General features: G+C 40.4%; 63 protein-coding genes, 1 pseudogene and 6 riboswitches (1 of these 70 running past the window's edge). Of the genes and pseudogenes, 45 read left to right on the forward strand and 19 right to left on the reverse strand.

Going from position 1 to position 56,766, the window contains the following annotated elements; genetic code table 11:
- The 4 genes from C6W21_RS01885 to C6W21_RS01900 all read left to right on the forward strand — a co-directional run.
- Nucleotides 1-452, forward strand: partial view of a glutamate-5-semialdehyde dehydrogenase gene (locus tag C6W21_RS01885; RefSeq protein ID WP_106049098.1) — the 3' portion only. The gene continues 796 nt to the left of window position 1, outside the view; the window shows 452 of its 1,248 coding nt (coding positions 797-1,248); its start codon lies off the left edge, out of view; its stop codon occupies nt 450-452.
- 124 nt (nt 453-576) lie between these two features.
- Nucleotides 577-1,713: a Rap family tetratricopeptide repeat protein gene (locus tag C6W21_RS01890; protein WP_106049099.1), complete on the forward strand. Its 1,137-nt coding sequence runs from the start codon at nt 577-579 to the stop codon at nt 1,711-1,713.
- The gene (locus C6W21_RS01895; protein ID WP_106049100.1) at nt 1,703-1,837 is read left to right on the forward strand and encodes a phosphatase; all 135 of its coding nucleotides are present in this window, start codon (nt 1,703-1,705) and stop codon (nt 1,835-1,837) included. The genes C6W21_RS01890 and C6W21_RS01895 overlap by 11 nt, the downstream gene beginning before the upstream one ends.
- Nucleotides 1,838-2,012: 175 nt before the next feature.
- Nucleotides 2,013-2,441, forward strand: coding sequence for an organic hydroperoxide resistance protein (locus C6W21_RS01900; RefSeq protein ID WP_106049101.1), 429 nt, complete (start codon nt 2,013-2,015; stop codon nt 2,439-2,441).
- A gap of 33 nt (nt 2,442-2,474) precedes the next feature.
- On the opposite strand, the gene C6W21_RS01905 is transcribed toward C6W21_RS01900, so the two are convergent.
- The gene (locus C6W21_RS01905; RefSeq protein ID WP_106049102.1) at nt 2,475-2,921 is read right to left on the reverse strand and encodes a MarR family winged helix-turn-helix transcriptional regulator; all 447 of its coding nucleotides are present in this window, start codon (nt 2,919-2,921) and stop codon (nt 2,475-2,477) included.
- Nucleotides 2,922-3,082: 161 nt separating this feature from the next.
- Between C6W21_RS01905 and ohrB the strand changes: the two genes are divergently transcribed.
- On the forward strand, nt 3,083-3,499 hold the full coding sequence (gene ohrB / locus C6W21_RS01910; protein WP_106049103.1) for an organic hydroperoxide resistance protein OhrB: 417 nt from the start codon (nt 3,083-3,085) through the stop codon (nt 3,497-3,499).
- 61 nt (nt 3,500-3,560) lie between these two features.
- On the opposite strand, the gene guaD is transcribed toward ohrB, so the two are convergent.
- From guaD to C6W21_RS01930, 4 genes are all read right to left on the reverse strand, one after another.
- A complete protein-coding gene (guaD, locus tag C6W21_RS01915) occupies nt 3,561-4,031 on the reverse strand; it encodes a guanine deaminase (protein WP_106049104.1) in 471 nt (156 codons plus the stop codon).
- A gap of 138 nt (nt 4,032-4,169) precedes the next feature.
- Complete coding sequence (gene metE, locus C6W21_RS01920) at nt 4,170-6,458, reverse strand: 5-methyltetrahydropteroyltriglutamate--homocysteine S-methyltransferase (protein WP_106049105.1); 2,289 nt, start codon at nt 6,456-6,458, stop codon at nt 4,170-4,172.
- Between the two features lie 154 nt (nt 6,459-6,612).
- Nucleotides 6,613-6,804: riboswitch (cobalamin riboswitch) on the reverse strand.
- A gap of 112 nt (nt 6,805-6,916) precedes the next feature.
- The gene (locus C6W21_RS01925; protein ID WP_106049106.1) at nt 6,917-7,876 is read right to left on the reverse strand and encodes a S8 family peptidase; all 960 of its coding nucleotides are present in this window, start codon (nt 7,874-7,876) and stop codon (nt 6,917-6,919) included.
- A gap of 376 nt (nt 7,877-8,252) precedes the next feature.
- Nucleotides 8,253-8,732 (reverse strand): GNAT family N-acetyltransferase, encoded by a 480-nt coding sequence (locus tag C6W21_RS01930; protein ID WP_106049107.1) that lies wholly within the window; start codon nt 8,730-8,732, stop codon nt 8,253-8,255.
- Nucleotides 8,733-8,954: 222 nt separating this feature from the next.
- On the opposite strand from C6W21_RS01930, the gene C6W21_RS01935 reads away from it, so the two are divergent.
- The 7 genes from C6W21_RS01935 (at nt 8,955) to C6W21_RS01965 (ending at nt 14,944) form a co-directional block, all read left to right on the forward strand.
- Nucleotides 8,955-9,641 (forward strand): response regulator transcription factor, encoded by a 687-nt coding sequence (locus C6W21_RS01935; protein WP_034662974.1) that lies wholly within the window; start codon nt 8,955-8,957, stop codon nt 9,639-9,641.
- 3 nt (nt 9,642-9,644) lie between these two features.
- On the forward strand, nt 9,645-10,994 hold the full coding sequence (locus tag C6W21_RS01940) for a sensor histidine kinase (RefSeq protein WP_106049108.1): 1,350 nt from the start codon (nt 9,645-9,647) through the stop codon (nt 10,992-10,994).
- 67 nt (nt 10,995-11,061) lie between these two features.
- Nucleotides 11,062-11,751, forward strand: a complete 690-nt coding sequence (locus C6W21_RS01945; RefSeq protein WP_106049109.1) for a PepSY domain-containing protein — start codon at nt 11,062-11,064, stop codon at nt 11,749-11,751.
- A gap of 93 nt (nt 11,752-11,844) precedes the next feature.
- A complete protein-coding gene (locus tag C6W21_RS01950; protein ID WP_106049110.1) occupies nt 11,845-12,363 on the forward strand; it encodes a PepSY domain-containing protein in 519 nt (172 codons plus the stop codon).
- 76 nt (nt 12,364-12,439) lie between these two features.
- Nucleotides 12,440-12,580: a hypothetical protein gene (locus tag C6W21_RS18935; protein ID WP_003212346.1), complete on the forward strand. Its 141-nt coding sequence runs from the start codon at nt 12,440-12,442 to the stop codon at nt 12,578-12,580.
- 132 nt (nt 12,581-12,712) lie between these two features.
- Nucleotides 12,713-12,876: riboswitch (M-box (ykoK) riboswitch) on the forward strand.
- A gap of 208 nt (nt 12,877-13,084) precedes the next feature.
- Complete coding sequence (gene mgtE, locus C6W21_RS01960; protein WP_106049112.1) at nt 13,085-14,443, forward strand: magnesium transporter; 1,359 nt, start codon at nt 13,085-13,087, stop codon at nt 14,441-14,443.
- A gap of 102 nt (nt 14,444-14,545) precedes the next feature.
- Complete coding sequence (locus tag C6W21_RS01965; protein WP_106049113.1) at nt 14,546-14,944, forward strand: metal ABC transporter substrate-binding protein; 399 nt, start codon at nt 14,546-14,548, stop codon at nt 14,942-14,944.
- Between the two features lie 110 nt (nt 14,945-15,054).
- On the opposite strand, the gene C6W21_RS01970 is transcribed toward C6W21_RS01965, so the two are convergent.
- Nucleotides 15,055-15,918, reverse strand: a complete 864-nt coding sequence (locus C6W21_RS01970) for a LysR family transcriptional regulator (protein ID WP_106049114.1) — start codon at nt 15,916-15,918, stop codon at nt 15,055-15,057.
- 205 nt (nt 15,919-16,123) lie between these two features.
- Here C6W21_RS01970 and C6W21_RS01975 point away from each other — a divergent pair, with 205 nt between their 5' ends.
- A complete protein-coding gene (locus C6W21_RS01975; RefSeq protein ID WP_106049115.1) occupies nt 16,124-16,495 on the forward strand; it encodes a cupin domain-containing protein in 372 nt (123 codons plus the stop codon).
- A gap of 65 nt (nt 16,496-16,560) precedes the next feature.
- Here C6W21_RS01975 and C6W21_RS01980 read toward each other — a convergent pair whose 3' ends face one another.
- Complete coding sequence (locus C6W21_RS01980; RefSeq protein ID WP_012009715.1) at nt 16,561-16,890, reverse strand: MerR family transcriptional regulator; 330 nt, start codon at nt 16,888-16,890, stop codon at nt 16,561-16,563.
- Nucleotides 16,891-17,081: 191 nt separating this feature from the next.
- On the opposite strand from C6W21_RS01980, the gene C6W21_RS18940 reads away from it, so the two are divergent.
- From C6W21_RS18940 to C6W21_RS01990, 3 genes are all read left to right on the forward strand, one after another.
- A complete protein-coding gene (locus tag C6W21_RS18940) occupies nt 17,082-17,237 on the forward strand; it encodes a hypothetical protein (RefSeq protein ID WP_189318131.1) in 156 nt (51 codons plus the stop codon).
- Between the two features lie 38 nt (nt 17,238-17,275).
- Entirely contained in the window at nt 17,276-17,440 is a 165-nt protein-coding gene (locus C6W21_RS01985) for a stress protein (RefSeq protein ID WP_106049116.1), read from the forward strand.
- 358 nt (nt 17,441-17,798) lie between these two features.
- Nucleotides 17,799-18,263 (forward strand): MarR family winged helix-turn-helix transcriptional regulator, encoded by a 465-nt coding sequence (locus C6W21_RS01990; protein WP_095408317.1) that lies wholly within the window; start codon nt 17,799-17,801, stop codon nt 18,261-18,263.
- Nucleotides 18,264-18,293: 30 nt separating this feature from the next.
- Here the strand turns inward: C6W21_RS01990 and C6W21_RS01995 are convergent, their stop codons facing one another.
- Complete coding sequence (locus tag C6W21_RS01995; RefSeq protein ID WP_106049117.1) at nt 18,294-20,717, reverse strand: bifunctional diguanylate cyclase/phosphodiesterase; 2,424 nt, start codon at nt 20,715-20,717, stop codon at nt 18,294-18,296.
- Between the two features lie 245 nt (nt 20,718-20,962).
- On the opposite strand from C6W21_RS01995, the gene C6W21_RS02000 reads away from it, so the two are divergent.
- From C6W21_RS02000 to C6W21_RS02015, 4 genes are all read left to right on the forward strand, one after another.
- A complete protein-coding gene (locus C6W21_RS02000) occupies nt 20,963-21,577 on the forward strand; it encodes a DedA family protein (RefSeq protein WP_106049118.1) in 615 nt (204 codons plus the stop codon).
- A 78-nt stretch (nt 21,578-21,655) separates the two neighbouring features.
- Nucleotides 21,656-21,828, forward strand: a riboswitch (yybP-ykoY riboswitch).
- A gap of 31 nt (nt 21,829-21,859) precedes the next feature.
- Nucleotides 21,860-22,651 (forward strand): TerC family protein, encoded by a 792-nt coding sequence (locus C6W21_RS02005; RefSeq protein WP_106049119.1) that lies wholly within the window; start codon nt 21,860-21,862, stop codon nt 22,649-22,651.
- Between the two features lie 215 nt (nt 22,652-22,866).
- On the forward strand, nt 22,867-23,622 hold the full coding sequence (sigI, locus tag C6W21_RS02010) for an RNA polymerase sigma factor SigI (RefSeq protein WP_034662939.1): 756 nt from the start codon (nt 22,867-22,869) through the stop codon (nt 23,620-23,622).
- On the forward strand, nt 23,619-24,800 hold the full coding sequence (locus C6W21_RS02015) for an anti-sigma factor domain-containing protein (RefSeq protein ID WP_106049120.1): 1,182 nt from the start codon (nt 23,619-23,621) through the stop codon (nt 24,798-24,800). Before sigI ends, C6W21_RS02015 begins: the two co-directional genes overlap by 4 nt.
- A gap of 39 nt (nt 24,801-24,839) precedes the next feature.
- On the opposite strand, the gene C6W21_RS02020 is transcribed toward C6W21_RS02015, so the two are convergent.
- Together C6W21_RS02020 and C6W21_RS02025 are read right to left on the reverse strand one after the other, a co-directional pair.
- A complete protein-coding gene (locus C6W21_RS02020; protein WP_003211343.1) occupies nt 24,840-25,034 on the reverse strand; it encodes an alpha/beta-type small acid-soluble spore protein in 195 nt (64 codons plus the stop codon).
- Between the two features lie 121 nt (nt 25,035-25,155).
- A complete protein-coding gene (locus C6W21_RS02025; RefSeq protein WP_106049121.1) occupies nt 25,156-25,869 on the reverse strand; it encodes a DUF1836 domain-containing protein in 714 nt (237 codons plus the stop codon).
- Nucleotides 25,870-26,148: 279 nt separating this feature from the next.
- Here C6W21_RS02025 and htpX point away from each other — a divergent pair, with 279 nt between their 5' ends.
- From htpX to C6W21_RS02045, 5 genes are all read left to right on the forward strand, one after another.
- The gene (gene htpX / locus C6W21_RS02030) at nt 26,149-27,048 is read left to right on the forward strand and encodes a protease HtpX (protein WP_106049122.1); all 900 of its coding nucleotides are present in this window, start codon (nt 26,149-26,151) and stop codon (nt 27,046-27,048) included.
- Nucleotides 27,049-27,191: 143 nt separating this feature from the next.
- Nucleotides 27,192-28,538: a TrkH family potassium uptake protein gene (locus C6W21_RS02035; RefSeq protein WP_106049123.1), complete on the forward strand. Its 1,347-nt coding sequence runs from the start codon at nt 27,192-27,194 to the stop codon at nt 28,536-28,538.
- 101 nt (nt 28,539-28,639) lie between these two features.
- Nucleotides 28,640-29,158, forward strand: coding sequence for a DUF421 domain-containing protein (locus C6W21_RS02040; protein ID WP_106049124.1), 519 nt, complete (start codon nt 28,640-28,642; stop codon nt 29,156-29,158).
- Nucleotides 29,159-29,164: 6 nt separating this feature from the next.
- Nucleotides 29,165-29,329, forward strand: coding sequence for a hypothetical protein (locus C6W21_RS18945; protein WP_087975542.1), 165 nt, complete (start codon nt 29,165-29,167; stop codon nt 29,327-29,329).
- Nucleotides 29,322-29,504 (forward strand): hypothetical protein, encoded by a 183-nt coding sequence (locus C6W21_RS02045; RefSeq protein WP_106049125.1) that lies wholly within the window; start codon nt 29,322-29,324, stop codon nt 29,502-29,504. Before C6W21_RS18945 ends, C6W21_RS02045 begins: the two co-directional genes overlap by 8 nt.
- 28 nt (nt 29,505-29,532) lie before the next feature.
- Here C6W21_RS02045 and C6W21_RS02050 read toward each other — a convergent pair whose 3' ends face one another.
- Nucleotides 29,533-30,552: an acyltransferase family protein gene (locus C6W21_RS02050; RefSeq protein ID WP_106049126.1), complete on the reverse strand. Its 1,020-nt coding sequence runs from the start codon at nt 30,550-30,552 to the stop codon at nt 29,533-29,535.
- 293 nt (nt 30,553-30,845) lie between these two features.
- Here C6W21_RS02050 and C6W21_RS02055 point away from each other — a divergent pair, with 293 nt between their 5' ends.
- The 3 genes from C6W21_RS02055 (at nt 30,846) to C6W21_RS19330 (ending at nt 33,760) form a co-directional block, all read left to right on the forward strand.
- Nucleotides 30,846-33,041 (forward strand): PAS domain-containing sensor histidine kinase, encoded by a 2,196-nt coding sequence (locus tag C6W21_RS02055; protein WP_106049127.1) that lies wholly within the window; start codon nt 30,846-30,848, stop codon nt 33,039-33,041.
- Between the two features lies 1 nt (nt 33,042).
- Complete coding sequence (locus tag C6W21_RS02060) at nt 33,043-33,534, forward strand: methylated-DNA--[protein]-cysteine S-methyltransferase (RefSeq protein WP_106049128.1); 492 nt, start codon at nt 33,043-33,045, stop codon at nt 33,532-33,534.
- A gap of 91 nt (nt 33,535-33,625) precedes the next feature.
- The gene (locus C6W21_RS19330; protein WP_262417168.1) at nt 33,626-33,760 is read left to right on the forward strand and encodes a hypothetical protein; all 135 of its coding nucleotides are present in this window, start codon (nt 33,626-33,628) and stop codon (nt 33,758-33,760) included.
- 25 nt (nt 33,761-33,785) lie between these two features.
- Here C6W21_RS19330 and mtnA read toward each other — a convergent pair whose 3' ends face one another.
- Together mtnA and mtnK are read right to left on the reverse strand one after the other, a co-directional pair.
- Nucleotides 33,786-34,847, reverse strand: a complete 1,062-nt coding sequence (mtnA, locus tag C6W21_RS02065) for an S-methyl-5-thioribose-1-phosphate isomerase (protein WP_106049129.1) — start codon at nt 34,845-34,847, stop codon at nt 33,786-33,788.
- Between the two features lie 6 nt (nt 34,848-34,853).
- Complete coding sequence (mtnK, locus tag C6W21_RS02070) at nt 34,854-36,047, reverse strand: S-methyl-5-thioribose kinase (protein ID WP_106050187.1); 1,194 nt, start codon at nt 36,045-36,047, stop codon at nt 34,854-34,856.
- 80 nt (nt 36,048-36,127) lie between these two features.
- Nucleotides 36,128-36,286: riboswitch (SAM riboswitch) on the reverse strand.
- Between the two features lie 166 nt (nt 36,287-36,452).
- Here mtnK and C6W21_RS02075 point away from each other — a divergent pair.
- The 6 genes from C6W21_RS02075 to C6W21_RS02100 all read left to right on the forward strand — a co-directional run bounded on the left by C6W21_RS02075 (nt 36,453) and on the right by C6W21_RS02100 (nt 41,500).
- Nucleotides 36,453-37,643: a pyridoxal phosphate-dependent aminotransferase gene (locus tag C6W21_RS02075; protein ID WP_106049130.1), complete on the forward strand. Its 1,191-nt coding sequence runs from the start codon at nt 36,453-36,455 to the stop codon at nt 37,641-37,643.
- A 44-nt stretch (nt 37,644-37,687) separates the two neighbouring features.
- Nucleotides 37,688-37,789, forward strand: a riboswitch (SAM riboswitch).
- 102 nt (nt 37,790-37,891) lie between these two features.
- Complete coding sequence (mtnW, locus tag C6W21_RS02080) at nt 37,892-39,112, forward strand: 2,3-diketo-5-methylthiopentyl-1-phosphate enolase (RefSeq protein ID WP_106049131.1); 1,221 nt, start codon at nt 37,892-37,894, stop codon at nt 39,110-39,112.
- Nucleotides 39,113-39,808 (forward strand): 2-hydroxy-3-keto-5-methylthiopentenyl-1-phosphate phosphatase, encoded by a 696-nt coding sequence (locus C6W21_RS02085; protein ID WP_106049132.1) that lies wholly within the window; start codon nt 39,113-39,115, stop codon nt 39,806-39,808.
- Nucleotides 39,772-40,410, forward strand: coding sequence for a methylthioribulose 1-phosphate dehydratase (locus C6W21_RS02090; protein WP_106049133.1), 639 nt, complete (start codon nt 39,772-39,774; stop codon nt 40,408-40,410). Before C6W21_RS02085 ends, C6W21_RS02090 begins: the two co-directional genes overlap by 37 nt.
- Before the next feature lie 16 nt (nt 40,411-40,426).
- Entirely contained in the window at nt 40,427-40,957 is a 531-nt protein-coding gene (locus tag C6W21_RS02095) for a 1,2-dihydroxy-3-keto-5-methylthiopentene dioxygenase (RefSeq protein ID WP_106049134.1), read from the forward strand.
- A gap of 300 nt (nt 40,958-41,257) precedes the next feature.
- A complete protein-coding gene (locus C6W21_RS02100) occupies nt 41,258-41,500 on the forward strand; it encodes an aspartyl-phosphate phosphatase Spo0E family protein (protein ID WP_106049135.1) in 243 nt (80 codons plus the stop codon).
- 46 nt (nt 41,501-41,546) lie between these two features.
- Here C6W21_RS02100 and kinD read toward each other — a convergent pair whose 3' ends face one another.
- On the reverse strand, nt 41,547-43,052 hold the full coding sequence (kinD, locus tag C6W21_RS02105) for a sporulation kinase KinD (protein ID WP_106049136.1): 1,506 nt from the start codon (nt 43,050-43,052) through the stop codon (nt 41,547-41,549).
- Between the two features lie 204 nt (nt 43,053-43,256).
- On the opposite strand from kinD, the gene mhqR reads away from it, so the two are divergent.
- Nucleotides 43,257-43,712, forward strand: a complete 456-nt coding sequence (gene mhqR / locus C6W21_RS02110) for a MarR family transcriptional regulator MhqR (RefSeq protein ID WP_106049137.1) — start codon at nt 43,257-43,259, stop codon at nt 43,710-43,712.
- A 31-nt stretch (nt 43,713-43,743) separates the two neighbouring features.
- Here the strand turns inward: mhqR and motB are convergent, their stop codons facing one another.
- From motB to C6W21_RS02125, 3 genes are all read right to left on the reverse strand, one after another.
- On the reverse strand, nt 43,744-44,508 hold the full coding sequence (gene motB / locus C6W21_RS02115; protein ID WP_106049138.1) for a flagellar motor protein MotB: 765 nt from the start codon (nt 44,506-44,508) through the stop codon (nt 43,744-43,746).
- Nucleotides 44,501-45,295, reverse strand: coding sequence for a flagellar motor stator protein MotA (motA, locus tag C6W21_RS02120; protein WP_106049139.1), 795 nt, complete (start codon nt 45,293-45,295; stop codon nt 44,501-44,503). Before motA ends, motB begins: the two co-directional genes overlap by 8 nt.
- A gap of 375 nt (nt 45,296-45,670) precedes the next feature.
- Nucleotides 45,671-47,773 (reverse strand): ATP-dependent Clp protease ATP-binding subunit, encoded by a 2,103-nt coding sequence (locus C6W21_RS02125; RefSeq protein WP_106049140.1) that lies wholly within the window; start codon nt 47,771-47,773, stop codon nt 45,671-45,673.
- A gap of 244 nt (nt 47,774-48,017) precedes the next feature.
- Between C6W21_RS02125 and C6W21_RS02130 the strand changes: the two genes are divergently transcribed.
- From C6W21_RS02130 to C6W21_RS02160, 6 genes are all read left to right on the forward strand, one after another.
- Nucleotides 48,018-49,061, forward strand: a complete 1,044-nt coding sequence (locus C6W21_RS02130; RefSeq protein WP_106049141.1) for a YkvI family membrane protein — start codon at nt 48,018-48,020, stop codon at nt 49,059-49,061.
- A 71-nt stretch (nt 49,062-49,132) separates the two neighbouring features.
- Nucleotides 49,133-49,177: riboswitch (PreQ1 riboswitch) on the forward strand.
- Between the two features lie 159 nt (nt 49,178-49,336).
- Nucleotides 49,337-49,993, forward strand: a complete 657-nt coding sequence (gene queC / locus C6W21_RS02135; RefSeq protein ID WP_024424683.1) for a 7-cyano-7-deazaguanine synthase QueC — start codon at nt 49,337-49,339, stop codon at nt 49,991-49,993.
- Nucleotides 49,994-50,434: a 6-carboxytetrahydropterin synthase QueD gene (gene queD / locus C6W21_RS02140; RefSeq protein ID WP_106049142.1), complete on the forward strand. Its 441-nt coding sequence runs from the start codon at nt 49,994-49,996 to the stop codon at nt 50,432-50,434. It abuts the gene before it with no gap.
- Nucleotides 50,427-51,158: a 7-carboxy-7-deazaguanine synthase QueE gene (queE, locus tag C6W21_RS02145; protein ID WP_106049143.1), complete on the forward strand. Its 732-nt coding sequence runs from the start codon at nt 50,427-50,429 to the stop codon at nt 51,156-51,158. Before queD ends, queE begins: the two co-directional genes overlap by 8 nt.
- Before the next feature lie 15 nt (nt 51,159-51,173).
- Nucleotides 51,174-51,671, forward strand: a complete 498-nt coding sequence (queF, locus tag C6W21_RS02150; RefSeq protein ID WP_106049144.1) for a preQ(1) synthase — start codon at nt 51,174-51,176, stop codon at nt 51,669-51,671.
- Between the two features lie 269 nt (nt 51,672-51,940).
- Nucleotides 51,941-52,159 (forward strand): hypothetical protein, encoded by a 219-nt coding sequence (locus tag C6W21_RS02160; RefSeq protein ID WP_106049145.1) that lies wholly within the window; start codon nt 51,941-51,943, stop codon nt 52,157-52,159.
- Nucleotides 52,160-52,252: 93 nt separating this feature from the next.
- Here the strand turns inward: C6W21_RS02160 and C6W21_RS02165 are convergent.
- Both C6W21_RS02165 and C6W21_RS02170 read right to left on the reverse strand, forming a co-directional pair.
- Nucleotides 52,253-52,776: pseudogene (locus C6W21_RS02165) on the reverse strand (GNAT family N-acetyltransferase).
- Nucleotides 52,777-52,930: 154 nt separating this feature from the next.
- Nucleotides 52,931-53,119: a YkvS family protein gene (locus C6W21_RS02170; protein WP_003211747.1), complete on the reverse strand. Its 189-nt coding sequence runs from the start codon at nt 53,117-53,119 to the stop codon at nt 52,931-52,933.
- 167 nt (nt 53,120-53,286) lie between these two features.
- Here C6W21_RS02170 and C6W21_RS02175 point away from each other — a divergent pair, with 167 nt between their 5' ends.
- From C6W21_RS02175 to stoA, 4 genes are all read left to right on the forward strand, one after another.
- The gene (locus tag C6W21_RS02175) at nt 53,287-53,481 is read left to right on the forward strand and encodes a hypothetical protein (protein WP_024424688.1); all 195 of its coding nucleotides are present in this window, start codon (nt 53,287-53,289) and stop codon (nt 53,479-53,481) included.
- Between the two features lie 307 nt (nt 53,482-53,788).
- Nucleotides 53,789-54,442, forward strand: coding sequence for a cell wall hydrolase (locus tag C6W21_RS02180; RefSeq protein WP_106049146.1), 654 nt, complete (start codon nt 53,789-53,791; stop codon nt 54,440-54,442).
- A 321-nt stretch (nt 54,443-54,763) separates the two neighbouring features.
- Nucleotides 54,764-56,080 carry a polysaccharide biosynthesis protein gene (locus C6W21_RS02185; protein WP_106049147.1) on the forward strand — a complete coding sequence of 439 codons (1,317 nt, stop codon included), beginning with the start codon at nt 54,764-54,766 and terminating at the stop codon, nt 56,078-56,080.
- A gap of 53 nt (nt 56,081-56,133) precedes the next feature.
- Nucleotides 56,134-56,622, forward strand: coding sequence for an endospore biogenesis thiol-disulfide oxidoreductase StoA (stoA, locus tag C6W21_RS02190; RefSeq protein ID WP_106049148.1), 489 nt, complete (start codon nt 56,134-56,136; stop codon nt 56,620-56,622).
- Nucleotides 56,623-56,766: the final 144 nt, after the last annotated feature.

Raw genomic sequence — 56,766 nt, forward strand, 5'->3', positions numbered from 1 at the left:
CATGGGCAAAAACATATGGTGCTTCGTTATTTGAAGCCCTCCACGTAAATGGGGTAGAGATACGGGGAGATGAAGCTGTATGCGCCCTTGCGCCTAGTGCTTCACTAGCGACCACAGAGGACTATGAAACGGAGTTTTTAGCGCCGATTGTCAGTATTAAAATCGTAGAGACCATAGAAGAAGCGATTCAGCATATTCAAACGTATAGCTCCAAGCACTCTGAAGCGATCATTACGGAAAATGATCAGCATGCTTCACTGTTCTTAACAGCTGTCGACGCTGCCGCTGTCTATCATAATGCCTCTACTCGGTTCACAGATGGCTTTGAATTTGGCTACGGAGCGGAAATAGGGATTAGCACACAAAAACTGCATGCAAGAGGACCCATGGGTCTGCCTGCTTTAACCTCTGAAAAGTTTGTCATTCGTGGTCAAGGACAAATAAGAGAATAACAAATTCAAAAGAGAGTCTTGTGACAATAGGCTCTCTTTTTCCTTTCATTTTTGTATTTCTTCGGTCAAGTATGATAAAATATGGTAATGTTTTATATTTTGAGAAGATTGGAGAAGGCAACGTATGGCGAAAATCATTCCCTCTTCGGATATTGGAGTGAAAATCAACAAGTGGTATGAATTGATCCGCAGATTTGATTCAGAACAAGCAGAACAATTAAAGCAGGAAATTCGCACCTCTCTTGATTCAATGGAAGAAGATCAGAATTTGCTTCTCTATTTTTCTTTAATGGAATTTAGGCATGAGGTCATGCTCGATTATTTAAAGCCATTAAAGGAAGGAAAGCTTCGCGCCAACTTTTCCGAGCTTTCGAAAGAAATAGATGAGCATCAAACACATGTCACAGGCATGCTTGAATACTACTATCATTTTTTCAGAGGCATGTATGAATTTGGCCGTAGGCAGTATATTGCTGCCATCTCGTCTTATCAAAAGGCAGAGCACAAGCTTTCTTTTGTGTCAGATGATATTGAACGTGCGGAATTTCATTTTAAAATGTCAGAAATATATTATCACATGAAACAAACACATATTTCGATGCACCATGCCAAACTGGCGCTGGATGTCTATATTCAGCATGAGCTATATGCGCTTCGCACGATCCAGTGCGAATTTATTGTGGCCGGTAACTATGATGATATGAGAAGGCATGAAAAGGCATTACCACATCTCGAGAGAGCACTTGCGAGATCAAGAGACTTTCAGAATGTGCGTTTTATTGCTTCCTCTTTGTTTAATATGGGCAACAGTTATTACCGTATGGGAGATCTTGACCGCGCACTCGAACTAATGAAAGAATCCATCTCGTTATTTGACCAAAATCAATCCGATCACCTTCGTCGATCTATAGACCCTCTTTATACTGCCGCTCAGATATTATACAAACAAGGTAAACACGAAGAAGCCTTATACTACAGAGAAGAATGTATGAAACGAGCAGAAGCACTTCAGGATGACATTCATATTCAGAAGACGATATTTTTAGAAGCATTGTATTTAAAGCAAGATGCGGTGCATATTAAACGAATTTTTCATTTTTTAGAGTCTGCCTATGCATATCCAGATATAGAGGAGCTGGCATTAGACACCGCAAAGTATTATAATGAAATGGAGGATTATGAAAAATCTTCCATGTTCTACGGAGAAGCGGAACATGCTCGAATCTATATTCAGAGAGGGGATTGTTTATATGAATTTTAAAAAATGGACAGTCGTCTGTACAAGCATCACCATCCTGGCATTATGGCTGGCAGCACCAAATGCCGACCCGGATAACAGAAACCATACGCTAGAACAACCAAATGCGCAATATGACATCATCTAAAAGCCCTTATTAAAGGGCTTTTTTACTGTCTAAAAATGAATCTGCGTGACATGCTCATAAAAGAGAGGCGAGAAGGAAATCTTAAAAAAAGAGTGTTTATTCATTGACTCTACAATTTAAATTGCGTACAATTAAATTGTGGAAAATATTATTGGAGAGAAAGAGGGTTATATTCATGTCAGATGTTTTATTTACTGCAACGGTATCAGCTGTCGGAGGAAGAGAAGGAAAGGTTGTTTCAACCGATGGTGTGCTTGAGCATGATGTAGCAATGCCTGGAACACCAAGAGCGAAAAAAATTGAAAAAGCAACAAACCCAGAGCAATTATTTGCAGCAGGCTACTCTGCATGTTTTGATTCAGCCCTTCAAATGGTCGCAAGACAAGAGCGTATCCGTTTTGAAAGTGAAGTAACAGCACATGTGAGCTTAGTGAAAGATAGTTCAGATGGCGGCTTCAAACTAGGCGTTAAGCTAGAAGTAAAAGGAACTGGAATCGATCAATCAGCATTAGAAGAGCTTGTTCATAAAGCGCACGGCGTATGCCCATATTCAAAAGCAACTCAAGGAAATATCGAAGTAGAACTAGTAGCTGTCGCACAATAATTGACATCATAAAAGGCTGAGGGGAATGTTCCCTCAGCCTTTTGGTTGTGTTAATTTTTGCAAAAGCTCATGCAAAGAGGCGCGCAGCGTTTTTAACTCTTCTTCCGATCTGCCTGTCCCAGACAGCATATGAAATGGAATCGCAGTAGCCTTCTCTTTTAGTTGTTCGCCATAGTCCGTTAAACGAATTTGCACAGAACGTTCATCCTCTTTCGAGCGCTCGCGGATGATGAGTCCGTTTTGCTCCATCCGTTTCAGCATAGGTGTGAGTGTACCGGAGTCTAAATATAGAAGCTCTCCCATCGTTTTCACATTTAATGTCCCATGCTCCCACAATAAAAGCAGTGCCAAATATTGCGGATACGTAATGTCTAACTCTTCTAGTAATGGTTTATACTGCTTCGTCATCTCTCTTGAACTTGCATATAACAAGAAACAAAGCTGATTTTCCAGCTTCATATGCTCGAATTCATTTGTCATGTCAGTCACCAACTATTTTTTGTCATACTTATCATTGTATAAGATTTTCTTCCTTTTTAAAATAAATACAGCCCAAAAATGAAAAATTCTTTAATATGCGATAAATGTTTGAGAAATGGATAGAACGTGAAAGGAATAAATAGATAAAGGAGGAGATGAAGATGAAACCATTATTCACAGCAAAAGTAAAGGCGCAGCATGGAAGAGCTGGACATGTTCGTTCAGAAGATGGTGTGCTCGATCATAACATTGTCATGCCTAATGCAAAGAAAGACGGAGAAACTGGTACGAATCCAGAGCAATTATTTGCAGCGGGCTATGCAGCTTGTTTCGGAGGGGCACTTGAACAAGTAGCGAAAAAGCAAGGGGTAGACATTGAATCAGAAGTAGAGGGACATGTCAGCCTTTTAAAGGATGAAAGTGATGGCGGCTTTAAGCTTGGTGTCAAGCTGATTGTATCTGCAAAAGGCCTTGACCATGACAAAGCGAAAGAGCTTGTCGAAGCTGCGCATGAATTTTGTCCATATTCAAAAGCAACAAGAGGAAACATCGAAGTTGAGCTTGAAGTGGCTGAATAAAAAAGATTTTCTATCACGCTGAAAAAAAGATACACCTGCTGATGAGCGCAGGTGTCTTTTTTTAATATTCTTTCTTTTGTTCGTATGTTTCCCAAGCTTCAAACGGTGCAAGGTTTTTTTGAAGTGTCAGCTGGTAAAATGGAATATTTCTTGATTCGTAATCCTTGTTGATTTCTTCATAAATAAACGAGTCATCAAAACCAGAAGTCGCTGCATCCTGATGTCCAGCAGCAAAATACACCGCTTTTGGTCTAGCCCAGTAAATAGCTCCAAGGCACATCGGACAAGGCTCACAGCTTGTATATAAAATACAATCTTCTAATTGGTATGTATTCAGCGTCTGGCACGCCTTTCGAATGGCTGTGACTTCAGCATGTGCAGTTGGATCATTCGTTGTTGTCACATTGTTGCTTCCCTCTGCAATAATCTGTCCATCCTTGACAATGACTGCTCCAAAAGGGCCGCCAGTACCACTATTGACTCCTTCTACTGCAAGATCAATTGCGCGTTGTAAAAAATCTTCGTGATTCATTGTCTTCCTCCCTTTGTTCGACTGACTTCTCTAGTATAAACGAATCATGCTAGAAAAGGAAACATCCTAGTAGATGGTCAAGTAGGACAATCTGCGCATAAAAACCCCCGCCATGTTCGGCAGGGGAGAGGGAATCAATTATGCATGCTGCGCCAGCTTTTTACGAGCGACTTCAGCAGCCGTCACCATGTTTTTCAAAGCAGCAATGGTTTCAGGCTCTTGTCTCGTTTTTAGACCACAGTCGGGATTCACCCAGAAGCGATCTGTTGGACATACGTTCAGCGCATCATCAATGATTTGACTCATTTCTTCGACAGATGGAACGCGCGGGCTATGGATGTCATATACACCAAGTCCAAGTCCTTTCAAATACGGGTGCTTCTCTAGGTAATCAAGGAATCCACCATGACTGCGTGAATGTTCAATAGTGATCACGTCGGCATCAAGGTCTTCGATCGTATCGACAATATCCTCGAAGTTACTGTAGCACATATGTGTATGAATTTGCGTTTCATTTTGAACAGATGATGTTGATAGACGGAACGACTCTGCTGCCCAGTTTAAATATTCTGCCCAATCACTTTCTTTGAGCGGAAGACCTTCTCTTAGCGCAGGTTCATCCACTTGAATAACTTGAATCCCTGCTTCCTCTAACGCTTCTACCTCTTTACGTAATGCGAAAGCGATCTGGAAGGCAATGTCTTTTCGGGAGATATCTGTTCTTGGGAAAGCCCAGTTTAAGATGGTGACAGGACCTGTCAGCATTCCTTTGACCTTTTTCTCCGTTAAGCTTTGTGCATAAACCGTTTCTTTCACGGTCATTGGCGCTGTAAACTCGACATCTCCATAAATGATTGGCGGCTTTACGCAGCGTGAGCCGTAGGATTGTACCCAAGCAAATTTCGTAAAGGCAAATCCGGCTAGCTTTTCACCAAAGTATTCAACCATATCTGTCCGCTCAAATTCTCCATGTACGAGAACGTCCAGGCCAATTTCCTCCTGATTATCAATCCATCTTTTTGTTTCTTTCTTAATAAATTCATCATACTCGGCATCTGTCCACTCATTTTTACGCCATTTTTGACGAGCGCTGCGCACTTCAGCAGACTGCGGGAAGCTGCCAATCGTTGTTGTTGGCAAAAGCGGAAGTTCAAGAGATTCGTTTTGGATACGAAGACGCTCTTCAAAAGCTGCTGGACGTTTAAAGTCTTTCGATGAAAGATTGTTGCGTTCTGCTGTGAAATCCGCATTGGTTCCTTTTGCAAATTCTTTTAAAGTAAGAAGTGCTTGCGTGGCTTCATTGATGTCCGCATCAATCGCAGCGGCTCCTTTTGTTAAGCCTTCTTTTAATGTTGTTAATTCAGCCAGCTTTTCAGTGGCATAAGACAGTCCGTTTAATAGTTTTTCTTCAAGCTGTTCGCTTGGGTGTTTTGCAACTGGCACATGCAGCAAGCTGCTTGATGGCTGCAGCCATACTTCCTTCGGCTGAACGTCAGCAATGACTTCAGAAATGAATGACAATCTTTCACCAAGATCTGATCGCCAAATATTTCTTCCATCAATGACACCTGCTGCTAAAATTTTATCTTTCGGGAAGCCATGCTTTTTCACTTGATCAAGATTGCGCCCTTGATCATGGACAAAATCAAGACCGATGGCTTCAACAGGATATGTGACAAGCTCTTCATAGGCATCTACTGAATCAAAGTATGTTTGAAGAAGAATGTTTAAGGCAGGTACGTCTTCTTTAATCGTTTGATAGATTTCTTTTACGGCTTTCACGTCTTCATTTGAAGCGTTGACAAGTGCTGGCTCATCAATTTGAACCCATTTGACGCCGGCTTCTTCAAGTTCTTTTAAAACCTGAGTATAAAGCGGGACGAGACGCTGCTGAATCTCTTTTACTTCATTTGGTTCATAGCCTTTAGAAAGTGAGACAAATGTATAAAGACCAAGTACAACAGGTTTTGTTTCAACACCAAACGCTTTTTTCACCTTTTCGTAAGCTTCAAGCGGTTTGTTATGTGTGAGTTTGAATTCGGTGCTTTTTTCGTATTCTGGTACGATGTAGTGATAGTTTGTATTAAACCATTTTGTCATTTCACTTGAGACAGCATCTTTTGTTCCTCTTGCCATCGCGAAGTATGTATCTAGCGGGTCTTTTAAGCTGCGGAAGCGCTCTGGAATCCAATTAAACATGACAGCAGTATCGAGCACGTGATCGTAGAAGGTGAAATCTCCAGAAGGAACAACATCAATTTGTTGGTCAATTTGAGTTTTAATAGCAGTTAAAAATTGTTCATCCAGTGTGCTTAAGAGGGTTTCGCGGTCTGTTTGACCTTTCCAATAAGACTCAAGTGCTTTTTTCCATTCTCTGTTTAAACCAATTCGCGGAAAACCTAGATTACTTGTTTTAACAATTGTCAATTCCAATTCCTCCTCTAAATATAAAAAGACATTTACACTCATAGTGGAGATTGATGAGGGCAAATGTCTGGTTTAAAAAGACAAAATGTGTGTGCGAAATAAGGCGTGAGCATAACTGACGCTTTTTTCCGACATCTCCTATCAACCGTAGGGGGTTTGATGTGATAGAGCGGCTGGTATCCTGGCTGGTGAATCTGCAAGCTTTTCATCCTTCCCATCCTTATGACAGTGGATTCATGAGAAAAGCTCTCCTCACTCACAGTGGCGGGACCGCGCCGGATTTTCACCGGTCTTCCCAATTAAAATTCGACGTATGATCGAATTACCGACTCTCAAACTATGAATTTATTGTGTTCGATTATATAACGTCCATTTCATTTCGTCAAAGTAAATTTTGAATAATTTTAATTAAAAAAATCCTGAGAAAATTCTATCTATTCTCAGGACCTCTATTCAAGCTATAGAGATAAAAGATCTGCTTCCAATGTTTTTTCTAAAAGGACATCAGGCGCAGTTAAATATAAAAATCCATTTCCGACGAGGGCTTTAGACTGCTTCAGTGGAAGGGTTCTTCTGACAAGCTGAGCATAGACCTCAGGCTCTGTCAGCTTGCGCTGGAACGCTTCTTCTTCAGCATTTTTAATAATGGCTAGTGCACCGCTCACGTGAGGGGCAGCCATTGAGGTGCCTGTGAGTCTACCATATTTATGGTTAGGGAGAGTGGATAAAATGTCTTCTCCTGGAGCGACGAGGTCGATTTCTTTATTGGCATTGGAGAATTCAGAGGATTCTCTTGCAAGGGAGACAGAGCCGACGGCAATGACTTCATTGTATGCTGCTGGGTAGGAGAATTCTTCTGTACGCTCGTCCCCGTCCCCTTCATTTCCTGCTGCACACACAACAAGTACACCGCTTTTCACCGCGTTTTGAATGGCTTGCTGCAAGGCGGGCTCATTGCTTGGACCACCGAGAGACATGGAGATAATATCCACCTTCTGCTCAGCGGCATAGTTGATGCCATTAATGATCCATTCGTATTTCCCGCTGCCATTTTCACCGCCAAGAACTTTCACGATCAGCAGCTTGGCTTCAGGGGCAACCCCTAGAATTCCGCCATTTTGATCTGTTGCTGCAATCGTTCCTGCTACATGGGTACCATGCCCATTGTAGTCTTTTACATTTTCAGCATCTCCATTGTCATCATCGGTAAAGTTCTTGCCTCCGATAATCTGATCTTTTAAGTCGGGATGCTCTGTGTCACAGCCTGTATCAAGGACAGCAATGGTTATGCCTTTTCCTTTGAAGCCACTTGACCAAAGTTCGGGTGCTTTAATCTCCTGAATACTTTCCGGCGTCTCTTTCGCTTCCATCACATTGGCTTTTACTTCATACGGAATTAAGCGAATTTCACCTTTCATAAGAAAGCCCTCCTTATTTTGTTTTCAAAGTAGATTCAGGCTGCGTAATGTTATTGTATAAAAGATACTTTTGATCGGAAAGGGTCAATTGTAATAATTTTTCAAATAATCAATCTATTATCAAAAGTGCAGTTCTCCTCACTTCTTGATGAAAAAACTCAGCTTTTGAGGAAAACTCTTGATATCATATGAAAAAGAAGGAAATGCTGCATAGTGAGGTTGCACCTGTACAGATGAAAATGGGTGAAAAGAACTAACAAAGACTATCTTGCTAAACAACAAAAATAATTGATAGGTGAGTAGTGAGGAGAAGGGGAACGAGAAAAAACATTTTCCCCAAAAAATATTTCCTCTCTAGTATTCGCTTCATGAACAGTTAGGTTAACAGCAAACTCATAATGATCTGTTCACCGTTTGGACCGGCTTTTCTTCTACGAGTATCCTGAAAGCCTACTTGTGAATACAGAGTCTGAGCAGGGATATTTTGATGATTCACAGCCAGTACGATCTCGTTATAGGTAGGAAATTCAGAGGTGACGAATTGTTTTAATAACGACATGGCTTGTTTGGCATACCCTTTTCTTTGCTGCGTTTGATGAATAGATAATGAAGTTAACAACAAAGCGTGTGGGTTATTTGAATAATCCTTAACACGATCTGTGGCATTTAATACAAAGAAGCCAACCGATTCCTTTTCATTAAGGATGACAATTCTGTATTGTCCTTCAGTGAACTCAAAATATTCACTTGGTAAAGCAGTGAATTTTGCTTGTTCTTTGTCTAGATCAAAAGACTTTAAGGCCTTTATATATGTCTTTGAAAAGTGTGCTAATGTGATGTTTTGATTTCTTGTCATGAAGTGATGTTCCTCCTTTCTTTTCTATAAATGAGCAAAAAAAGCATAACCTATATTATATGTAAGGTGATATTATCTTGATTATAGAACGTATGTTCCTTTAGGTCAATATAAGTTCCTTTCTTTTGAAAAAAAGACGTGAAGATTGTGACTGTTCCAAATGGGAAAGGCAACATATAATAAGTGAAAGACAAGCTTGCCTTTCAGATAGGAGAGATAGAGATGAACAAAGGGAAGATACTCGTAGTCGAAGATGAAAAGAAAATTGCAAGGGTGCTGTCACTAGAGCTTGAATATGAAGGATATGAGGTGACAGTCAAAGAGACAGGAATGGATGGACTCCAGGCTCTTGAAGAGGAAAGCTTCGATTTGGTGCTGCTTGACGTCATGCTTCCAGAATTAAGCGGTCTTGAAGTGCTGAGAAGGGTTCGAAAGACAAATACAGCCACACCTATTATTTTGATAACAGCAAGAGGGAGTGTGCCTGATAAAGTAAGCGGCCTCGATCTTGGGGCGAATGATTATATTACAAAGCCTTTTGACATAGAAGAATTATTAGCGCGAATTCGTGCGCAGCTAAGGTTGAATATAAAGGCGCAAGAAGAAAAGGAAACAGAACTTAGCATAGCAGATTTGACCGTCAACGAGAAAACAAGAGACATACAAAGGGCCGGTCAAATGCTTGAGCTCACACCGAGAGAATATGACCTGCTTGTCCACTTGCTGAAGCATCAGCAGCAAGTGCTTACAAGAGATCAGCTTTTAACAGCCGTTTGGGGCTTTGATTATTTCGGTGACACAAACGTAGTGGATGTCTATATTCGTTATTTAAGGAAAAAAGTCGATTACCCATTCGAAAAACAGCTGATTCACACAGTGAGAGGTGTGGGTTATGTGATGAAAGGATAAAGAATGAGATTAAAAAATAAAATCCAGCTTTATACATCGTTGTCCTTGTTTTTAATGGTGCTGCTGTTTCATACAGCCATTTATTTTATTTTTTCGATGACCTTGACGCAAAAAGATATGTCCCGGCTGTCTGAGGTCGCTGAAAATATTGCCATTGCTTTAAAAAAATCAGAAGAAGAGGGTCTTCCATCCTCGGAGCTGCTGAAGGCGTACCTGCCTCAAAATGGCATGATCCGTGTCGTGACAGAAAAGGGTGAGTCAAAGCTGACTGTCACAAAGGAATCAACGTTTAGCTCACTGCCTTTTACATATGAAACTGGTCAGACAGCAGAAATAAAAGAATACAACAAGCATATGATTGCGTTCGCTGCGATTCCGGTCATTTGGACAAATGGAGAGATTGTGTCGCTTCAAGTATATGAAGAAATCGAAAATACGGAAGAGAATTTGGCGTTATTAAGAATGATTTTAATCGCTGCTGGCGTTTTAATTATAGTGCTTTCCTATTTTGCTGGCCACATTTTAACAAAACAAATCGTACGCCCTATTAGTAGAATGACGAGCACCATGAAGGCAAGTATGAAGGAGAAGGCGTTTAAGCGAATCAAACTAGCAGGCGATTCAAAGGATGAATTGTATCAAATGGGACAAACCTTTAATGAAATGTCAGAAATACTCGAGAAGCATTATGAGAAAGAGCAGCAATTCTTGCATGATGCCTCTCATGAATTGAAGACCCCGATTACCGTCATTATGAGCTACAGCAATTTACTAAAGCGCTGGGGGCAAACACGTCCAGAAGTTATAGAAGAATCCTCCCAAGCGATTCATGATGAAGCGAAAAAAATGAAAAGGCTGACAGATCAATTATTAACACTTGCGAAAAATGGTCAGCCGCTTTACTTGGACATGAAGCCAGTTGATCTTGGTCATTTATGCAAGCAGGTATGTCATACACTTGAAGTCGCAACCAATCGAACCATTGATCCTGATGTGCAAACAGATCAGCCGCTCGTCGCTGAGGGGGATGAAGAGAAAATCAAACAGCTTTTGACCATCTTGATTGATAATGCAGTTAAATATAGTACAGAGCCAGTTGATGTGACCTGCGGATGGGCGGGAGAGAAGCCGTTTATTTCAGTCGTTGACCATGGGATTGGCATAAAAGAAGAGGATCTGCCGAAAATCTTTGACCGCTTTTTTCGTGTGGATGAAGCGAGAAACAGTGAGACGGGCGGAACCGGACTTGGTCTTTCAATTGCGAAGCAAATTGCGGAAGAGCACGGGGCAGAACTGAAGGTGGACAGTCGTATCGGCGAAGGGACAACCATGACCATTCTTTTTCAGAAATAAAATAGGTCTTTTCTCATCAATTTCTCATTTCCTCCTTATAAAATAGGAAATAGGAAGGAGGCGCTGCATGTCTAGAAAAACGAAAATGGTGCTTGCGCTCGCAGGATGTCTCGTCGTTCTTGCAGCCTTTGCAATGCTCATGATTCAAACCATTGATCAAAAAATATTAAGTGAAGCAGAAATCAAAAAAATCATCGCAAAAGACTACAATGGAAACATTACAAATATTGATTTAATCAATCATAAACAGGACTATACCTTGACGCTGGAAAATTCAAATGGGATCTATCAAATCATTGCATCTTCCGCAAGCGGTCAAATGAAAGAAATCAAGCAGTTAAAAAGCTATCAAAAGCCAAATGAAAAAAATGCTGAGCTTCTGGCAGAAGAAGCGGCTGTTAAAAAAGTAAGCGGTACTGTCATTCAAAAGAAAGAAAAGTCCGATCGTTTTATTTTTACGATCCAATCAAAAAAAGAATTATATCAAGTCGATGTCGAGAAGCAAACGTTTAAGGTGCTTGAAGCAGAAAAGAAAAGCCCTACCTCTAAAGAAAAGAAAATGACAAAAATCACGGTCGAAGAAGCCATCCGAATTGCGGTAAAAGAAGTCGGAGGGACAGTGGATGATGCAGATCTTGAAACATTTAGCGGTATGCTCGTCTTTGAGGTGGAGCTGGATTTGCCTGACGGGCGAGAGGCAGAGGTGCTTGTGAACGCATATACAGGAGACATTGAAGGTATTACGTACGAAAACTAATCCTTTTCTCATGATTTTCTCATGTTTCTTTCCTTTCTTTATCATCTTGTTTCTTTAAGATAAAGGAGAAATCAATCAGAGGAGGACATGAACATGATGAAAAAAGTACTAGTAGCTACAGCATTAACAGGAACTCTTGTCGCAGGTGGTTTCACACTTCAAGCGCAAAATACAAATCAAACAGCAAACGCCGAGCAGGTGGTGCAAAAGAAATCATCGTTTGTCTCAAAGAAACAAGCTGAAAAAGCAGCATTAAAAGTTGTGAAAGGCTATGTGGATGATGTGGACCTTGAGCGTAAAAAAGGAAAATGGGTGTATGAGGTCGAGATTAAAAAAGGCGGCTTTGAATATAAAGTATATGTCGATGCCAAAACAGGAAAAGCGCTGAATGATCCAGTCAAAGAAAAGAAACAGAATGTGAAAATCACTAAAAAGCAGGCTGAACAAATTGCCCTTGCAAAAGTAAAAGGCACAGTTACAGATTCTGATTTAGATAAAGAAAATGGTGTGTACTTGTATGAAGTCGAAATCACCACACCAAACGGCGAGGAAGTTGATTTTGAGATTTCCGCTAAAACAGGCAAAATCCTGAAGCAAGAATGGGATGATTAAGTCATCACCAAACCTTACACTTTCATGTGTAAGGTTTTTTCATTGGGACAAACTACGGGAAAGGAGGCGAGAGAATATGAAGAAAAAAGAAGAAGAGCAGACAATGGACCATGCGGAATATGTTCCGCATCCTGATGGAGAAGGATATGCTTTGTTTTTGCATGATTCCTTTCATCTCCTCTCCCAAGAGGACATGAATCAGCCAGAAGAGGAATAAAAGACATGAAAGGGCGATGGTCAACTTTGTCTATCGCTCTTTTTTTGAAAAGTAAGCGAATACATAAGGAAACTTGGCATCTTGCTTATTGACATCACTGCGCTTTTTCTGTAATCTCAGTGTGTCAACAATATGAGACTTCGTTAGGTGAGGCTCCTGTATGGAGATACGCTGCTGCCCAAAAATGTCCAAAGACGCCAATGGGTCAACAGAAATCATCGACATAAGGTGATTTTTAATGCAGCTGGATTTTTCCTATGCCATACAGTGCTAAAGCTCTACGATTGAAGGAGTAAGTGTTTATTTTGTCATGCTTACAAAGCGCCTTCATTCGGTTGAAGGTGCTTTTTTATGAGAAAAGGAGGTGTGGGGATGGATCATCCCGATTCGAGACACATAGAGAATATGTCAAAAGATCAGATTGAGACATCAGATAGAGGAGATCCTGACCCCCGCACATTCTAAGGGATTCGGGTATCTCCTGACTTTGGGGAGGTAACAGCGATGATACAAAATATTACGTACGATGAACTCATTTTACGCATCATTATTTTACTAAGAGATGGAAAACGAAAAGAATTTAAAAACATCATGGAAGAACTTCAGCCATATGATATGGCCTACTTATTTAAAGAGCTTCCAGAAAAACACCGCGGCCGCTTCCTTAGCTTTTTACCAGTCGATGACGTAACAGAAATGATGGGTGAGCTGGAGCGGGAATACCAAGAAATCGTTCTTGAAAAAGTAGGGAAAGACAAAGCTACCTTCGTTACAAACAAAATGGATAACGATGATCTAGCCAACTTGTTTGATGAGATGGAGGATGAACTAAAGGATCAGCTTTTATCTAACATGGAAGCAGAGGAATCAAAGGCCGTCCAGCTTCTCATGAATTACCCTGCTGAGACAGCGGGCCGGATCATGACCAACCGGTACGTTTGGATTCCTCAGCATTATACGGTGCAGGATGCCGTTGTGAAGTTGAAAAGCTTTGCTGAAATTGCAGAATCAATCAACTATTTATATGTGATTAATGATCAAAAACAGCTTGTAGGTGTTCTCTCATACCGTGACCTTATTTTAGGTGAACCGGATGAAAAGGTGCAGGATCTCATGTTTACAAGAGTCATTGCTGTTGGAGCCTTTCAAGATCAGGAGGAAATCGCAAAGCTGATTGAACGGTATGATTTTCTTGCCATTCCTGTTGTGGAAGAAAACAATGTCCTAGTCGGAATCGTTACAGTCGATGATATCATTGATGTTGTCATTCAAGAGGCAGGCGAAGACTATGAGAAGTTTGCTGCCTCTGGTAAAGATATCACGTTTGAAACGCCGTCATTTGTAGCGGCATACCGCCGTCTTCCGTGGCTCATTTTGCTCTTGTTCATTGGGCTGATTTCAGGCAGTATTTTAAATTATTTTGAAGATACCCTTCAGCAAGTTGTTGCTTTAGCGTTCTTCATGCCGATGATTGCAGGTATGACAGGGAATACAGGTACACAGTCTCTTGCGGTCGTTATTAGAGGCCTTTCAAAAGAAGAATTAACGAAAAAAACCATCATGCGCCTTATTTTTAGAGAACTGAGAACAAGTATTTACATTGGGATCGTCTGTTCCATTATTATTACAGTCGTCGCAATGGTTTGGCAGGGCAATATGATTTTAGGTTTTGTTGTCGGCTCCTCACTCCTTGCAACACTGATTATTGGGACAATGGCAGGTACGGTCGTGCCGATTATTTTACACAGATTAAACGTGGACCCAGCCATTGCATCTGGCCCGCTGATCACAACATTGAATGATATTTTATCCTTACTGATCTATTTTGGAATTGCAACAGCATTCCTTCATACACTGATGTAGCAAGAGGACTGTAAAACATAACGTTTTACAGTCTTTTTTGAATAAAGATTTGCATATAGCGCTTCCATCCTTTACATTTTAAGGAGAAGGTGGGAGAGAAAAATGAAGAAGCTTTTATTCATTATGGTATGCATTGTATTGCTGAGTGCATGTTCAAGGGAAGACGAGGGGAAAGACAGAAGACTGGTGGCAGCAGAGCATATGATTCAAGCGATTACCGAAGGAAATAAACGAAAAATAGAAAACATCTATGTTGAAGGCGCTGTCCCAAGTCCAAAGGACATTCTAAAGCTGAAAAAAGAATGGGGCATAGAGACGCTTTCTTATGAAGATTTTCAATTAGAAGAAGCCAGCATTCATGTTTTTCATGCGAATTACGAAGATGAAAAAACAGGGGAGAAAAAGGCACTTGCTCTGCGGGTAATAGAAGATCCTGAAAAAGGCGGTGTACGGATTGACTTTGTAGGGGTCGTTGAAGGAACTGACGCTTCCTCTCAATGAAAAATTTTATTAAAAGACAAGGTATAAGCTAAAATGCTTTTATTTAAAAGGATAGAAGAGCTGAAAGAACTTCGCTCTATCTATCCTCTTTTTTACTACAAATGACCTGATCACATATGAGTTATGCCTATTAACTCCATAAATCGTGAGAGGGCACTGGTCATGTACGAATCGCGGCGCCTTATAAACACAGTGGGCACTATTCTATGTGGTTCCGGTAATGGATGGCAGGTAAATCTGCCTTGCATCCGAGATTCAACCATAGATTTTGGTAATACGGTGACTCCTAGCCCGTTTTCAACGCATTTAAGCACGCCCTCTAAAGTGCCATATTCCATTACCTTCATAGGAGGGTAGCCATTGCTCTCTAACCATTGCTGCCAACGCCCCAAATAGATGCAATGCGCAAATGACGAAAGTAATGGTTCATGTAAAATTGATTCTACCTGGAATTCCTCCTGGGAGTAGCTTGTAATCAGAACAAGGGATTCTTCCAATACAGGGTACTCAATAATGTCCGGGTGAAGAATTGGCCCATCAACCAATGCACCGTCTACCTTGTAGTTGAGAATAGCACTAACCTGATCTACAGTAGGTGCCATATACAAGCTCAATTCTACTTGTGGAAATTTCTTGTGATATTCTGTAAAAATGATTGGCAATCTTGTAGAAGCAGTTGACTCTATAGATCCAATGTGTAAAGTTCCCCGCGGAGTAGAGGAAAGCTTTACTGCCTCAATCGCTTCTTCGTAATTATAGAGTAATTTATTTACATATGGCAATAGTTCACGTCCTGCAGGCGTTAAGGATATCTTCTTATGATATCGATAGAGAAGAGGAACACCTAATTCTTGTTCAAGACGTTGGATTCGTGCAGTGACATTGGACTGCACATAATTTAATTTCTCAGCAGCTTTTGTAATACTCTGTTCAATAGCTACTGCTTTAAATATTTCCAAAGATTTAATATCCAAAATAACGCTCCTTTTTTGCATCACAAATTGTGATGAACCATACACTATTTTTTGATTTTACGTGATGCAATAGAATAAGTAAACTTAATGATATAAGAGGTTGATGCTAAATTGTGTCCCTTGGTATCTGATTGTGAGGAGGAGAATTACTTTTAGCTAGGAAAAGATAAAACAGACGTTTTCAAGTAAATAAGGAGGGAATCTATTGATTTCAAAGATTAATGTCCAAGAGAAATTTTTGCAAATAAAGGATTATTGGAATCCGAAAATAAGCGGAGAGTTGAACGACTCATACATTAAAATGGTAAAAATTAAGGGTGAATTTATTTGGCATCACCATGATGACGAGGATGAAATGTTCTTTGTATGTAAAGGAAATCTAGTCATCCGTTTTAGGGATAGAGAAATAGCTCTTAATGAAGGGGAGTTTCTTGTGATACCAAAAGGAATTGAACATCAGCCAATTGCTGAAGAAGAAGTTCATTTGCTCTTAATTGAGCCAAAAACGACTCTAAACACGGGGAATGTGGTCAATGAACGAACTGTTTCGATTCCTGAACGAATGGATGAACACTAGATCGCCTGCACTTAACAGGTCTTTAGTTGAAAAAGAGGCAGCAATCGCTGTCTCTTTTTATTGCTTTATCGATTTTTGTACCGAAAGTGTGCATTAATTTGGCCTTCCAGCATTTTTTTCTTATATTGTCCGCTTTTTAATGCCTGTTCTTTTTTCTTCATGTCTTTCAAAATCTCCGCTGTTTGCACACCGTCTTCTCGTTTATTGGCGATGTCCATTAAACGTTCTACATCAGAAAAAGAATATTTACGCGTGCCTCTTGTTGAGCGCTGGGGGTAGATGAGTCTGCGTTCCTCATAATATCGGATTTGCCTGACGGATAGCCCTGTTAATTCACTGACAATCCCGATTGAAATGACTTTTTTATCTTTATAAGATACATCTTCCTGCGTCATATACTCACCCCTGCAAGTCTTTTCTTCATATTATACAGAACGAGAAGGAAAAAAACCTATCATTTGTTAGAAAATATAACACAAAAATAAAAAAACGAAAAAACCATGGGAGGAAAGATAACAACAAATGTGAAATGAGTGTTGCGCGTGCATATAATGATGATGAGTTGAAATAGGAGGAGGAGCAAATGATGGAGCAAAAACAGATCATCTGTATGGCAAAAGAAATCATCGCATTAGATATGAAGAGGGATGAATTACTGGAGCGATTCATGCAGGCTGCAGGTCAGAATGCGCATGCTCTTCTAAGAGCCGTACAAAATGATTTGTATAAAAGATCTTCATAAGCATTTGGTCCAGATCACTTGATAGGAGGGGATAATCGGTGCGGCGTATCTTAACAGAAGCTTTAGCAAAGGAAAGACATTATTATACGAAGCAGCTCTGTTCATTAGGAGTTTATAGCCTTGATGCGGCCAAAAACATGACAATTAGTGACTTGAAAAAAGAGTATCATTTCTTTTTCAACAAAACAGAGCGTGATTTGTGAAAATCCCTTGAAATGTGCGTATGTCACATAAAGGGTTCTTTTTTTTGTGCTTAATATTATAGCAATATTGAATTTTGTAGAAATTTGACGAATGCAGTGTAAGGAAATGTAGAGCCTTTACAGATTATGTTAAAATATGTCGCATCTTGATGGTTTGCTAAAAAAGCTTTTTTTCGAGATGATTGTGAAAAATAAGAAGGATTTTAAAAGTTTATATCGAAATCTTATACATAACACGAATGGAGTCACTTATGTGGTTGAAAGGGTTTTCAAAAACGTACTTCTATTTTTTACGAAAGGCTCCAACTGCACCGCAAGAAAGCCTTGAAGTTAAAAAAATATTATAAGAGGTAGATATGTGATGAGACTATCGTTTAATGAAGAAGAAGTAGAACGTTCAATGACGCTTTACAAGGTTTTTGCAAGAGCATTTAAAAGCGTTTCAGAACACAGCATTAGAGACAGCAAAGAGCATGGATTTAATCCAACTGAATTTGCCGTTCTTGAATTGCTGTACACAAGAGGGGCTCAAAAGCTTCAGCAAATCGGCTCAAGACTCCTGCTTGTCAGCGGGAATGTGACGTACGTAATTGACAAATTAGAACGAAATGGTTTCATTGAAAGAGAGCAGGACCCAAAGGATAAACGGTCGGTTTATGCCCATTTAACGGATAAAGGGCGCAGTTATCTTGATAAGATTTACCCGATTCATTCTCTTCGGATTGCACGTGCATTTTCTGGACTGACGCGTGAAGAACAAGAGCAATTGATTAGTCTATTGAAAAAAGCAGGCATCCACAGTCAACATTTATTATTTAGATAGAACGAAAAGGTGCCATGATTGGCACCTTTTTTATGTGTCCAGCTGATGCGCCGGATAGGCAATGAATTTTTCGATATCGGTTGCTGGAAGGGGCTTTGCATAATAAAAGCCTTGCAGGTCGTCACATCCTTGCGCAGATAAAAGCTGCGCCTGCGCAAAGGTTTCAACACCTTCTGCTATGACTTCGAGAGATAATTGATGTCCCATCGCAATAATGGCCCCTGTAATCTGTTCAGATTTCGAATCATTTAAAATATCTTCAATGAATGATTTGTCGATTTTCAGTCGATGAATGGGCAAATCCTTTAAATAGCTTAAGGAGCTATGACCTGTACCAAAGTCATCAATACTAATGCGAACGCCCAGATGTTTCAGTGACGTCAGCACCTGTTTTGATTGCTTGATATTGTCCATTGTCATACTTTCTGTCACTTCAAGCTCGAGCAGTGACGGTGTCAGGTCGTATTTTTTCAGTGTCAGCTTAATCAAATCAATTAAGTCTTCAGAATTGAATTGTTTCGCAGATAAATTGACAGCCACTGGAATTTCCAGCCCGTTTTCATACCACGTTTTAGCCTGCCTGCATGCGGTATCAATGACCCATCTGCCAATATCAATGATCAGCCCTGATTCCTCTGCTAACTCAATAAAAGCCTCAGGTGATTTTAAGGAACCATCTGGTGCCTTCATTCTTAAAAGGGCTTCAACGCCAGTCATCTTTCTCGTTTTCGCACTGATTTGCGGCTGGTAATGGAGCACAAACTGTTCTCTCTGAATGGCATCCCGCAATTCAAGCTCTCGATTTAACCTGTCTTCACTTGATCTTTCCATTGATTCGGTAAAGAACTCATAACGGCTTTGCTTATGTTTTTTGGATAAATACATCGCCATATCGGCTTTCCTCATTAATTCCATTCCATCTTTGCCATTTTGAGGTGAGATGGCGATCCCAATGCTGATAGATGTAATAAGCTGATGGTTCTTGATAAAAAAAGGACGTTCAAATTGACGAATGATATTTTGAGAAAGCTGTTCGATTTTCTGTGTGTCATGTCCCATGTCAGGGAAGATCATTAAAAATTCATCCCCGCCCAGTCTTGCTATAAAGCCGTTGTCTGGTAAACATTGCGTCAGTCTGTTTGCAGCTGCTTTAAGAAGTAAGTCCCCTATGTTATGACCAAGTGCATCATTAATAATTTTAAAACGATTCAAGTCAAGAAACAGAACAGCCGTCGATGTTCCTGTCTTTTCTTGAGCGGAGAGAACATCTTTTAAATGGTTGATGGCGTGGCGCCGATTAGGAAGCTCAGTTAACGCATCATAATGTGCCATGACATGAATTTCTTTTTCTGCAATCCGCTGCTGCGTTAAATCTTTTAAGACAAGATAAATACTGTCAAGAGTATTGTTGACATGAACAGGTATGTAAGTGACATGATAATAATAAAAGCGATCTGCTGCTTTTAGTTCTGCTTCACGTGTGATGGCTTTTTTTGACTCGTAAATAAATTCCTCCCACATTTCAGTCGGCATCACGTATTGACTGACATCATCACCAATCCAAGAATTGCACATTTTTAGGATTTGTTTACCTGAGTCGTTTGCAGAAAGCACCTTTCGATTGACAGATAACACAATAATGCCATCGATATTATGTTTGATGAGCGATTGGAACCGCTGTTCATTTTCCTTTACCTTATCTGACTGCTTCATGATTCGATGATCAATATAGGCACCAAAGATCATCATTGTTTGTACAATCAGTGTCATTAAGCCGATGAAAATCGACAGACTGAATGGCGACATTTCAAGAGAGCCGCCTGCAGCGGACTGCCCATCTGAATGAAAAAACATAGTAGAAGCAGCTATACCGGTATAATGCATGCCAGAAACAGCCCCGCCCATCACGAGTGCACCAGCTATTTTCAACAGATGATCCTTCTGCTTTTTCTCGGATCGATGGAGCCGAAAAAAGAGATGCAGCGAAAAGAAAGACGCTAGCGCAGCAATGAAAAACGAAAGAAAAAAGAGGACTGGATCATAGCTGATTGAGACATTGGCCATTGATTCCATTCCAAGATAATGCATGCTGCAAATAGCTGAGCCCATGGTGATTGAACTAATGAGCAGCCGACTTGTGGAGAGCTGCTCTTGGATGCATATTGTGAATGCGATCAAGGATCCGACAAATGATGCCAAAACCGATAAAATCAGTAAGGGTGTTTCATATGTGATGCCAGCACGCACGTGAAATGCCATCATGCCAATAAAATGCATCATCCATATGCCCATCCCCATGATCATTGCAGCAATGACCAGCCATACCTTTTTCTTTGCACCGCTTGACTGTGCCACTCGGCTGGCTAAATGAAGAGCTGAGTAGGAGGCCACAGCGGCGACAGCGACTGACAGAAAGACAAGCCATCCGTTGTAGCTTCCTGTTAAATGGGTCATGTGAGAAAACCTCCAGTATCTTAAAACAGACGTATACTTAATATATCGGATCGAATGGCTTCTGTGTTCACTTTTCCTTCACTTAAATACCACAATCAACGTTTTTTTCACCTGTCTTTTATAGTAAAATCAAATTTAATGTAAAAAAAAGACGAAAAGTGAATCGTTTCTTCGGTTTTATTCGTTTAATATATGGGTGTGATTCTAAAAGAGATAGAATCAGTCACGATTATGTGTGAAAGGGATTGATAAACATCGAAGATTTTATTATTTCTTTAGCTGATGCCTTTAAGAACTTGTCGTACTTTGGCATCTTCCTTGCATTATGTATTGAATTTGTTCCTGCTGAAGTGGTTCTGCCTCTTGCGGGTTACTGGGTCTCAGAAGGGGACATGGCCTTCATCGGTGTTGTGGCTGCCGGCTCCATTGGCGGCGTGGCTGGCCCTTTGACCTTGTACTGGTTAGGGCGTTATGGCGGCAGACCCTTTTTAAATAAATATGGGAAGTACTTTTTTGTCAAACCGGAGTCGCTTGATAAATCGGATGCCTTCTTTGAAAAGCATGGGGGATTCGTCGCCTTTAGCGGCCGGTTTATTCCAGGGGTCAGAACGCTTATTTCCATCCCGTGCGGTATTGCCAAGATGAATGTGTGGGTCTTTTGCTTGTATACGTTTTTGGCGATTACGCCCATTACATTTGTTTATGTGTATCTTGGGTTTGTGCTCGGGGAGAACTGGAAAGAGGTTGGCGCTATGTTAGATCCATATCTCCTGCCGATTGGGATCGGGATTGTGTTGTTGTTCGTGATGTATATATGGCTGAAACGTAGAAAAAGAAAAACAGAAACACCAACTGCCTAATCACTGAATCGAAGTGAAAGTCACCCGTTGACAATCTAGTGTCTATTGATTATGATATAAGTAATCTAAATATTCTTAAATCCCACCAAAGGGGAGTAGCGTCCGGTTTTTTACCGGAAACAAAGTCGTCATTACATGGACTTAAGTTCCATCGGCTTTGTTGGCATGATTCTACATATCACATGTCTAGCAAGACCTTTGCCATTACAGGCAAAGGTCTTTTTTGTATTCATAAGCCTTTGTCTGTTGTGGGACAATAGATAAAAACAAGGAGGAATGATGATGGATGCAGCAATTATTTTAGAGTACGGGTGGGTTCTTCTCGTACTGATTGGATTAGAAGGGATTTTAGCAGCTGATAATGCGCTGGTCATGGCTGTGATGGTCAAACACCTTCCTGAAAAGCAAAGAAAAAAGGCATTGTTTTACGGACTTGCGGGTGCGTTTGTCATGCGATTTGGTTCCCTGTTTCTTATTTCGTTTTTAGTGGATGTGTGGCAAGTTCAAGCCATTGGCGCAATTTATCTTCTTTATATTTCCATTCACCATATTTTAAAATCGCACGTATTTAAGAAAAAGGAATCAGACACAAACATGAAGCAAAGCGGCTTTTGGGCAACAGTCGTAAAAGTCGAGCTTGCCGACATTGCTTTTGCTGTAGATTCCATCTTAGCGGCCGTCGCATTAGCCGTGACATTGCCAAAAACGAATCTTCCGCAAATCGGCGGACTTGATGGCGGTCAATTTATTGTCATTCTTTTAGGTGGTATCATCGGTCTTATCATCATGCGATTTGCAGCTACTGTCTTTGTGAAACTGCTTAAAACAAGACCGAGCCTAGAAACAGCAGCCTTTGTCATTGTTGGATGGGTTGGTGTAAAGCTCACACTTTATACACTGTCACATCCAGCCATTGGTATCGTGTCCTCTCATTTTATTCATTCAGTATTATGGAAAGTGATTTTCTGGACAGTGCTTCTCGCAATTGCAGCATTTGGCTGGTTTTTATCAAGTCCATCAAGAAAAGGCGGGCAAGAAAACAAGGAAAAACAAGAGGGACGCCTAGAAGAGTAGGTTTTTTGAAAGAAATATCATTTCATTTTCATAACACGTATATTACAAATAAGGGGGAGATACCCCCTTATTTCTTTGCTTTTAGACGAAATATTGTAAAGTAGATGATGACATACATGTCACAATTGAGTAACAGGAAATGAATTCCTCATTTCTTCCTTTGCGCTTCCCTCATAAATTAGCTATCATAAATGAGTAATATAGGGAGAACTGAGGTGAAACCATTGCTTAGCCTTTTGTTTAAAAAAGGAAAGAAAAAGCAAACATTAGAGCAGTCGGCTATCAGTATTCAACAAGGTGATATCGAGCTGCAAAATGCATTAATAGAGCAATACAAACCATTTGTCGCTAAGACGGTTTCATCCGTTTGTAAACGATATATAGATGAAAAAGATGATGAATTCAGCATAGGCTTAATTGCCTTTAATGAAGCGATAGAAAAATACTCTGCCGAAAAAGGAAATTCACTCCTTGCTTTCGCGGAATTAATTATTAAAAGAAAAGTGATCGACTATATTCGAAAAGAAGCGAGAAATGCGCCAACGGTTCAAATGGACCTGCAAGAAAGTGAAAATGGCGAGTACTCTCAAAGCATGATTGAAGCAGAGCTGTCTACCAATGAATATAGGCGTTTAATTGAACAAGAACACAGAAGAGAAGAAATTGAACATTTTAAAGAACGATTGAAAGTATACGGTCTCACGTTTCAAGAGCTGCTTGAACATTCACCAAAGCATGCAGATGCCAGGCAAAATGCCATTAAAGTAGCCCACACACTCGTTGAACACGATGAGCTCAGAACCATTTTATTTCAGAAAAAACAATTGCCAGTCAAACAGCTGGAAAAGCTAGTGGAAGTCAGCCGTAAAACGATTGAAAGAAATAGAAAATATATCATTGCGATGGCGATCATTATGACGGGTGATTATGTGTATTTGAAAGATTACCTTAAAGGGGTGCTTAATTCATGAGAAGAGGCATTATAGTAGAGAAAAACAAAAAATATGTCACGCTGCTGACCCCTGATGGACAATTTCTGCGGACAAAATATGAACAGCAAGACTATGAAATCGGTCAAGAAGTGACATTTCCGAATGAATCGCGTCTCGAAAGAAAAAGAGCCGGTTTTTTTGACCTGCTTCGTTTACGTCCGTTAAATGCAGGAATCCTATCAATCGCAGCGATTATTGTCGTGATTTTTACTATGATGCCATCTTTCTCAAGTCAAAAAGCATATGCATATATGACGATTGACATTAATCCAAGCTTTGAACTGAAGCTTGATCACAATTATCAAGTGATCGGTGTCACACCACTGAATAAAGATGCGAAACAAGTACTTTCCAGTATGAAGGATTTGGAAAAAAACGACATGACCAAAGTCGTGCAGGAAATCATAGACGACTGTGACAAAAAAGGTTACGTGAACCACTCTAAGAGCATTTATATTTCAACGGTTTATGAAAACAAGCAGGACCATACATATAAAACCAACGTCAAAAGCAAAATTAACACCATCTCTGGTGAATATCAAAAGCGCGATTACAAGCTAGAAACTGTGGAAAGTGACCTGGAAACAAGAGAAAAAGCTCAAAAGGCAGGCATTTCAACAGGCACATATATCAGAAATCAAGAAATGCAAGACAAAGAACAAGAAGACATTAAAAAGGATGAAGATGCAGCAGAGAGTGATGCTGTCAAAGAAGAAAAGCCTAAAAAAGACGATGAAGATCAAGCAGACAAAGACAAACAAGAAGACGTCAAGACAGACGATAGCGAAGAAGTGAAGCCAGATCAAGAGGCTCCTGAAGCTGAAGACAAAGAGCAGAAGGAACTAGAGAGGGAAGAGCAAGGATCTGTTCAAAAGCCTCACCAAACAAAACCTGATGATGAAAACAAAGACAATCAAATAAAGGAAGAAAAGGAACGCTCTTTCGATAAAGAACAAAAAAAAAATCACTCAACGGAACCTGATGACAAAAGGAATCCAAACGGCACATCACGTGGTGGCGCTGAAAAGCACGCAAAAAAAAACGACAGGGATCAGAAACGGCCGTCCGCTGAACGAAAAAAAGAACATATGAAGCAAGGAAAAGGTGCACCATCCCCATATCGTGAGAACCGGTATGAGCACACATATGAACAATAAAAAAACGCCAGAATAGCTCCGGCGTATTTCACCATGTTTTTATTTAGATTGATTGCCCATTTGTGATTGAGCCTGTTGAACGAGTCTTTTTGTAATTTCACCGCCAACAGAACCGTTTGCACGTGCGACTGTATCTGAACCGAGAGTCACGCCAAATTCTTGAGCGATCTCGTATTTAAATTGATCTAATGCTTGTTCTACTCCAGGAACAAGAAGCTGATTTCGATTTGCCATGTCCATATTCCTCCTTTCACCTCATGTTTGTTGCGCCTTCTTATTTTGAAGAAAACGGCGTACAATTATGCTGGCAATTGCTGCACAAAGAACCGAGGTGATGATTCACCTCGGTTCTTCTTTAATCCTGATGCTGCAGTGTATAAAACATCATTTCTTGTGACGTACTTTGCAAGTGCGAAGTAAAGACAGAAAAGACGGTTGAGTTGAGAATGCCTTTGATCAAATGCCATTGATGCTGTGTTAATTCTGAAAAATCTTCACGAAGCTGATCTGTCTGCTCCTCAGTCATTTCTCGTAAATTTGTTTCCTTTAACGGAAAATGAGTATGATGATAAATAAAATCAAGGACATGCGCATATGCTTCATAAAAGCGCAGTGGACTAATAATATCATCTGTTCGATCTGTGATCGTGTTAAATAAGGCAGATAAGATCATGCGAATGGCATCAAAGTCAAAAACTGATTTTAAATCCCTGACAATTAATAAAATAACGACCTGATCAATGGAGTACTTTTTGCCAAGCTCTGGATGACCAATCATATCTTTAATATCACGTTTGATCCAATTTTGAATCGCTGTCGATTTAAGAGACGTTAGCTCACACAAGTTGCCAAGCTCAACAATTTCATTTGTAGAAAGACCGTGCTCTGATTTTTGCTTCCGCCGTTCGAGCTTTTCAAAAAACGAAGGGATTTTTAACTCATCATATTCATGATCCTTATCGCCCTTTACAGATAGATTCAAAAGCTGAAGCGGAGTCAGATCTCCCTCTCCTTTTAGAGAATATAGAAGTCTCGTCATGTCAATTCTCGTTAATTTAAAAGTCACCATGTTCCACCTCATTTGTACGTCAAAAACGTGATTATTGATCTAATTCAACATCATAATCTCTTTTTGATGAAAATGCAAAATAAACTAAAATCCAGGATGCGGCGTCACAATTTGTTCACTTTTCAGCTGTAGCAAATGTCGTAAATATTGAAGTGACGGGGCTTAAGCCGTTATGATAAACAGAAGGAATGATTCCTTTTTCCTTGCAATTTGAGACGTTTATTTTTATAATTTTATTAATAAGTTCAAATGAACTTAATATGACAGCGGAGGTTATGTATGGGTAAAAGAATATTTCTGTTTATATTAACGAACATTCTTGTTATCACTACGATTGGTATTGTACTATCGGTTATTAGTGCAGCAACTGGTGTTGGTTCTTATATAGGAGCAGATGGTGGAATTAATTTTGTGGCATTGCTAGTATTCAGTGCAGTTGTTGGTTTTGTTGGCTCGTTCATGTCACTTGCGATGTCTCGCTGGATGGCAAAAATGATGATGGGTGTGCGTGTGTTAAACCCTGAAAAGGATTCATTAACATATGATGAGCAGCAACTTGTTGACCGCGTGCACAGATTATCAAGAGCAGCAGGCCTTTCTAAAATGCCTGAGGTTGGTATTTATCAATCATCTGAAGTAAATGCTTTTGCGACAGGTCCTTCTAAGAGAAGATCACTTGTTGCGGTTTCCACTGGATTGCTTCATGAAATGGATGATGCAGCAGTTGAAGGTGTAATTGCTCATGAAGTTGCTCACATTGCGAACGGTGATATGGTGACAATGACGCTGCTTCAAGGGATCGTCAACACGTTCGTTGTCTTCCTTTCAAGAATTGCGGCATGGATCGCAAGCCGCTTTGTTCCGCGTGAAGAGCTTGTGCCGATTGTTCATTTTATCGCTGTGATTGTTTTCCAAATCATTTTCTCTATCCTAGGAAGCCTTGTCGTGTTTGCATATTCTAGACACCGTGAATTCCATGCAGACCGCGGCGGAGCTGACCTTGCCGGTAAAGATAAAATGATTCATGCGCTTCGCTCACTTGAGGCGTATACGTCAAGAATCAAAGATGATGATCAAACAGCAGTTGCTACGCTTAAAATCAGTGGTAAACGAAAAGCTTCTCTTTTCTCAACACACCCTGATTTAAACGAAAGAATCAGAAGACTAGAAGCAAAATAAGAGAGACGAAAAGACATTCTGTTACAGGATGTCTTTTCTTTTTTGATGAAAAAGTAAATAAAGCATAAAATATCTTTAAAATCATGTCTCTTTTCATTAAAATGATAAGTATTGAAAAATGAAAGTTAAAAGAAGGAATGACAATGAACCCAATTAAAAAACTAATTGACCGGCTATCGGCTTTCCAGCTGATTGCCCTTTATTATTTTCTCGCTGTGACCGTCTCATTTATTCTTCTAAGTTTGCCAGTCGCTCATCAAGATGGGGTGAAGTGGACATTTATCGATGCATTATTTACGGCAGTGAGTGCGGTAAGTGTCACAGGACTCACTGTTGTTGATACCTCGCAAACATTTAGTGTGGCAGGTATGTGGATCCTTGCGTTTGTCCTGCAAATCGGAGGTATCGGCATTATGACGCTCGGTACCTTTGTGTGGATTGTCACGCGAAAAAGGATCGGGATTAAAGAAAGAAAGCTCATCATGGCAGATCAAAACCAGAGCAATTTATCAGGAATTGTGAAATTAATGAAGCAGGTCTTATATTTAATTTTGCTCATTGAGTTTGTAGGCGGTCTGATTTTAAGCATGTATTTTCTCAAATATTACGATGTGCAAGGAGCATTCTTGCATGGCTTCTTCTCAAGTATTAGTGCGACCACCAATGGGGGCTTCGATATTACAGGGAATTCGCTCATCCCTTACAAAGATGATTATTTTGTCCAATTTATTACGATACTGCTGATCATCTTTGGAGCGATTGGCTTTCCTGTGCTCGTGGAAGTAAAGGATTACTTATTTAATCAGGACCGGAAGCACGCATCGTTCTCATTGTTTACAAAAATCACAACGATTACGTTTGGCGGTCTTGTCGTTGTTGGAGCGATTGGAATATATGCACTTGAAGCTGGGTTCAGCTTCCTAGGGAAAAGCTGGCACGAAATCTTGTTTTATTCTTTCTTCCAATCGACCGCAACAAGAAGCGGGGGTCTGACAACATTAGATATTACCCAGCTAACAGAACCGACACTCTTATTTCTATGTATGCTTATGTTTATCGGAGCTTCCCCAAGCTCAGTGGGGGGCGGAATTCGGACAACCACGTTTGCCCTTAATTTACTCGCATTGTTTCATTTTGCTAGGGGAAATAAGTCCATTAAAATCTTCAAAAGAGAGCTTCATCAAGCGGATATTAACAAATCCTTGATGGTGACGATGATGGCCTTTATTTTGGTGTTTGGCGCTACGTTCCTGTTATCCTTATCTGAGCATAATACACTTCTAGAAAATTTATTTGAAGTTTGCTCTGCATTCGGAACAACAGGGCTATCGCTAGGAATCACCTCTGACCTTACGGTGTTCGGTAAATGTATCATCATGGTCGTCATGTTTATTGGACGGATCGGCATTCCAAGCTTCTTATATTTAATTGGCCGAAGAGAAAGCGAAGCGAATTATCATTATCCGAAAGAGCGCGTCATCATCGGCTAAACAGCATTCCGAGCGAATGCTGTTTTTTAATTAATTTCCATTATCTAACTGGCTAAATCACGCGAGATGTTCGCAATCTATAGGTAAGAGGTGAACGAGACGTGCTGGATGTAATATGGAAAGCAATTGTCATGCTGCTAGTTGGTACCTTGCTGCTGAGAATAGCAGGGCCTAAATCCATTAGTCAATTAACTGTTCAACAAACAGTGATCATGATTTCAATCGGATCGATTATTATCCAACCCTTTATTGAGCACAATTTACTTGAAACGATTTATGCCGCCGCTACATTTATCATTGCACTCGTCATCATGGAAAAATTGTCTATCCAATCTGATTTCTTTGAAAAATTGGTTTCAGGGAAATCTGTGGTCATTTTGCAGGATGGAGAAATGCTTGATCACAAGCTGAAGAAAACGAGGCTCACAAGGGATGAATTCAAAATGCGCTTAAAGCAGCAAGGCATCACAGACATCAGCTGTCTCAAAAAAGCCAGCCTAGAAGCCAATGGACAAATTGGCTATGAGTTAAAGCCAGAGGAAAAGCCCGTGACGGTCAAGCAAATGAAGGAACTTCTAGAACAATTAAGAGAAGAATTAAACATGTTAAAAAAGGACTGATTTCAAATGAAAAGAAAAGCAGCGAAAAATGAAGCACTGACAAATAATATGACACCGACAGAAAGCATGGCACATGATCAAGGACAAACCCAATTTGATGAACAATCAAGAGATCGTCAGGCAAACCGAAATTCTCACAAAGGGAAACAAGGGGGAGCATCTCGTGACTAAAAAGCATGTGAAGAGCAAGGACATGAAAGACCATAAAAAGCCAATGGACCCAGATATCTTAGAAGAGGAATTTGGCAGTGAGCTTGGAGATATCAACAGCAGCAAATGGATTGATACGCTTGTAAAACCTAAGAAAGATGCTGAATGTCACAATGGACAGCAAAATAAAAAATAGAAAAAAACGATCCTCGCGGGATCGTTTTTTATTTGATATAACTGCCTTGCCTGCCAGTGATTGTTCGCATGAGATTGGTCATTTTGAGCTCAATCACTGGCTGTGCAACGGATTTAACAAAGGTGCTAGACAGTGTAAAGGTTAATAGAATGGTCAGCAGCAATAACATCAGTATACTTGCTGCATTCAGGGCCCAGTCATCAAACCAAGTCGTTCTCAGCAGCTTGATCACAAAGCCATGTAATAAATACACATATAACGTTCTTGTGCCCCATTTCGTAAAGAAGAAACGGCGTGTTGGCACTAATGCAAAGAAGCTGAATGTAGCGCCGAATGCAAGCAGGTACCATGCCATTCGTTTCATTGCCGCAATCATTCCTTCATCTCCAAGAGAAGCATATGACTGTGACCCAAATAAGAAGGAATAATCAAATTCATAGAAATAGCAAAACAGGAATACAGCCATTAATACAAGGAGTGCTACCAGCTTTCCTTTGCTTGTACGGATGAATTCAAAATGCTGCTTTTTTAAATAGAAGCCAGCTAAAAACATCGGCAAAAAGACAAACGTACGCGATAAGCTGAGTGTATTGCTGATGCTGTCCACGTAACCGACAAGTAACGCAATCGACAAACTGACGATCATCGCCCAGTGAAATGGCAGTTTAGAAAAAGGAATGAGCAGCAAATTCCAAAAGAATAAACTAATTAAAAACCATAAAGACCATTGCGGATCAATTGGATTTAAATTGGCCATGCTTTGATCCTGCAAGAGATAATAGTAAACTGAATAGATCACCTGAAAAATGAAATATGGGATGATCAGCTTAATAGCGACTTTTTTCATAAAACCTGGCTTTCTAAACCCTTTTGCAAAGAAGCCGGAAACCAAGATAAAGGCGGGCATATGAAAAGTATAAATAAACTTGTATAAATAGAGCATCCAATCATTATCATGAATGAATGATCGTAACAAATGACCAAAAACAACTAGAAAAATCAGAAGAAATTTCGCATTATCAAAATAACTATCTCGTGAAGATGCCATAACATCACCTTTCCTGCTTGATTTTAAACATAAATGTTCTACGTGCACTGTTCCCGTATTTGCCCCATTTTAAAATACATTTTGGCTCATTTCGCTATTTGATGTGAAATTGTAGAACGGTTGTAAAAGAAGCGTAAGAAAAGAGAATCGAGGTTCGATCCTGTCATCCAAATGAAATAAATGAGACAGTCTTCGTGTAAAAAGTTATCTTTTTTTATGAGTCGAATGAAGGAACAATGAAAATATTGTAGAAATATTGTAGAGGAATGAGGCTGGAAAAGGAGTGTAAGAAAATGACTGAAACGCTCGATGGCGCAGAAGATATCAGAAAATTAGAAAAAGAGAACGAATATTTGCGAACAGAGTTGATGCAGCAAAAAATGCTGTTAAATAAGACGTTAGATGCCATTTTCATATTTGATCAGCACCTCAATATTATCCAAGCCAACGAAGCGACATGCAGGCTTGTACAGACATCGAAAGAAGACCTCCTCAATAAATCCGTTCTAGATTTCCTATACGGCATCCCGAAAGACAAAATTGAAAGCTCCCTTGATTTATTTTTTCGAAAAGGAACGTTAAGAAGAGAAATCTCCATTCAGCTTGAAAACGGCGAAACAAAATACATTGAATTTGTCGCAGAGCATGACGTCGTGAATCAGCAATATATTGTGGTCATGCGAGATATTTCCTCAAAGAAAATACTAGAACGAGAACGCTCCATGAATGAGCAGCTGTTCAAAGATTTGTTTGACCGAGCCATTGACGGGATGGTCATATTTGATCAGGATGGCTGCATGATCGACGCCAATCACTCTTTTTGTCAGAGCTTTGAGCTGCAAAAGACCGATTTAACCGATCGTTATTTAAATGAATTTGTCGAAGCTGAAAATCTTCCAGCCTTGCAGCACCTTTTAACGTCACTTAAAGAAACAGGGAAAGCCAAGGGAGAGCTTCCCGTTACCCTTCAATCTGGCCAGCACAAATTATTCGAGCTCACCATAACATCAAATGTGATGAGTGGTTTTTATATGTCCATCATGCGGGATATTACAGAAAAAAGGTTAATGGAAGAGAAGCTGTTAAAAAGTGAGGAACGCTTTAGAGAAATTTTTGAAAATGCGATGGATGCGATCATCATATGGGCAGATGATGGAGAGATTGTGAGAGCCAATGAATCAGCCTGCCGAATTTTTGAATTGCCTATGCACTCACTGATTGGCAAGAAACTCACAGACTTTCTCGTGAAATCTGATAAGAGATATAGGCCGACAAGAAGACGTTATATTCGGAATAATGAAATAAGGGAAGAACTTTTGTTCAGAATGGCAAATGGTCAGTTTAAAGAGCTCGAGTTTACATCAAAGCATGCGGTATTAGAAGGACAGCACTTAACCATTTTACGTAATGTGAGTGATCGAAAAAGGATGGAGGAGGAGCTGCGCGAAAGTGAGCTCAAATTCCGTAAAGTATTTAATGGATCAATGGACGGCATTGTTCTTTTTGATAACCAATACCGCATTATCGAAGTCAATCCATCCGCAAGCGAGCTGCTCGAATTGAAAGACGATCATTTAACGGAAATGAACCTTTTCCATATCCTTGCGCCTTATCAAATTGAACATTTGGCACAGCCTGCCCAAGCGATGTCGTTAGATGAAATGGACAATGAAGTTCCGTTTGTGCTGAACCATCCAGATCAGCGAATATTGGAATTCTCTTTTAAACGCAACATTATTCATAATATGAATTTGGCGATCTTTAGAGATGTGACAGAGCGGAAGGAATTAGAAGAACGGGTAAGAAAATCAGATACCCTTCATGTGGTCGGAGAGCTTGCCGCTGGAATTGCGCATGAAATTAGAAACCCGATGACAGCATTAAAAGGCTTCATTCAGCTGTTAAAAGGAAATATAGAAGGGGAGTATTCGCTCTATTTCAATGTCATCACATCAGAACTAAAAAGAATTGAATCCATCATCACCGAATTTTTGATTTTAGCGAAACCACAAGCCATCGTATATGAAGAAAAAAATGTGGTGCAAATTATGAAAGACACGATGGATCTTTTGCACGCACAGGCGAACCTCGGCAACGTTCAAATGCATCTCAATGTGTTGGATGAGATTCCGCTCATTTATTGTGAACAAAACCAATTAAAACAGGTCTTTATTAACATTTTGAAAAATGCAATTGAAGTCATGCCAAGAAAAGGAAATGTCTATGTGAGCATTCAGCGGAAGGGTGAAGAGCATATTGTCATTTCACTGCGGGATGAAGGCTGCGGAATGGCAGAGGACAAGCTAAAGCGTCTAGGGGAACCATTTTATACGACAAAAGAAAGAGGAACTGGACTTGGCTTAATGGTTAGTTATAAAATTATTGAAGAGCATCAAGGAACGATTGAGGTAGAAAGTGAGGAAGGGGTAGGAAGCGTCTTCCATCTCACGCTTCCACTGAGGCAGAAGAAACAAGAAGGAGAGCATTAAAGTGTATTATACCGTCTATCACGCACCAATTGGGGCATTATACATACTAGAAAAAGACGGTGCCATCATCGAGGTGATGTTTGATGATGAGCCGTTTATAGCAAAAAAACAGGAAGCCAATCTAAAAGAAGAAGAAACGTCTGTATTACAAGAAGCGAAAAAGCAGCTAGATGAATATTTCAAGGGTGAGCGCCAAGTATTCGATCTCCCGCTCAAGCAAAAGGGATCTCCGTTTCAAGAGCAGGTGTGGGAAGCACTTTCGACTATTCCGTATGGTGAATCAAAAAGCTATGCAGACATTGCAGAAGCGATTGGTAACCCAAAGGCTGTGAGAGCGATTGGACAAGCCAACAGACGCAATGCATTACCTATTTTTATCCCCTGTCACAGAGTGATTGGAAAAGACCGCTCTCTGACGGGCTATGCAGGAACGAAGACAGATATGAAAGCGGTTCTGCTTGAATTAGAAGGTATCCCATTTGTTCAAAAATAAATCGATTGACCTGTTCCAAATGTTTGTCAAGCGACATATCCTTTTATTAAGCTAAAAAAGTTGGTTGAGGGAAAAAGGAGGGCGCTAGGGAATGTTTTGGGGCAAAAAGAATAAAATGTATGCCGTCACATCACTATGTGTCAAAATGAACGTTTTAACAGAAGAACAGAAAAAAGAAATCTTAGCAAAAACGAATGAAATAAAAAAGCGCGGTGCCCTTAAATAATAAGTACACGGCGCTTTTTTTATGATCAGAGTGAGATGCTTTCAGCGAACAGAGCATCAATCTCTTCTTTATAGTTCGATGTGATAATGCCTTTCTCTGTAATGATACCTGAAATGAGATGGTGAGGCGTGACATCAAAGGCGGGATTGAAAACCTGAACATCAGGCGGTGCAATTTGGACGCCGTTTAATTCCTTTACTTCCAGCGGATCACGCTCTTCAATTGGAATATCTGCCCCGTCTTGGGTTGAGACATCAAAGGTGGAAAGCGGTGCAGCTATAAAAAACGGAATTTGAAAATGCTTGGCTAAAATGGCAAGACTTAACGTACCAATCTTATTCGCCGTATCTCCATTACGGGCAATACGATCAGCTCCAACAATGACAGCAGAAATTTGCTTTTCTTTCATCGTATGGGCTGCCATGTTATCTGTGATGAGTGTCACATCTACTCCGCCTTGCATGAGCTCCCATGTTGTCAGCCTAGCCCCTTGAAGAACAGGGCGTGTTTCACAGGCATAAATGTGAAGATCGAGATTTTTCTTTTTGGCTAAATAAAATGGAGCAAGGGCTGTTCCGTACCGGCTCGTGGCGATGGAGCCTGCATTGCAAATGGTCATAATACGATCACCCGATTTAAAGAGCTGGAGTGCATTTTGACCGATTTGTCTGCATGTTTCTTCATCTTCAATTTGAATTTGAATGGCTTCATGGACAAGGTCTGTTTTGGCTGCATTGACCGAAGCTGCACGCTCAATGCGCTGCAACAATCGCTCTAATGCCCAGGCTAGATTCACAGCGGTTGGACGAGCACTGTTTAAATATTCTTTTATCCGAATGACTTCTTGTTTAAAAACATCAATTTCTTCTGTCTCAATGTCTTGGGCACTAAGCGCCAGTCCAAAAGCTGCTGTAATGCCAATGGCAGGTGCTCCTCGCACTTTTAGCGTGACAATGGCATCATACACGTCTTCTTTTGTATATAAATGCTCAAACTCAGTTTCGGCCGGTAATTTTTGCTGATTCAAAATGTTAATATGGTTTTCTTCCCATTCGACAGAACGGGGGACTTCGAATTCTTTAGACAAAACCCGTCACTCCTTTACAGATTGCTGGAATAATGCGACGAGGTCAGACGCTGTTTCCACTGCATGATATTGTTTGATGAATGTTTTTCCGAGCGTTAGTGCTGCATTTTTCTGCTGAATCCGTCTAGATGGTGATGGAATCGCATCGAGATCAGCGGCATGAGCAAGGCCAATTGTTCGGCGGACAAGCTCACAGCCTGCAAAGCCTGTCGCTTCTTTTAAAATACGGTCAAAGGTTGTTTCTAAAAAGCTGTCAGATACACTAAATGCTTCAATGCTGTCTTCTTTCCAAGCTTTTGCGAACACTTCTTTGAATGTCGCCCATACATTGACGACATGGTCAAAAAGGTGCTGCTGATCGTGTTCATTCTCACGAGACAAAGCATTCAGGAACAGGTTAGCGATAAAGTGACCAATATCGAACCCAAAGGGACCGTAAAAGGCGAACTCTGGATCAATGATTTTTGTTTCCGTCTCACTGGCAAAAATACTGCCTGTGTGAAGATCTCCATGAACAAGAGTTTCAGCGGATGTCAGGAAAATACGCTTCAGTTCGGCTGCTTTGGCCTGCACTTCAAGATCTGCCCAAAGCGCTTCAGCAGCTTCTCTTAATTCTTCTTCGAAATCATTTGTGCCGCTATCAAAGAAAGGATCTGTGAAGACGAGTTTTTCAGTAATGTCACAAAGGTCCGGATTCGTAAATTGCTTCACAAATTGTTTTTTGATTTTAGGATTTGTGGCAAAGTCAGATGTGTAAAAAAGTGTTTTTCCTAAAAATTCTCCGACATGATCGGATAAATGCGGATATTGTTTTCCGGCAATTAGCCCTTTTCTGACGATTTCTAGGTGTGATAGATCCTCCATTGCCGTCACAGCAAGAGCTGTATCTGAATAATAGACCGCTGGTACGAGATGCGGCGTATATTCTGACTGCTTGATCAGGGCAGTACTTTCAATTCTCGCACGGTCTAATGTAAGCGGCCAGCTCTCCCCGACCACCTTGGCGTAGGGCAGGGCCTGCTTGATGATCAATCCTTTTTTTTGTTTGTGATCAAAAATATGAAAGACGTAATTTAAATTCCCGTCACCGATTTCCGTACATGTCAAATGATTGCTTTCTTGGATCAAGCCAAGTCTAATTGCGAGTGCAACTGCCGAGCTTTCTGTTAATTCTTCATATGATGCCGTAAGTGTAACCAATTGCTTCCCCTCCAAATCATATAAAAAAGCCTCTTTCTCCTGAGAGAAAGAGGCTTGATAGCGTGTATGCTCAAAGCCTCTCTTATCTCTCAGCACATACGTCTGATGGAATTAGCACCGTGCCCTATAAGACAAATTGTCTTGGCGCTTTACTTGCTGCGCCCCACTTCACAGTGGTATTAACGGTCGGTTGCTGTTGGGGTCAAAAGGCCAAATCCCTCGCCCAACTCTCGATAAGAGAAATCAATATGTAATTGTTTCGTGTCTGTTTGCATTTCTTAATTCAAGATATTATCAGAGCTCCGCTTCACATGTCAATCCTTTTTCGAAATTGCTTTACAATTCGTAAAACAATCCATTACAGTGTTTGTATTGCTATGTAACTTGAATAGAAGGTGAAGATAAATGGAATTCCAGCAATCAGATGTACTGAAACAATTACCGAAACAATTTTTTGCGTCTCTTGTCCAAAAGGTGCAGAAAAAGGTGCAGGAAGGGGCAGATATCATTAATTTAGGGCAGGGGAATCCTGATCAGCCAACCCCTTCGCATATTGTAAAAGCCATGCAGGAAGCGGTATTAAAACCTGAAAATCATCAATACTCGTCATTCCGCGGAACAGCGAAATTAAAAAAGGCTGCTGCCGCCTTTTATGAAAGAGAATATGGTGTCACGCTTGATCCGATGAAGGAGATTGCGATTTTATTTGGCGGGAAAGCGGGACTTGTTGAGCTGCCGCAATGCCTGCTGAATCCGGGTGATACGCTTCTTGTTCCAGACCCTGGTTACCCTGATTATTGGTCAGGTGCCGTGCTTGCTGGAGCTCAGATGGTGACGATGCCGCTTCTTGAAAAAAATGATTTTTTACCTGACTATGATCGATTGCCAGAGGATGATAAGAAAAAAGCAAAGTTGATGTACTTAAATTATCCCAACAATCCGACGGGTGCCACGGCAAGCCGTGCATTTTTTGAAGAAACGGTTACGTTTGCGAAAGATCACAAGCTCTGTGTTGTCCATGATTTTGCCTATGGCGGCATTGGGTTTGATGGGGAAAAGCCGATCAGCTTTTTGCAAACAGATGGAGCGAAAGAGACGGGTATTGAAATTTATACATTGTCTAAAACGTATAATATGGCCGGATGGAGAGTAGGTTTTGCAGCAGGAAACCCGTCTGTTATTGAAGCGATTGAGCTTTATCAGGATCACCTGTTTGTCTCACTGTTTAAAGCAACTCAAGATGCAGCAGCAGAAGCCCTATTAAGCGACCAAACGTGCGTACAGGTGCAAAATGATCGATATGAGAATAGGCGAAATGTGTGGATCGCTGCCTGCAAGGAGATTGGCTGGGAGGTCACTGCGCCGAAAGGGTCATTTTTTGCTTGGCTAAAGGTGCCAGAAGGATATACATCTGAATCTTTTTCTGACGTATTATTAGAGAAGGCACATGTTGTTGTGGCACCTGGGAATGGGTTTGGTGCTCACGGTGAAGGATACGTGAGAGTAGGACTTTTAACAAGTGAAGAGCGGTTAAAAGAAGCCGCTCGACGGATCGATGCCTTGAATCTGTTTGAAAATAAGCCATTGACAACATAAAAAAATGGTGCGATAATTCAGACAATATTTAAGAAAATAGAATATTCTTATCAAGAGTAGGCAGAGGGACTAGCCCAATGAAGCCCGGCAACCGACTTCCATGAAGCACGGTGCTAATTCTTGCAGCAAGCGCTGAGAGATAAGATTCGGATGAATGACACGAAACAACCTCTTTAAGGCGCTGACAAAGCACTTGAAGAGGTTTTTTTATTGACCATATGCATGACGCAATCGAAAGGGGATTCCTAGTGAGTGAATTACTGGCAACATACGTATTAACACATCGAGAGGATGAACAAGTGAACCGAAAAGCGGAGCAGATCGCGCTTGGTTTAACAGTGGGATCATGGACAGATTTGCCGCAGCTCAAAAAGGAGCAGCTTCAAAAGCATAAAGGCCGGGTAGAAAAAGTATCAGGAAAATTTGCTCCAGCCGAAAATGGCCTATATCAATCTGAGATGACCATTGCTTATCCTGAGGCTAACTTTTCAACGGATATACCGGCCGTTTTGACGACGATCTTTGGAAAGCTTTCATTAGATGGAAAAGTGAAGCTAGTCGACATTCAATTCTCGGATAGATTTAAAAGAAGTCTGCCGGGACCGGTATTTGGAATTGATGGTATACGAAAAAAAGCAGGCGTGTTTGATCGACCTTTGTTGATGAGCATTTTTAAAGGTGTCATTGGCCGTGATATGGCGGATTTAAAAGAACAGCTCCGTTTACAAGCATTAGGCGGCGTTGACTTTATCAAAGACGATGAAATTTTATTTGAGAGCCCACTAGCCCCTTTTGAAGAGCGAATCAAAGAAGGAAAAAAGATATTAAAAGAAACATATGAAGAGACAGGGCACCGAACGCTATATGCCGTTAATTTAACAGGCAGAACCTTTGAACTGAAGGATCGAGCAAGAAAGGCAGCTGAACTCGGAGCGGATGCACTCTTATTCAATGTCTTTGCCTACGGACTAGATGTCATGCAAAGCTTAGCTGAGGATCCAGATATTCCATTGCCTATCATGGCCCATCCCGCAGTAAGCGGCGCTTTGACATCATCGCCTGAATATGGATTCTCTCATTCTCTTCTTTTAGGTAAATTAAATCGATATGCAGGCGCAGATTTGAGTCTTTTTCCCTCACCGTATGGGTCGGTCGCACTTCCAAAAAAAGATGCCTTTGGAATCTATGAAGCTTGTGTAAAAGAGGATTTGGTGCAAAAAACGTTCCCAGTCCCGTCAGCAGGCATTCATCCTGGAATGGTTCCAGTATTGATGAAAGATTTTGGACTCGATCATGTGATTAACGCTGGTGGAGGAATTCATGGACATCCGCGTGGAGCCATCGGCGGAGGGAAAGCATTTCGATCGATCATTGATGCGGTGATACATGAAGAGTCGATCCAAGATAAGGCAGCTTCATGCCAGGACTTAAAAGCAGCACTTGATCTATGGGGAAGGGTAGCGGAATAAATGAAAAAGCCAATAGTATGTTGTGATTTTGATGGAACAATTACGAAAAATGATAATATCATTCGCATCATGAAACACTTTGCACCAAGTGAATGGACGGAGCTTAAGGATGATGTTCTCTCAAAGGAGATCACCATTCAAGAAGGCGTCAGGCAGATGTTTCAATTACTGAAGAGTGATCAAAAGGAAGCCATTCAGTCGTTTATTTTAAAAGATACAGAGATTCGAGAAGGGTTCAAGCAATTTGTTGATCATGTGAAAAAAGCTGATATCCCTTTCTATGTGCTAAGCGGCGGGATGGACTTTTTTGTCTATCCCATACTCGAGGGCATTGTGGGCAGAGACAATATTTATTGCAATCATGCCTCATTTGGGGAAGATCATATTCAGATTGAATGGCCGCATGCCTGCGATTCGCAATGTCAAAATGGCTGCGGATGCTGCAAGCCGTCAATCATTCGAGAGCTGACCCATGAGAATGACTTCATCATCATGATCGGAGATTCAGTCACGGATGTGGAGGCGGCAAAGCATGCGGATCTCACATTTGCGCGCGACTATTTGCTGAATGAATGTAAGGAGCTTGGGCTTGTATATAAAGAGTATGAGACATTTATTGATCTTAAAGCGAAATTTGATCAAATAAAGGAAGTGAAAGAATGGCAGACGCAAAGAGCAAGCGCTGGCAGGAGCTAGCAGACGTCAAACGTGAACTGGCACAAAGAGACTGGTTTTACGGAACAAGCGGCAATTTATCGATCAAGGTGTCGGATGATCCAATCACGTTTTTGGTGACGGCAAGCGGCAAAGATAAACGAAAAGAAACGGATGAAGATTTTGTTTTAGTGAATGGAGCAGGTAAGCCTGATAATCCGAACGAACCGCTTAGACCATCAGCTGAAACACTGCTTCACACATACGTGTATGAGCGGACGAAAGCAGGCTGCTGTCTCCATGTCCATACAATCGATAATAATGTGATGTCTGAGCTGTATGGGGATAAGGGCGAGGTTCGTTTGAAAGGAAACGAAATCATCAAGGCGCTTGGTTACTGGGAAGAGGATGCAGAAGTGTCGATACCGATTATTGAAAATCCAGCCCACATTCCGCATCTTGCAGCACAATTTGCAAAGCATCTCACTGAAGAGTCGGAATCAGGTGCTGTGCTCATTCGAAATCATGGCATCACTGTATGGGGAAAAACAGCCTTTGAAGCAAAACGAGTATTAGAGGCGTATGAATTTTTATTTAGCTGCCACTTAAAATTAACGCTTTATCAAAAGCAGCTTGTCAGATAAAAAGGAGGAAAAGCACATGGCGACGATTTTGATTCATAACGAAGAGAACACATTACTTGAAAGCGAGCAAGAGGTAGCAGTCTATTTAGAAAAGCAAGGAGTCATTTATGAACATTGGGATATTGCAAAGCTGCCAAACCGGTTATCAGAAAAGTATGATTTAACAGATGAGGAAAAGGAAGAGATTTTGACTGTTTTTCAAAAGGAAATCCAGAGTATATCTGAAAAACGAGGGTACAAAGCGCAGGATGTGATTTCATTATCTGACGCCACACCAAATCTAGATGAGCTGCTCCAAAATTTTAAGCGTGAGCATCATCATACAGATGACGAAGTACGTTTTATTGTAAGCGGGCATGGGATCTTTGCCATTCAGGGCAAGGATGGCGTTTTTTTTGATGTGAGACTGAATCCAGGAGATTTAATTTCTGTCCCGCCACATATTCGTCACTACTTTACACTTCAAGAGGATCGCAAAGTGGTCACAGTTCGCATATTTGTCACAACTGAGGGCTGGGTGCCAATTTACGAGGAAGAAACGGTTTAATGACAGGAGCTGATCATTCCGCATGAGGCGGATGATCAGCTTTTTTTTAGGAAAATAGGCATAAAATGAGAAAGAAAATAGTTGATTTTGATCTTCTGCATAGGATAAAATTCTTTTTAATCCATGTGTCAGTCCTGTCCAAATTTGAAGTTCACCCCAAATAAGGTTGGGTAAGAGGTCTTTAGGCTGTAAAAAATTAAATAAAATAAGCATATTTATTTTAATTTACAAATAAAGTATAATTTTGGTGTCGGATCATTTTGAGAATAGACAGTCGAATTCATTGCGGGAGCTGAGATCATGAATATTTATGTAAGGAAAGAACAATTGCTGATGTCCATTGATGAGAAGAGAAAACAGATGGTAGAAGCTGCTCAAGCGGAAGGCTACACTGGTGAGACGACCATTAAATATAGTCAAGAACTAGACAACCTGATGAATGAGTATCAGCATATCCTTTTTCATGAGAAACAATCTGCCCCCTCCTTTCATGATCTTGTATCTCAAATGAGTCTTCTATCTGTGAACCGCCCTTCTTATTGACATGAAAAACCGGTCTTGCCTAAGCAAAACCGGCTGAATGCTTCAGCTATGATGAGTGAGCAGAAGGAAGCATGATCATGACAGTTGTTCCTTTATTCACTTCGCTCTCGATATCAATTGTCCCGCCATACATCGAAATGATTCGTTTACACACGACAAGCCCAAGACCTGTGCCTTTTTCCTTCGACGTAATAAAAGGGAGGAAGATATGCTTTAACATTTCTTCTGGTATGCCTTCACCCGTATCTTTCACTTTAATAATGACATGTTCTTTTTCAGCCTCAATCAAAATCTTCAAATGACCGCCATTTGGCATCGCTTCTAACGAGTTCTTCGCCACATTTAATACGACTTGTTTAATGTGATCCTTTGTGCAATACACCCCAACATCTTGAATCGTATTAATTTGCAAATCGACCTCAACATTATAAAGGTTCGCCTCAGAGAAAACGATCGGCATGATCTCACTTACAATTTCTTTGACAGAGTTATTCTGCCATTTTTCAGCCGTTGGTTTCCCTAATACAAGAAACTCACTGACGATTTGGTTAATTCGTTTAATTTCTTCTTCAATGACAGAAAAATAGAGCTGATCTTCTTCAGAGTGATACTTCTTTTGCAAAAGCTGTATAAATCCACTGATCCCTGTTAATGGGTTGCGAATTTCGTGTGCCGTACTTGCTGCGAGGGTTCCGATTAATTCAAGCTTTTGTGCTTCATTTTGGTGACGCTCCTGCTGGGTTTGACGTCTTAAAATGATATATTGAACAAGTGTGAATAAAATATTTAATAAAATAAAAGCACTGGATAAAGGGATCAGCATAACAGACAGCACTTCACCTGTAGAAGCGCGCTGCGGAAAGACTTCCAGCTTCCAGCTGTTTTCATCTAAATATGTAGACACGGTGCTGCCATTTTCTGATGCTGGCTGCGGACCACTTGTAAACACCACGTGTCCATTTTGATTCAGCATCTTAAAATGGAGATCAGGGTTCAATACATTCATAATATTTCTTAAATAATCAATTTGAATGGCAGCAATTAGCACATTGGTGACTTCTTCGTTTTCATCCAGTACAGGCACACAAATGGAAAGAATCCGCTGTTTTGTAATGCGGCTCACATAGTTATCTGTGATCACCGTCTGCTTGGTCACTTGAATGCGCTTAAAGTAATCTCTGAATGACAGGTTGATTTTTTCCTTTAACGTTGTGGTGCTTACTGTTACATTTCCTTTTTTGTCTAGGAGATACAGACCTGAAAAACGAGGTTCTTGTTTATAGATTTTCTCTAGGATGTTTTGTACTTTTTTCGTCTCGAGAGGCTGGTTAAATCCCATGGCAAGTGAAGTTAATCTCGCTTCTGTTTCACTAATTAAATAATTCATTTGGTTTTTATGAATATTTAACATAAGTGTAGCAGTTTGTTTGTTTTTTAAGTCGATTTTTTCCGTTTCTTTTTCGTAGATAAAATAACTAATGATTAGGGTTGGAATCATGACCAAAATAAGGTACAGCCTGATCTTTTTCCAAAACCCTTTCAGTATACTCATCATTCATCGCTCCAACGTATTACCTAATAGACTTATTATAGCATTGAACCTATCTTTATTACGATGACTTGTGTGATTTTTAAAAAATTAGGTGATTCGTTCTGGTCTCATTTTCATGCTAAAGATGGATCAAGATGTTGACATTTTACTTATTGTTTATTAATGTCACATTAGTGGGTTGCATTTCATAAAGGATGATAAAAAATGGAAAATCATAATGTTGAAAAATCTTTGAAATTATTTATTGTATTATCGCGTGCCTATCGCTCGATTAATCACCACATGAATAAACATATTGTGAAGCACGGGCTGAATCCGACTGAATTTGCAGTATTAGAATTACTGTATCATAAAGGAGATCAGCCGCTTCAGCAAATTGGTGATAAGATTTTACTTGCAAGCGGCAGCATCACGTATGTGGTCGATAAATTGGAGAAGAAAGAACTCCTCAGTCGTAAGGCCTGTGCAGAAGACCGCAGGGTCACATTTGCGCATATTACCGAGCAGGGACGAGCTTTGCTTGATGACATCTTTCCGGATCATGCGAAAGAAATTCATGAGATGATCAGTGTCCTGAGCGAAGAAGAGAAGGATGTCTGCATTGATATGCTGAAACATGTGGGACTGCGAGCAAAGCATTTATATGATCATAAAGAATAAATAAAAAAGGAAGCCGCGCAGGCTCCTTTTTTTATTTTGCTTTTTTCTCAATCGGTAAAATGAGTACTTCTACGCGTCGGTTTTTACTTCTGCCTTCTGCTGTATCGTTTGAAGCAATCGGCTTGAATTCACCGAAACCTTTTGTACTAAAGTTCTCTTGGTTTAGATTGCTGTTCTGAAGAATAATACTCAAAAAGTTTACAGCACGAATGGCACTTAAATACCAGTTTGATTCAAATTCTGAATTTCTGATCGGTACATTATCAGTATGTCCGCTAATGACGATGTCACGAGCGGGGTTAATGACGAGTAGCTTTGAGATTTCCTTTGCTAACGGGACATCCTGAGGGCGAATAACCGCCCGGCCAGAATCAAAGAAAATACTGTCTTCAATCGTAATGAGCAAACCTTCATCCGTGAGCTTTGTTTCGAGCTTGGCTCCAAGTTTCTTATTGGCAATGAATGTATCCACTTGCTTTTTGACCTTTGTGAGAACGGCATGGTCTCGAGCTTTTGCTTTGGCTTCTTCATCTTCTTCGGCAGCTTTTTTTTCCTGGTTGCTATTTTCAGTTTCTTCGGTGCTTTGCATGCTGGTTTGATCCATGACACCAGTACCGCCCGTAAAGACGACATTAAAAGACTTGGCCATCTGTTCATACTTTGCCACATCAATCGAACTAGATGCAAAAAGCACAATGAAGAGAGCGAGTAGAAGCGTCAGAAGATCGGCATAAGGGATCAGCCAAGATTCATCTACATGGTCATCATGATCATGTTTTTTACGTTTCCTAGCCATTTTGTTTTTCTCCTTCTTCTATGACAAGATTTGCACGTTCTTTCGCTGGTAGGTACATAAGAAGTTTTTGTTCAATCACTTTTGGAGATTGACCTTCAAGAACAGAAAGAATCCCTTCGATCATAATCAGACGAAGCTTTACTTCTTCCTTTGATTTACGCTTCAGCTTGTTGGCAAATGGATGCCATAATACATAACCGGTAAAAATCCCAAGCAGCGTGGCAACGAAGGCCGCACTGATTGCATGTCCAAGTGCTTCAATGTCTCCCATGTTTGCAAGTGCGGCAATTAGTCCGACAACGGCGCCAAGTACACCAAGCGTCGGAGCGTATGTACCTGCTTGTGTAAAGATTAATGCGCCGGACTGATGTCTTTCAGACATGGCGTCTACCTCTTCTGTTAAGACGTCACGAATAAATTCTGCACTTTGACCGTCAACCGCCATGCTTAAGCCGTTCTTGAGAAAATCGTCATCGACTTCCTCAAGGCTAGCTTCTAATGCCAAAAGACCTTCACGACGCGCAATTTGTGCCCAGTTTGAAAAAAGAGGGATCATTTCTTGAATCGTTGGAAGCTGGTTGTCTTTGAAAATTTTGCCGAACAATTTTGGTGTTTTCTTAATTTCACTAGAAGGGAATGCGATGACAACAGCTGCAACCGTCCCAACAATGATGATTAATATAGCCGCTGGGTTGATAAGAGCGGTTAGACTCACACCTTTCAAAATCATACCGACACTCAGTGCAATAAATGCTAAAATAATACCAATTAACGATGTTTTGTCCATTATCTCACCAAATCCTTTAACTATCTTTTTCTATAGTTAATATCGGTGTCTTCTAGAAGGGTTTTAGTCAGAATATAAAATTAAGGCAGTTTCTGTGAAGAAATTTTGACGAAAGCGCTTTCTAATCCCTTAAAAAAGAAACTCCCTCTGATATTAAGGGAGTTTTCTTTTTAATTTCTTTGAGCAGTTTCATCTAAAAGCAGCTCTTTTAATTTTTCTTCATACATGATTTTGACAAGATCATAGCTCCAATTCATCATGTGATCCACCTCTTTTTCTTTTATCGTAAAGGAAAAGAGGCGGGGGAGCGTCGGCGTGCGGGTGGAACTTAGACGCCGCAACATGATGGAGCTGTAGATCCTTCTTAGGATGTACTTATCCTTTTTTTACTACAATTTCGTCATCTTCAACATCTACAGTAAATCTTGAAAGCTTTTCTTCTTCAAGCAATATTTCCGTCATTTGATCTTCAACGTGCTCTTGAATGGTTCTTCGCAGTGGACGAGCACCAAATGCAGGATGATATCCAAGTTCTGCAATTTTTCTCTTCGCTTCTTTTGTCACGTGGACTGTTAAATTCTGCTCTTTTAATTGCTCTGACAGCTCATTGAGCAGAAGATCCACAATCTTCACTAAATCATCTCTATCTAATGAGTCGAACTGAATGATGCTGTCAAAACGGTTCAAGAATTCTGGTTTGAAATAGGCGCTGAGTGAATCAATGAGTGATTGTTCCTCAATCGCTTCTTCCTGATCAGACTGGAAGCCGACTTTGACCGTTTTATCTGTGCTTCCTGCGTTACTTGTCATGATGATAACAGTATCTTTAAAGCTGACGGTTCTGCCTTGGCTGTCTGTTAACCGGCCATCTTCCATGATTTGAAGGAACATATGCTGCACATCAGGATGTGCTTTTTCGATTTCATCCAGCAAAATGATGCTGTATGGTTTTCTGCGCACTTTTTCTGTCAGCTGGCCTGCTTCATCATGTCCAACGTAACCTGGAGGAGAACCGATGAGTTTTGATACTGAGTGTTTCTCCATGTACTCACTCATATCTAAACGGATGATCGCATCTCTTGAACCGAATAATTCTTCAGCCAGTGTTTTTGACAATTCGGTTTTCCCGACACCTGTTGGTCCAACGAAAAGGAAGGAGCCTGTCGGTCTATGTTTTGATTTTAATCCGGCTCTGCTTCTTTTCACAGCTTTTGCTACTTTTTCAACCGCATGTTCTTGACCGATCACCCGTGCTTTTAAGCGGACGTCAATTTCTTTCATTTTGGTTTGTTCGTCTGCTTGCAGTTTGCCGACAGGGATGCCTGTTTTTTGTTCCACAATGGCTTGAATGTCTTCTGCTGTGACGACATGTTCTTTGTCATTTGTTTTGTTTTGAAGTCTTGCTTCAATGGCTTCTTCTTCATCTCGAAGCTTCGCCGCTTTTTCATATTGTTCTTCTTTTAAAGCAGCTTGTTTTTCAGCAGCGATTTCTGTCAGACGATTCGTTAGTTCATCTTCACTTGCTGCATCAATGGAGAGGTTCGCTTTTGAACCTGCTTCATCCATTAAATCAATAGCTTTATCCGGCAGATGACGGTCTTGAATATACCGCGAAGATAATTGGACACACGCTTGAATGGCTTCGTCTGAATAGGTGACGCCATGATAGCTTTCGTACTTATCTTGAATGCCTTTTAAAATCTCGATCGCTTCATCTTGTGTTGGCTCATCCACAATGACGGGCTGGAAGCGTCGTTCAAGTGCGGCATCTTTTTCAATTTGACGATATTCTTTTAATGTCGTCGCACCTACTAGCTGCAGCTCGCCTCGTGCAAGGGCTGGTTTTAAGATGTTTCCAGCATCCATTGACCCTTCGGCAGATCCTGCGCCTACAAGAAGATGGATTTCATCTACAAATAAGATAATATTTTTACGGCTTTGCAGTTCTTTAATTAACTGCTTCATTCTTTCCTCAAATTGGCCACGTATCCCTGTATTCGCTACAAGGGAGGAGACATCTAATAAATAGATTTGTTTGTTCTTTAATTTATTTGGTACATCGCCACTCGCAATTTTCAGTGCGAGTCCTTCAGCGATCGCTGTTTTCCCAACACCTGGTTCACCAATCAGAACAGGGTTATTTTTATTTCTTCTATTTAAAATCTCAATGACTCTTGCGACTTCTTCATCACGGCCGATGACTGGATCAATTAAACCAGCATTTGCGCCATCTGTTAAATTTCGGCCAAGTTCATCGAGTAAGCCTTTTTGCTTTGGCTGCTGTATGCTTTGTGCATGTTCTGTTGGGTGAGAGAAGAATGAGCTTCCCCCGAACAATTGAGGTCCCATTTTCATTTTTGACTGCTCCATTAAAGAGGTGTAGCAGTCTTCACATAAAACCATTTGGCTCCGGGATGAATTCACTTGCATATTCAGGCGAATAGTTGCTTCATTTACTTGACAATGTTGACAACACATTTGCCATGACCTCCTTATGATAAAGTTTGACTTTATTTGACCAATGAGTGTTAAAGAAAATGGTCTATTGTTTGACCATCTTTGACTATAGTATACTCTGACCTATTTTGACTTTCAACTGTTTTGCTCAAAGCCGGGTAAAAATCCTTTTTTTGCATTTAATCATGGTTTGTCCTTCTTTTCAAGGAACTTGTCTCATAGGATAAAAAAAGACAATCGAAAGTGATGGGTGCGGAGGGGTCACATGAAACGTTCAAATGAATCCGCTTTTCAGCTTGCCTTTGTATATGTAGGAACAGTGGTTGGAGCTGGGTTTGCGACAGGAAAAGAAATCGTAGAATTTTTTGTTCGTTTTGGCTGGATTGGACTATTCGGAATCTTGATTAGCGGCGCTATTTTTACTGGACTTGGGGCAAAAATGATGCTCATTTCTAAACGAATTGAAGCAGAGTCTTATCAAGATATGAACCGGTTTCTATTTGGCGCTGCTGCAAGCAGGTATATTAATGTCGTCATGTTTTTTATTTTACTAGGCGTCACTTCAGTGATGATTTCTGGCACAGGTGCTATATTTGAAGAGCAGCTTGGCATATCAAAGGAATATGGGATCTTTTTGACGATCATTCTGAGCGTCATGGTGCTTTTGAAAGGTTCAAAAGGATTATTTGGTGTCAATGTTCTCGTTGTCCCAATGCTTATTTTCTTTTCATTGATCGTGTTTCTTGATTCATTCGTTTTTAGCAGTAGTGAAAGTTATGTTCTTGCGCTGCAAATGGGTGAGGGAGAGTGGATTTTATCAGCTATCTCATATGGTGCTTTTAATTTAGCACTTTCTCAAGCAGTGTTAGTGCCCGTCGCAAATGAAATGACCTCTGAAGCGGTGATTAAAAAGGGAGCTGTGCTTGGGGGCGTCATGCTGACAGTTATTTTACTGGCATGCTTTTTATCTCTTTCTTCATTAGATATGCTGGAGGCATTTGATATTCCAATGGCTCAGGTAGTGTATCAAGTAGCAAATTCCATTCACCTCATTTATTTATTTGTGATCTTCGGCGAAGTCTTTACATCCGTCATAGGCAATTTATATGGGCTGGAGAGACAGGTGAGGGCGTATATTCGGATGAACAGTGTCTTGACAGTATCCCTTATTCTCCTATGCTGCTATGTGATTAGTAAAATTGGTTACGGTACATTGATATCAACGGTTTATCCTATTTTTGGATATGTGAGCATCTTTTTTATCCTCTTTCTTTGTCTAAAGAAAGTACCTGCATCTCTTGATAAGTAAAGAAGGGATAGCCTACATGAAAAATATGTGGTACACTATCCTCTGTGAAAATTGAACAAAAATCCGTGTAAACGGGAGAGGTTCTAGCAAAACCCTCTATAAAAAACTAAGGACTTGCCGTATCCTTGGATGTGGCATTTTTTATTTTTTATGGCTGGGACACCTCATACACATGTAAAGGTGTCTTTTCTTTTGAGAAAAATAGGGGTTTTCAAGAGCCTTTCAGATGCATCTTTGTACGAGTGTATAGATCTGCAAAAGGAGGAGAACAGAAAATGAAAAATGAAAAAGCAGTCGTTGTCTTTAGTGGGGGACAAGACAGTACGACATGTTTATTATGGGCACTTCAACAATTCGAAGAGGTAGAAACCGTGACCTTTCATTATAATCAGCGTCATCAAGAAGAAATTGATGTCGCCAAAAGAATTGCTGACAAGTTAGGTGTGAAGAATCATCTATTAGATATGTCTCTTTTGAATCAGCTTGCACCAAATGCTTTAACAAGAGATGACATTGACATTGAGGAAAAAGAAGGAGAGCTGCCTTCCACATTTGTACCAGGACGAAACTTAGTATTCTTATCCTTCGCTTCTATTCTTGCGTATCAAATCGGAGCAAGACATATTATCACAGGTGTATGTGAAACAGACTTCAGCGGCTATCCAGATTGCCGTGACGAGTTTGTAAAGTCTTGTAATGTCACAGTGAATTTGGCCATGGAAAAACCATTTGTGATCCATACACCACTTATGTGGCTCAATAAAGCAGAAACATGGAAGCTCGCGGACGAGCTGAATGCATTGGATTTTGTGAAAAATGAAACGCTCACTTGCTATAATGGCATCATTTCTGATGGCTGCGGGGAATGTCCTGCGTGTAAGCTTCGGAAAAATGGCTATGACACTTATATGGAAATGAAGGAGGCAAAATAAATGCTTTCTCAAATCTATCCACAAACGAATCATCCATACTCATTTGAATTGAACAAAGATATGCATATATCGGCTGCCCATTTCATCCCAAGAGAAGATGCAGGTGCTTGCAGCCGCGTACATGGTCACACGTACACCATCAATATAACCATTGCGGGAGACGACCTAGATGAATCGGGTTTCCTTGTCAATTTTAGTACATTGAAGAAGCTCATTCATGGTCAGTATGATCACACGCTGCTCAATGATCATAAGGAATTCTCATCAACCGATCCATACGCGATGCCTACTACAGAGGTTGTGGCAAAGACAGTCCATGACAAAGTCGCAGCGTATTTATCGACTTTAGCAAATAACCCAGTATGTGTTCAGGTCTTTGTGAGGGAGACACCAACAAGCTACTGCATTTACCGGCCGAAACGAGTTGAAAACAATGGCTAAAGCGATTCCTGTATTAGAAATCTTTGGTCCGACCATTCAAGGAGAAGGAATGGTCATTGGACAAAAAACCATGTTTGTCAGAACGGCTGGCTGTGACTACTCATGCAGCTGGTGTGATTCCTCCTTTACATGGGATGGCTCAGCGAAGCATGACATTCAGTGGCTTCAAGCAGAAGACATTGTCAAAGAATTAAAAAGAATAGGCGGACAGGCTTTTTCTCATGTCACCATTTCAGGAGGAAACCCTGCCCTTTTAAAACAAATGGAATCACTCATTGATTTGCTGCACGAAGAAGGAATTGATACAGCGCTTGAAACACAAGGGACGATGTATCAGGACTGGTTTTTGAAAATCGATGATTTAACCATTTCTCCAAAGCCGCCAAGCTCGAATATGAAAACAGATTTTACGAAACTAACACGTATCATAGATGAACTGAAAAGCGGAAATAGATTGCAGCATGCAAGCCTGAAGGTCGTGATCTTTGACGATCGCGATCTAGCCTATGCGAAGGATGTTCATGCGAAATACCCAGAGCTTCCTTTTTATTTGCAGGTAGGAAATGATGACACGACGACAGGTGATGATGCGTACTTATTGACGCATTTATTAAAGAAATATGAAGCGCTTGTCGATCAAGTAGCGCAAGATCGAGACTTAAATCGCGTAAGAGTGCTACCGCAGCTGCACACATTATTGTGGGGAAATAAACGAGGCGTATAGAAAGGAAGAGACGACATGACGACAAGAAAACCAGAAGAATTAGAAGGTGTCACTTTACTAGGAAATCAAGGGACCAATTATTTGTTTGATTATGCACCACAAGTGCTTGAAACATTTCCAAATAAACATACAAATAGAGATTATTTTGTGAAATTCAACTGCCCAGAATTTACGTCACTTTGTCCGCAAACAGGTCAGCCGGATTTTGCGACGGTTTATATCAGCTATATTCCAAATGAAATCATGGTCGAAAGTAAATCACTAAAATTATATTTGTTCAGCTTCCGTAACCATGGTGATTTCCATGAGGATTGTATGAACATTATGATGAACGATCTCATTGAATTGATGGACCCAAGATACATTGAAGTATGGGGCAAATTTACACCAAGAGGCGGTATTTCAATTGACCCTTACACGAACTACGGAAAACCTGGTACCAAATATGAAGAAATGGCATCATATCGTATGATGAACCATGATATGTATCCAGAAACGATTGATAATCGCTAATCAATAGGAAAAGACATGCCTGATGACATGTCTTTTTTTATGGGGTTGAAATGAATCAATCAGGCTGAAGTTATAAAAAAAGAGAAGAGTCATGTCGCTCTTCTCATACAAATGGGAATAGAACTTGCTAGGACGGCTGGGGGCTACCAGCTCGTAAATATATTATATATGACAGAACGTATGTTTGTAAAGATGAATCGTGTTTTTTGCTTATCCTATTTGCTTTGAGATAAAATAGGGGCAATGAATGGAAAACGGAGGCGTTTGAGTTGGCAAACAAAGAAGAACAGACAGAGAAGCTGCTGATGGAGCTAAGAGAAGAGCTTCAAATGCTCGAACATCAAAACAAAGAACGATATAAATGGAGTGCCTCCACATTGCTTGGAGTGATTGCACTTTTGATTGATAAAGGCGTTATCACCCCCGAGGAAGTCGACATGTACAAGACGAAAGCGGAAATGCAAACCTTTCATACGCAAAAAGACTGACACTCATACAGGTAAAATAATAAGAAAAGGACATAACAAATTGATGACTCAATTTATGTTATGTCCTTATTTTTGCAATCTGTTTTTATAGTATTAAACCAGCTTATACATTAAAACATCATCCCAGTATTCATGTTCACTTATTTTAAATTCTTTTATTTTACGTCCTTCTTCTATGAATCCCATCTTTTTGTACAAAGAAATGGCCTTTTGATTTGTGGAGAATACGGCTAAACTAACCTTTTCGATCGAAGGATTCTTTTCTGCCCAATTTAATAACGCTGTTAGCAACATTCCCCTACGCCTAAACCTCTAAAGCTCTTATGAACCATCAAACCGAATGAACCTGCGTGAGCAGTTCTTTTTCTATTTGATCCATTTTCAAATCCTATCCACCCAATGACTTTTCCGACTTTTTGAGCAACTATGTACGTTTCGTTTTCATTCTCTATTCTTTTTTGTATCCATTTCTTGTGTTCTAAAAGGGTTTTTTTGTTTTCTTCAGGCGTTGTAAGTAAATAATTTGATTCAGCAATCACTGATGTCTGGATGTCTAAAGTAGTTTCAGCGTCTTCCATTTTCTCAAAACGTATAATGATATCATTTGAATTTTGCATATTAGTTTCTCCTGCCTAGAGCTAATACTGCATCTCATCACTTTTTTTATTAAAAGTAAAAGGTAATTGAAATCGAATCACCATTTTGACAAAACATAAGCAGCTTTGCTTCGTATTTACGTATGTAACGATAGTCTAAATTGAGGATTGCAAATTAATGTACGGAGTCTTTGATGATTTTATAGTTTTTATGATTAACGACTGTTAGTGAATCCAGTTCTAAATCTCTATAGTTGTCCATAATGGTGACATCCACAATGACAGAGTTTTCATTCACTTTTTCAACTACACCTGTTAAACCATTTCTAAATTCGATCACATTACCAATCTTTGCAATCTTCAACCGATCCCTCTCCTTTAAAAACAGATTTCATTCCCTATTAAAAAGTATTTTGCAATATTTTCATACCAATGTAAAGGATAAAGACGTTTTTGTTTCGTTTTCGTTGTATGCTTTTCTAACGGATGGTATATTTAATATTTGATAATGGCTGTAAAGGAGCGGTTTTTTTGACTGAAGAACAAATCCTCACAATACTTGAATCGTTACGAAATGGGACGGAAAAGCAAGTGACCATCCAAAAAGATGATTTTTTAACGTTTCGTTCGGTCTTGGTGAATCAAGATGATTTTAAGCATTTTCGCGGCATTGCGAAACATGGTGGAGATGTTATTTTTGAATATCTTACAGAAGCAAGAAGCTAAAGCTTTTTCTCATTGATGAGAGAAAGCTTTTTTATTTTAGTTCTTTTGTCACACTTTAAACGAGCTTGATACATCTGAAAAGAAAATGTAATAACCCATAATCAGGAGCATAAGGATGATTATAGGCGGAAAAAGGGCCTTTTTAAGCGCTGACAATTCCAGTTAATACGCAATTCAACTAAAACATGCTATTTAATGACGGAATTTGGACAAGCATGTAAATCTTTGTGCGTGAAAATAGAAGGAGCTCTTGTTAGAGTGGACAAGTATCTTACCGCCTACTTTGATTAAAGGAGGAATGAGGCGAATGATGAAAATTCATACAGCTCTTTTTGTCATCCTTATGCTGGTCGCAGCCATGAAGATGGACAACATACAAGAGCAGCAAGGCACACTAAGTCACGAACTTTCACAAGCACCTGTTAAGCATGAGCTTTCATATATAGATCAAGATGATCACGATCAAGTCATCCCAGCATTTTCAGAGGAGAAGCGTCAGCCGAAAGTCAAAATGCTAAGTACGTCTACAGAAAAAAAGGCTTCAAAAACGAAGCAAAAGAAAAGAGTAAAATCAGAAACGACGAATGAGGAAAGCGCCAAACGCTATTCTAATGAAGAAATGGAGCTGCTCTCACGATTGGTACATGCTGAAGCGAAAGGTGAATCTTACGCAGGTAAAAAAGCTGTGGCAAGCGTCGTCTTAAACAGGGTGGAGCATCGCTCTTTTCCTGACAGTGTCAAAGGTGTTATTTATCAGCGTAATGCTTTCCAGCCAGTATCGAATGGAAGTATTCATGATAAAGCAGATCAAGATTCTGTTAAAGCTGTGAAACAGGTAGTGAAAGAACATGACAGAACAACAAAGGCCATATATTTTTATAATCCCAAAACGGCAACAGATAACTGGATTCGTTCCCGAAAAATTGTAGAACGTATCGGTCGTCACGTATTTGCCGTATAAAGAAAAGAAGTGATCAATCAGATCGCTTCTTTCAGCGTGTAGACAAACCCTCGCATTCGGTGTCAGTCCTGCGTGCTGGTGCTCACGAATGTCAAATTCGCTCCGCGCCAGTACTCGTCCTTCCTAGACTGCAAAGGTTTTCTATCACGCTGAAAAGAAGACAAAGGACTAAAATAAAGATCATTTTAGCCCTTTGTCAACAATCTGCAAAGAAGTGATCAATCAGATCGCTTCTTTTTTTGTCTTCATTTATCAAAATATTTTCAGGACTTGTCTCATAGAATGTGAAAAGAATTTGCTTTTAGACAAAGGGGAGGCTACATGAATCGATTTGTAAAAGGGGTCATTCTGCTATCTGTCGCAGCTTTCATTGCGGAGTGTATCGAGTTTTTAGTCAATATGATTTTAGCGAGAGAGCTTGGAGAACATGGAATGGGTCTATATATGAGTATCCTTCCAATCATCATGCTTGTCCTTGTGATCGCCAGCTTAGAGCTGCCAGTCTCCATTTCTAAATTCATTGCAGAATCGCATGAGCGGCTCCATAAAAGTATGCTCCGCCATGCGTTTAAAATGACGCTTGTGGTGACATGTACAACAACGGGAATCGCAGCGATTGTACTGCCGTTCATTCCTGTGTTTCAGTCGTATCATCCGCTCATGAAAGGGCTGGTGCTGTCTCTCATTCCGATTATTGCGTTTACCTCTATCGCACGCGGTTATTTTATGGGAAAGCAGCAAATGGGCAGAATCGCTCTCGCCAATATGCTGAAGAAAACGATCCAGCTTATCTGCTTGTTTTTGTTCTTCCATTGGTATTCGTTTGATATTGAAACAGCGGTACTCATTGCCATCGGTGTTATTGTCGCGAGTGATCTCGTCGTCTTTATATATTTATACTCCCAATACGTCATGGCGAAAAATGCTGTCAATGTCAGGTCTGTTGAATTAAGAGGGATTGACGTGAGAAAGCGCCTATTAGCCGTCTCCATTCCGACAACGGGCATGCGGATTTTTCATGCGATCGCCAATGCGATAGAACCGTTTTTAATCAAAGGAGCGCTTATTGCAGCAGGCATCTCTGGCACACTTGCTGTTGATCATTACGGCATGCTGGCTGGTGTCGCGATGTCGATTGGTTTTTTCCCAGCGTTTATCGCTCATTCGATCATGATTGTGATGATTCCCAATGTATCTGAAGCCTATGCTTTAGGTCAGTATGATCTTGTGAAAAAACGTGTCAGGCAGGCAATAATCATTACGTTTGGGTACGGGGTGCCGGCCGTGATGGTGATGTATTATTTTGCTTATCCGCTCACACAGCTCTTTTTTGATTCACCGCAAGCTGCTGTGTATTTACAGCTGCTTTGGCCATACTTTTTATGCCACCTGTTTGTGATGCCATTTCAAGCGTGTTTAATCGGTATGGGGCTCATTAAAGATGTGTTCCTACATAATATATGGGTGCATGTCGTCTCGTTTTCTATGATCTATTTTCTTGGTTCAATTGAAAGCTTAAATATGATGGGGGTTATATTAGGAATGAATACGGGCATGCTGCTGCTGACTGCACTGCATTATGCGACGATTTGTAAGGAGCTCGGCGTTTCCATGTTTCTTAGAATGAAAAAAGCTTGAATGTCATTGTGTTGAGAGGGCAAGCTATAAGAAAACTGGGAAGGAAGATCCTGATGAATCGTAAATATCTACCCGCCAGTCTTCTCATGATAATCCTGCTTCTATTTCTCATAGGCACCGAGGCTGAAGCAAAAGAGCCCGCTATGGCGCCAAGGATAGAGGCTCCTACATTAACTGGTGAAACGCAGATGATTCCGACGAAAGGAAAAAAAACCATTTTGCATTTTTGGACAACATGGTGCCCGTCCTGCAAAGTGGAGCTGCCCGTATTTGACCAGATCGTGAAAGAAAATCAGAGTGATGTTGAGATTTTGACTGTGAATTTATTAGGTGCTGAACAAAGTAAACATGCGGTTGCCCAATTTGTGAAAGACAGAAAGTTTACATTCCCGGTCATTCTAGATGAGCGAGGAGAAATGATGAAGAAATACCAAATCATCACCATTCCAACCACCTTTTTGATAAATGAAAAAGGGGAAATAGTGAAAAATCATGTAGGTCCACTGACGAAAAAACAAATCAAAGAGTGGACGAATTTTTAGAACGAAACCTTATTGTCAAGAACCAAGGATCATTCCTTCGGTTCTTTTTTAGTGTTCAATTGCTTTTCATCTGAATAAACTGTGCTCAGAAGAAGACGGAATGGTCCATGTTAATAATGATAATTATTATCAAAAAGAAATTAT

Source organism: Bacillus sp. NMCN1, assembly GCF_002998085.1.
GTDB lineage: Bacteria > Bacillota > Bacilli > Bacillales > Bacillaceae > Bacillus.

Bases quoted from the DNA above. Each gene is read 5' to 3' on its own strand.
- C6W21_RS01890 (WP_106049099.1), top strand. From the start codon at position 577: ATGGCGAAAATCATTCCCTCTTCGGATATTGGAGTGAAAATCAACAAG.
- C6W21_RS01895 (WP_106049100.1), top strand. From the start codon at position 1,703: ATGAATTTTAAAAAATGGACAGTCGTCTGTACAAGCATCACCATCCTG.
- C6W21_RS01900 (WP_106049101.1), top strand. From the start codon at position 2,013: ATGTCAGATGTTTTATTTACTGCAACGGTATCAGCTGTCGGAGGAAGA.
- C6W21_RS01905 (WP_106049102.1), bottom strand. From the start codon at position 2,921: ATGACAAATGAATTCGAGCATATGAAGCTGGAAAATCAGCTTTGTTTC.
- ohrB (WP_106049103.1), top strand. From the start codon at position 3,083: ATGAAACCATTATTCACAGCAAAAGTAAAGGCGCAGCATGGAAGAGCT.
- guaD (WP_106049104.1), bottom strand. From the start codon at position 4,031: ATGAATCACGAAGATTTTTTACAACGCGCAATTGATCTTGCAGTAGAA.
- C6W21_RS01925 (WP_106049106.1), bottom strand. From the start codon at position 7,876: ATGAAAGGTGAAATTCGCTTAATTCCGTATGAAGTAAAAGCCAATGTG.
- C6W21_RS01930 (WP_106049107.1), bottom strand. From the start codon at position 8,732: ATGACAAGAAATCAAAACATCACATTAGCACACTTTTCAAAGACATAT.
- C6W21_RS01935 (WP_034662974.1), top strand. From the start codon at position 8,955: ATGAACAAAGGGAAGATACTCGTAGTCGAAGATGAAAAGAAAATTGCA.
- C6W21_RS01940 (WP_106049108.1), top strand. From the start codon at position 9,645: ATGAGATTAAAAAATAAAATCCAGCTTTATACATCGTTGTCCTTGTTT.
- C6W21_RS01945 (WP_106049109.1), top strand. From the start codon at position 11,062: ATGTCTAGAAAAACGAAAATGGTGCTTGCGCTCGCAGGATGTCTCGTC.
- C6W21_RS01950 (WP_106049110.1), top strand. From the start codon at position 11,845: ATGATGAAAAAAGTACTAGTAGCTACAGCATTAACAGGAACTCTTGTC.
- C6W21_RS18935 (WP_003212346.1), top strand. From the start codon at position 12,440: ATGAAGAAAAAAGAAGAAGAGCAGACAATGGACCATGCGGAATATGTT.
- mgtE (WP_106049112.1), top strand. From the start codon at position 13,085: ATGATACAAAATATTACGTACGATGAACTCATTTTACGCATCATTATT.
- C6W21_RS01965 (WP_106049113.1), top strand. From the start codon at position 14,546: ATGAAGAAGCTTTTATTCATTATGGTATGCATTGTATTGCTGAGTGCA.
- C6W21_RS01980 (WP_012009715.1), bottom strand. From the start codon at position 16,890: ATGACGCAGGAAGATGTATCTTATAAAGATAAAAAAGTCATTTCAATC.
- C6W21_RS18940 (WP_189318131.1), top strand. From the start codon at position 17,082: ATGGAGCAAAAACAGATCATCTGTATGGCAAAAGAAATCATCGCATTA.
- C6W21_RS01995 (WP_106049117.1), bottom strand. From the start codon at position 20,717: ATGACCCATTTAACAGGAAGCTACAACGGATGGCTTGTCTTTCTGTCA.
- C6W21_RS02005 (WP_106049119.1), top strand. From the start codon at position 21,860: ATGGATGCAGCAATTATTTTAGAGTACGGGTGGGTTCTTCTCGTACTG.
- C6W21_RS02015 (WP_106049120.1), top strand. From the start codon at position 23,619: ATGAGAAGAGGCATTATAGTAGAGAAAAACAAAAAATATGTCACGCTG.
- C6W21_RS02020 (WP_003211343.1), bottom strand. From the start codon at position 25,034: ATGGCAAATCGAAATCAGCTTCTTGTTCCTGGAGTAGAACAAGCATTA.
- C6W21_RS02025 (WP_106049121.1), bottom strand. From the start codon at position 25,869: ATGGTGACTTTTAAATTAACGAGAATTGACATGACGAGACTTCTATAT.
- htpX (WP_106049122.1), top strand. From the start codon at position 26,149: ATGGGTAAAAGAATATTTCTGTTTATATTAACGAACATTCTTGTTATC.
- C6W21_RS02035 (WP_106049123.1), top strand. From the start codon at position 27,192: ATGAACCCAATTAAAAAACTAATTGACCGGCTATCGGCTTTCCAGCTG.
- C6W21_RS18945 (WP_087975542.1), top strand. From the start codon at position 29,165: ATGAAAAGAAAAGCAGCGAAAAATGAAGCACTGACAAATAATATGACA.
- C6W21_RS02050 (WP_106049126.1), bottom strand. From the start codon at position 30,552: ATGGCATCTTCACGAGATAGTTATTTTGATAATGCGAAATTTCTTCTG.
- C6W21_RS02055 (WP_106049127.1), top strand. From the start codon at position 30,846: ATGACTGAAACGCTCGATGGCGCAGAAGATATCAGAAAATTAGAAAAA.
- C6W21_RS19330 (WP_262417168.1), top strand. From the start codon at position 33,626: ATGTTTTGGGGCAAAAAGAATAAAATGTATGCCGTCACATCACTATGT.
- C6W21_RS02075 (WP_106049130.1), top strand. From the start codon at position 36,453: ATGGAATTCCAGCAATCAGATGTACTGAAACAATTACCGAAACAATTT.
- C6W21_RS02085 (WP_106049132.1), top strand. From the start codon at position 39,113: ATGAAAAAGCCAATAGTATGTTGTGATTTTGATGGAACAATTACGAAA.
- C6W21_RS02090 (WP_106049133.1), top strand. From the start codon at position 39,772: ATGGCAGACGCAAAGAGCAAGCGCTGGCAGGAGCTAGCAGACGTCAAA.
- C6W21_RS02095 (WP_106049134.1), top strand. From the start codon at position 40,427: ATGGCGACGATTTTGATTCATAACGAAGAGAACACATTACTTGAAAGC.
- C6W21_RS02100 (WP_106049135.1), top strand. From the start codon at position 41,258: ATGAATATTTATGTAAGGAAAGAACAATTGCTGATGTCCATTGATGAG.
- kinD (WP_106049136.1), bottom strand. From the start codon at position 43,052: ATGAGTATACTGAAAGGGTTTTGGAAAAAGATCAGGCTGTACCTTATT.
- mhqR (WP_106049137.1), top strand. From the start codon at position 43,257: ATGGAAAATCATAATGTTGAAAAATCTTTGAAATTATTTATTGTATTA.
- motB (WP_106049138.1), bottom strand. From the start codon at position 44,508: ATGGCTAGGAAACGTAAAAAACATGATCATGATGACCATGTAGATGAA.
- motA (WP_106049139.1), bottom strand. From the start codon at position 45,295: ATGGACAAAACATCGTTAATTGGTATTATTTTAGCATTTATTGCACTG.
- C6W21_RS02125 (WP_106049140.1), bottom strand. From the start codon at position 47,773: ATGTGTTGTCAACATTGTCAAGTAAATGAAGCAACTATTCGCCTGAAT.
- C6W21_RS02130 (WP_106049141.1), top strand. From the start codon at position 48,018: ATGAAACGTTCAAATGAATCCGCTTTTCAGCTTGCCTTTGTATATGTA.
- queC (WP_024424683.1), top strand. From the start codon at position 49,337: ATGAAAAATGAAAAAGCAGTCGTTGTCTTTAGTGGGGGACAAGACAGT.
- queD (WP_106049142.1), top strand. From the start codon at position 49,994: ATGCTTTCTCAAATCTATCCACAAACGAATCATCCATACTCATTTGAA.
- queE (WP_106049143.1), top strand. From the start codon at position 50,427: ATGGCTAAAGCGATTCCTGTATTAGAAATCTTTGGTCCGACCATTCAA.
- queF (WP_106049144.1), top strand. From the start codon at position 51,174: ATGACGACAAGAAAACCAGAAGAATTAGAAGGTGTCACTTTACTAGGA.
- C6W21_RS02180 (WP_106049146.1), top strand. From the start codon at position 53,789: ATGATGAAAATTCATACAGCTCTTTTTGTCATCCTTATGCTGGTCGCA.
- C6W21_RS02185 (WP_106049147.1), top strand. From the start codon at position 54,764: ATGAATCGATTTGTAAAAGGGGTCATTCTGCTATCTGTCGCAGCTTTC.
- stoA (WP_106049148.1), top strand. From the start codon at position 56,134: ATGAATCGTAAATATCTACCCGCCAGTCTTCTCATGATAATCCTGCTT.